This is a genomic window from Pedobacter terrae (genome assembly GCF_036946585.1).
Classification (GTDB): Bacteria; Bacteroidota; Bacteroidia; order Sphingobacteriales; family Sphingobacteriaceae; genus Pedobacter; species Pedobacter terrae_C.
Genome location: NZ_JAQIIV010000002.1, coordinates 1 through 57,671, shown reverse-complemented (window position 1 = coordinate 57,671; position 57,671 = coordinate 1). Strand labels below are relative to the sequence as shown.

Genomic DNA, 57,671 nt, shown 5'->3' with positions numbered 1-57,671 from the left:
AAAGATCGGAAAGCGCAACAATATCAAAGTTCAGTTCTTTATGGTGGTTTAAAAAGCAGGGAAAGAGTGTATCCTTGAAACGGTCAGAAAACCCCACTACGCCAACCCTAACCCGATCGTTGGCACCGATAATATTCGCATAACTCTTTGCAGACATTCCGATGGTACCTACATAGGTACCGGCCGCAGCAATTGTGGCCTTTTTTATAAAGTCTCTTCTCGACTCTTCCATCATTTCTGGTCGTTAAAGTGTTTTAATTTTGATGTTCCGGTAAGAAACCGTGTTGCCATGATCCTGTATCAGGATATGGCCTTTTTTTGCCTCACCAAAGTTTTTCCATGTTTTGTATTTACTTCCGGCTACCAGTTTTTTAAAATCTTCTGAACCACGCTCATACTCCACCACTTTTAAGCCGTTTAACCAATGCTCTACATGGTTGTTCGGATAAACCCGCACTTCGCCACTGTTCCACTCGCCAATTGGTTTAATTACCGAAGCAGCTTTGTTTGACGGGATCAGATCGTACAGAGAAGCAAGTTTACGGTTACCGTTTTTGCCGAGTTTTGCATCCGGATGTTTTTCATCATCCAATACCTGAAATTCGAGGCCAATACCTGATAGATTGGTTTTTTCCTCTTCGGTTACAAAATATTTAATTCCACTATTTGCACCTGGGCTAAGTTTGAAATCGAACTTTAAGATAAAGGCTGAAAATTCATCACGGCTAACAATATCGCCTCCCGAACCCTGCTCTTGTCCGTTTGATGCCAGTACGGTTAAAATCCCGTTTTTCATCTCCCAGCCTTTGGCTGGAAATTGCGCTTTGAATATGGCACGCCATCCTGTTGCATCCTTACCATTCCACAACAGTTTAAAGCCTTCTTTTTTTTCGCTTTTGCTCAATGTATTTTGAGCATACGTTACGTTTAAGGTAAAAATGCCTAGCAACAGCTTGTAAATTGGCCTGTAGTTTTTCATTGAATTTTATTATTATAAATTATTGAGGTGTTTTAAGTTTTGGTCTTGATGGCGGATCAGATGCCTCTCCTGAATAAAACCAGACAGACCAGTGCGTTCTATAACTATTAAGATAATGGCCATCATATTTGCATGAATATGCTTAACGGATTTATAATTGGTTCTTCTGCCAAAGTAAGCCAATGGGCTTCGCAAAATATGTTCAATTTATTGTTGATTTGTCTCATTTTACCTGATTAAAAAACAAAGACGTACAAAAATATCCAGTTTAAAAACGGTTTGCTCTAAGTAAATCCAACATGCAGAAAAATAAAATCAATAACCTAAAAATCAATAATTTAAGGCAATAAAAAGACAGCAAAAAAGATACTAAAAAAGAACAAATGATGTGGCTTTTACTAGTGATAAATGATGCATTTAAGCATACTCGCTCCATTAAAGCTGCCTTTCTCCCTCCATATAATTGTTTATTTTCGGACCAATAAGCAATAACAAAAAGACAATTTATCCCCTTATATACATGCTCAATTTTCGGTTATCTACATTCTTTAACCCATCTTTAAATGGTATTAAAAGCATATCAAATCAAGAAAATTCGGTCTCAAAAGAGCCTTATAATTTTAGGGTTCGACCTTTTGTCACTTGTTTGATTGTTTTGCTGATCAGCTTTTGCCTCTTTTCCTGCGGATTAAAAAAAACGCAATCTGGTCACTTCAATACGGAGCATACCGCCTCTTTATTGTTAAATCCTGCTTTACCTGGCGATAATCCGGACCCTTCTATCATCAGGGTCGGAAAAGTATATTATGCCACTTCAACCACCAATGAATGGGCGCCTTATTTTACCATTTATAAATCAACCGATCTTAAAAACTGGAAACTGATCAATCACGTTTTCCCCGATGGATTTAAGGATATGAAAAACCAGTGGGGCGAAAATAATTTTTGGGCTTCAGAGTTAGTGTATGATCAAAAACAGAACCGGATTTATGCCTATTACACGGCACATAACCGCGAAACAAAAGGCAACCCGGGTTTACAATGTGGAACGGCATGGATAGATGCAGAAAAAATTGAAACGGGTAAATTTACTGACAACGGTCCTGTGATTATTGAAGATGAATGTGGTGCGATAGATGCCTTTGAATTACAGCAAAACGGCAAAATTTATGCTTTCTGGAAAAATGATGGCAATGGTTGTGGAAAGGAAAGCTGGATCTGGAAACAGGAAATTAATGATAGCCGCACCAAACTGCTAGGGCAGAAAAGTAAGGTATTTACCAATAGCCAGCCATGGGAAACGGGATTGGTGGAAGGGGCCTGTTTTTTTACTTTGGGGGAATATGTGTACAGCCTGTATTCGGTTGGTGGCTGCTGCGATGCAAAATGCAATTACAAAACGGGAATTGCCAGGACAAAAGACCTGAACAGTGGCATATGGGAGAAATATAGCAATAACCCGATTATGATGAGCAATGATAAGTGGAATTGCCCTGGTCATGGTACAGTGGTAAAAACTGCAGATAACAGGCTATTTATGCTTTACCATGCTTTTAATAAAAATTATGATGTTTTTGTAGGTCGCGAAGGTATTATAGAAGAGCTGATAGTTGGGGCAGATGGCTGGCCTGTACTGCACAATGCTACCCTACCTAACCGTCCAAAAGCTGATCTTGATTTTATTGACAATTTTGAAAAGGATCAAAAACTCGATCTCGCCTGGCAATGGCCTTCCAAATCGCAAAGGCCCTTAATGCATTTTAACAATGGTTTAAAATTAGCTGCATCTGATGAAAATCATTCGCTTGGCACTTTTTTAGGCCAGTACATTAAAACCATCCATTTTAACATCACCGCAGAAATACAGCCGGGGGATGCAAAAACCGGCATTTGCCTTGGAGGAGCCATATTTAAAAGCAAGTGGCCTGGTGAGCTTGGCGGCATAGGCATTACGGCTTCAAAAGATGGATTTGTTGTTTTTGATAATTTTGAAGGCAATTACACCATTCTTAAATCATCGTCTGAAAATTTAAATAAACCTGTGCAGTTAAAAATGCAAATCAGTAATAATGGCAAACAGATCGAGTTTTTCTATAAAAAACAAGGAGCAGAATGGCTTAGCTTTTATCGTACGGATTTTTTAGCCGACAAATATGTACCCTGGGGAATGGGCTATCGGGCAGGCATTGTGGTAAAGGGAGCGTCTTCTCAAACAGGGGCTTTTAGCAGTTTCAAGCTGATCAATAATTAAGCCTATCATCCTATGATGGCCATCATCATTTCTATTGCTCTATTGGTCGGTGTCTCACCGACCAATTAACTATAATTCCATGGCTATCCTATCATTCTAAGATGGTCGGTGATACACCGACCAATAATGTACCTGATTAAACTGTTACCACTGAATTTGCTGATCTTCATCCGGTATCAGCGTATTCAGGTCGCGCTGCATCGATAAAGTTCCCTCTACTTTATATTTCAGCCTTTGACCGGGTACAGTGGTATAATCTTCAAACTCGTAAGACAGGTAAAGGGTGGTGTAAATATGTTTTAAGTAAGGAAGTTTCGGATCCATTGCCTCATCCCTGGTATAGTAAGATGGTGTTGTACCTATCTTAAATTTGTTATTACTCGTATTGTCGCTCCAGATTTCCAGCTTTTTCTTCTGCACATCTATTTTCTCATCGGTAAATTTGATAAACACCTTATAATTCTTGCGGTCGAGGTAATCAATATCCCTGATCCCTGCATATAGAAAAATGGTCTTATCATCTACCACAAAAGTTCTATGGGTGTTTAAGGTTAGCGGTTCTGTATCCCCTTCCAGGAATATTTTATATAAGGTTCCGCCGTATTCGCCGGAGTAATCGTTAAAAGGCGTAATGCGAAGCATGGTTCTGCGGTAATATTTGTTTGGATTTGCCTGGTAATCATATGAAGGATCGCTTAAAATCTGTAGGGGCAACACCCATTTATCGGCCTGATCAAGGTTGCCCAGGGTAAAATCAACCGGTATGGTTACCGTACTTGCACCTGCAGGTACCGCTATACTTGTTGGCATGCTATAATAATTTTTATCCAGTTGCCTGAAATACAGTTCCTGCCGGTGGCCATATTGTTCCTGGTTCAGTTTTACCAGGGTATCAGGATCTAAACCGATATGGATTGTACGGTCTTTAACATTTGGGGTAGAACCGCTGATAATAACCGGTAAATTAAACCTTAATTTCCCCTGGGCATTATAACGGATGTAACACCAGGTTACACCCTGGGCAGTTGGATTGGATTTAAATGATGCCATCTGGACGAATTGCTCTTCTTTCCACTCATCACGGCATGATGCGCAGCATATCACTGTTGCTACCATGAAAATTAATTGATATATATGTTTCATTATTGTAAATGCTAATCGTTTATTCAGGATTTGTCCAGCCCGGGTTTTGGGTCAGGTATTTATTACGTTTTAATTCATCATAGTGAATTGGCCAGAACCACATTTTCAGGGTAAAGATGGAAGGTAATGAAGGTGTTTCTACCACCGTATGAAAAAGGTCTGCCTGTGCTTTGGTGGCGTAGGCATTGTATCCATAAACCGGCGCAGATTCTTCTGAGGGGGCGTCCGTCCAACGGCGGAGATCAAAATAACGTTGCCCTTCTGCAAAAAATTCGATCTGCCGTTCTCTTTTTAACTTCATACGGAACTGGTTCGGATCAGTATATACCTGGTTCGTATAATCCGACAATCCTGCACGGATACGGATAGGCTGGATTCCTCTTTTCATTTCTGAAACATTCCGTGATAATACATGTGTATGGCTACCATCCCACGAAGCGATATTATAAGAACCATTTAGCTCATTTAAGGCTTCTGCATAGATTAGCAATACTTCTGCATAACGAATGGCAGGGTCAACTTTTTGCTTCATCCTGCTTTGATCGTAAGCTGTTACTGCTACATTACTAATATCGTCGGGATGGATGTATTTTTTAATTCCTACGCCTGTACGGGGCCAGTAAGAAGTATTTTTGTAGCCATTAGGATCACCCCTGTAATAAAATATCTGCATGTTATTCTTTTCATCTTTTACGGTTTCGGCATTCAATAAATTCCAGGTTGAGCCGTTATACGAAACCGACGCATAAAACCGGGGCTCGCGCTTGGCGAACTGTTTGTTTACACCTACACCCAGCGGGCCCAATTCGGGATAACTGGCCAACTCTTCTTGTTTAACATAACCTGTTGCACGAGGTGCCGAATTGTAACGCCCTTCGTAACCTGGCCTACCGGCATACATGCTGTTCATACCGGGTATATCGCTACCATTGTTCATGTAATACGCATCCACTTGCTTCTGCGTCATGCCATGCGAGTTGTAGCCTTTTCCTTCCAGGCGCGGCAGCTGGTGCAATACCAATACATTAATGCCTTCACCACCCTGATTTTGACCATGGGTAAAAATTAGTTCGGGATTTTGGTAAGCTGGAACCGTTCCATTAAACAAAGAGCGATAAGATTCGAAAGGGTCGATATCGCTCCAGCCAGATGGCCAGGCACTGTTAGAAAAATTACTATCAAAAGGAGGTGTTACCGTTGCCGGGTAGGCAGCATCGCCTGTTGCCCTTTTATAGGCCACATACAGGCGGTACTGCCCTAAATCCATTACATCCTTTGCAGCAGCGGCGGCTCTCGCCCATTTCGATTCATCGTAAGTGCGGGAAAGTAAAGGCTTGCCATCTTTGGTTACCATGGCCGCCGCTACTTCTGCAGGTGCTTTTCCATTCGCCAGCGGACTTGCAGCATATAACAATATCCTGGCCCGGAGTGCCAGCGCCGCCCCCCGCGTTGGCCTGGCCACCTGTTGTATACCTTGCTGGGTTGATAGCCCTTTGGCAGCTTCTGCCAGCTCGTTAGCGAGGTAAACCGCACATTCTTCGTAAGAATTTCGCGGTTGGGCAATATCATCATATTCTTTAGTGTAGTCGATACCTTCGCTGGCTATAATGGGTACAGGACCATAGGTACGCAGCAATACCCAATAAAAGTAAGCCCTTAAAAAGCGGGCCTGCCCTTTTAAATCAGCAATTTCTTTTGCTGAAAATTTGGTATTGATATCAATGTTATTAATGAAAATAGAAGCTTGCCTAATTCCTTTATACGCTGTATTCCATATTTCTTTACTTTCACCGTTCAGCCCGTTCTCAGTATACTGCCCGTTTTTCCATCTTTTATAGCCATCATTTTCGTCGCCATAATACATGTCATCAGCAAAATTAAAGGGTACGGTTTTCTTGCTGCTCACATCCTGCATGTAATTACTGCCTAAAAAAGAGTATGCCTGTGCAAGCCATCTGTTTGCATAGTCGGGGTTGGTAAAAACCTCTTCCGTGGTTAACCTTTCATCAAAAAGATAATCGGAGTCGAGAAATTTCTTACAACCGTTCATAGTGACAACAGCGATCAACAGGCTCGATAACACGATTGTTTTTTTCAAATTCTTCATTGCTTATAAATTAACTGATACGCCTAATGATAATGTTTTGCTCAAGGGATAAACTTTTCCGGTTGAGCTCCCTAACTCCGGATCCCAAAGTTTAAACTTGCTGAAAGTAAGCAGGTTGGTACCGATCAAAAAGAAACGGACATTGTTTAAATGCGCCCTGTTAACCAGGGTTTTGGGCAATGAATAACCGATATCTAATGTTTTTAAACGCAGGTAGGAACCATCTCTGAGCCAGAATGTTGATGCCCTGTAATTATTGGCATTTGGGCCATACGTTAAACGCGGATAATCAGCATTGGGATCTTCATTATCGCCTAAGGTCCAACGGTTACTATCGGCAATATCGCTCAATATATTTCCCCAGTTCTGGCCTAAGCTGAACATATAAACTGAGGAGCCATTGATAAAATAGGTCGACTTGCCTACGCCCTGAAAATGCACATTGATATCCAAGCCTTTCCAGCTGGCAGACATCCCGAAGCCATAAGTAAAATTAGGACGGGTTGTTGCACCAATGGCCACAATATCATTATCGTCAATCATACCATCCCCGTTAATATCCTTATATTTGATATCGCCTGGCATTACTTCGCCAAAGCTTTGCCGCGGACTATTGCGGATATCATTATAATCGGTGAACAGGCCTAAATCGATCAGTCCCCTTGCCTGGTCTACCCGGTGCCCTTCCTGAAGTTTGTAACTGTAAATGGTGTTTTCTTCATCCCTTTCAATGATTTCGTTTTTACTATAAGTGGCGTTGCCGCGAAGCGTAAAATCAACGTTATTGAGCTTTTGTTTAAAGGTAAAACTCCCGTCAAATCCATGGGCTTTTACCTTACCTACATTGGCTGATGGATTATTTTCCAGACCGACAAATCCCGGCAGAAAATTCCTGCTCATGTAAATACCGTCGCGCCTTTCCCTGAAATAATCTACCGTTCCGCTAACTTTATCGTGAAATAAAGCATAATCAATTCCGAGATCCTGTTTTGTTGCCACTTCCCAGGTCACATTTGGGGAGGCAACTGATGAGTAACGGATGCCTGTCCAGGGATTTGAAGAATCGAAATCTCCAAAATTATAACCACCTGCCGCCATCTGTTCCAGGCTATAGAGATAAGGAAAGCGGATATTACCTAAATTATCATTCCCTGTTTTTCCGTATGAATAGCGGATTTTAAACATATCTACCCAGCCCATTTTTTTTACCAGTGGCTCCTCGCCCACATTCCATGCACCGGAAATTGCCGGAAAAAATCCGAACCGGTAATCTTTATGAAAATTTTCGGAACCGGTGTAGCCGAAATTGAAGTCTACATAGTAGCGTGAATTCCAGTTATAGTTCACCCGCCCTGCAAGGCCCTGGTTGCGTCGGGCAATTCCATTTTTGAGATCGGTACCAATATTTTGGGTAAATACCCTGGAGGCCTGGCTATATTTGATTACAGCGCCAAAATTATGGGAGGCAATGCTCCGGTTATAATGGGTTTCCCATTCAAAAAATTCATTTTTGTTACCGTCTGAACCAGCCGTTTGTGTCATTTTCTGTTCTTCTTTAATGCGCTTGAATACCAGTTCGCCAGCAGTATTGCGGTAACGGTTAGCGCTCCATAACTCAGGAAATTTATAACGTTTGATGTAATTGTTGTTGTAGGTATCATAGCCGAAACGGCCTACAAAACGAAGTCCCCTGGTAATAAAATCGAGGCCCTGATTGAGGTTTAGCGTGGTTTGAATGTTATTGCTCCAGCTTTCGTTATAACCGGTCATGGTACCCTGCACCCAGGGATTAAAACGATCCATATCGTTATCCGGATTGGTGTCGCCATCATCACTGGCGGGGATTTTCCCATCCGAGTACCTGAGTGGTGAGGTGATGGCATTATAGCCCATAAGCGCTGTCCAGATGGCATCACTGCCCACACCAGGATCATTTTGTTTACGTAACGAGCCCGATACGCCTACAGTTAGCAGGGTAGATTTGGTAATGTCCATATCTACGCTTAAACGGTAAGTATATTTATTGAAACTGGCATTGGTATTGTAATCTTTCAGGGCATCATCAACCTTATACATCCCTTGTTGGTTTTGATAACTTCCCGACAAGTAATAGCGGGCCGTTTTTCCGCCTCCGCTCAGGTTAAGCATACTGCGTTGGCTTTTGGCTGCGTCCCGGAGCACCACATCCATCCAGTTTACATTAGGAAAGAGGTCCGGATCGAGCCCCAGGCGCAGGATTTCAAGCTCCGAACGCGAGAAAAGTGGTTCCTGATTACGTACAATTTTGGCTTCATTGGCCATTGAGGCGTATGTATAACCATCAACAAACTGCGGAAGTTTAGTAAGTGTGTTATAAAAGCCTTCTACTTTTGCATTGATATTCACCTTACCCTCTTTTCCCCTTTTGGTTTTAATCAATATTACTCCATTTGCTCCTCTGCTACCATACATCGCAGTTGCTGAAGCATCTTTTAATACCGAAAAAGATTCTACATCTTCGACATTGATTTCGTTCATATCACGTTCAAAACCATCAATCAATACCAAAGCCGCATTACTGGCACCAAAGGTAGATATGCTCCGTACCCAAAATTCGGAAATGCTGCCCGGCCGCCCTGAAGTTTGCATGGCCTGTATACCTGGTACCACGCCGGCAAGCGCATCGGCCATTGATGTGGAAGGATTGGATTTTAACTGATCTACATTTACCGTGGTAATGGCGCCGGTAATGGCAATCTTTTTTTCGGCACCGGTAGCCGTTACCACCACTTCGTTGAGTACACTCGCATCCGATTCCTTCAAGGTAACGTTTACCACACGTTGCTCTTTTACCAGTACTTCTTTCTTTTCGTATCCCACGTAAGAAAATACAAGGGTTTGATAGGCGGGCATTTTGATACTGAATCTACCCTCACTATCGGTAATGGCACCCAGTCCGGGCAAGTTGCTTACCGAGATACTTACTCCCGGAATGGGCAGTTTTTTCTCGTCGGTTACCGTACCCTTTACAATTACCTCCTGCGCCAGTATGTTTAGGGAAATCCCAAGCGACAGAAGGCAGGTTAATAAAATAAATCTCATCATTATAGGTGGTGTGTTTTAAAATTATTCTTCTTTAGCTATTTTGCGGATCAGCCAGTTCCCGGTATCGCCGATATAAAAGCATTTCCTGGTTTCATCATAGGTAATGGCCTGGGGATTATTGAAACGGGCCTCCGTGCGTAAATCGCCGTCGGCGTAACCACTTGTTCCGTTATTGCCACGCCCGGCAAAGGTGCTTACCCTTCCCTGTGGAGTTAAGGTGCGGATGGCGTGGTTGGCTTTGTCGCAAAAATAGAAATCGTATTGATCCCCTCCGGCAGCTTCATAATCAGGGTTTTTCACAAATACGCCTTGCACCGGGTTATTTAACCGGGCATTTGTGCCTATTCCATCGGTATAACCGGCGGTACCTGCAGCTCCACAAATGGTATAAGGGGTTTTAAAAGTCTTGGTAACCCGATCATAGTCGGTACGCATGATGAAATGTTTATCGTATTCAACCAGATAGGCGTAATCTCCAGATGGGTGCATCACCATGTACACGGCTACGGCGCTGTAAGGATTGGAGAATACCAGTTTATCCTCTTTAGTATTAAAATCATACCTGCGGATATCGCCAGCCCTAAACCTTGAATAGTAAAGTTCACCATTCTGAGGGTGTACCATCGTTCCGTTTACCCCGCGTGCATAAACTTCGATTGCTTTCTTTTGCAGAAAATTAGATTCGCGGCTAAAGATATAATTGCCATTTTTCGTGTCGCTGGAGTGATTATGAGAAACAATCATGTCCTGGTTCCCATCAATTCGCCAATTGATAATGGATACCCTGTCGAGATCTGTCCTGAAGTAACTTACATATCTCTTCTCAAAATCGATGAGGCGGCAACTGTTCACATCTGCTGAAAAGTATAAGCGGTTTGGATTTTTAGGATCAAGTGTGAGCCAGGTGATTCCTTTAAATGCACCGCAATCATTAAATGGTCCCTCTTTTTCTTCAAAATTAGAAGCCACCTGGTAGTATTTACCTAAAAAGGTAGAGACCAGCAATTTTCGGGCATAAGCAAACACCTCTTTAGATATTGCCTGGGCAAGTGCCTGGTTATTGCCATCAAGTATGGTTATTTTGATATCGCCATCATAGGCCTCTTCGGGGATGACACAATAAATACTATTGTTTTTTACCCCAATCACTTTAGCCACTTTTCCACCAATGGTCACTTTTATTTTCGAAATGTCATTACCGAAATTATTGCCATAAATAACCAGGTTATTCCCCACTCCTCCTTGTTTCGGATAAAAATCAGTAATCAGTACTTCTTTAGATGGATCATAAGCATCCTCCTGCTGCAATTTTTCTTGTTTACACTGCGTTAAAGAAAGTACAATCAGCCCGAGCAACATCCATTGGATCTGCCAGCGCATAGTTTTAACATTTTTTTTTGTTTTCATATACACCTATCGCTTTTCCGGCTCAAACCGGCTTGCATAAATTTAGATCGTTAACCACTTGTGGTTAGGTTGATTACCTACATCGAGGTATGCTAATGATATATTCTTTACCAGGGAATTTCAAGAAAATGTTGTTTGATATTAATGGAGTCGTTTACGAAGCAGTTAAACATATGTGCCTAAAATTGCAGGCATAGAAATCCCTTTCGACTTTAAATACAGTGTCGATATTAAGTTTAAAAGCCCCAACAGATCTGGCCTAAATATGATTGCTGCATGCCATAATACAATTGCGTTGCTGCAGCCGCAAACATCAAAAAAGCACTAAAACGTTTTTACAAAAACAGGCGCTTTGCGTTTACCAACCACGAATTGCCGTTTGATAATGATTAAACGTTAATTTGCGCCAGGCAGTAATTTTTAGCATGATTCGTTTAGTGCGTAAACCAGCATCGTTGATGGTTAGCCCCTGCAATATCGTAAAAGGCCAGTTGACTGCATTTTACTAGACAATAAATGTGTTTAGAATAGATAGGTAGTTGTTGAGCATCATATCAATTTAGTTTTCGTTTCCCTGGTTATCAATATATTAAGTTAAGGCGTTGATGATCAGCCATCTGAAATGAATATTTGTTTTCTCATAATACATGTTGAAACTGCAAAAAGCATCGTGTTGCTTATTGAAAACTTGCAGTAAGGTTTGTTATTTGGTTAATTGAAATCAAAGTAAAGGAATACTGATTTTATTATCTGTTCAATATTTTGTCGATTTGTCTCAACTTAGCAAAGTAGCCTCATTCAATTATCATTATCTGTCAATTTCGCTGCAAATTCAATTGGTGTGCAAAAATTTGAAAGCAGATTATTTAAAGCAAACAGCTATTTTCAAAGAAATTATTTAACATTCAGCCGAATATCGTTCAGGTAAAATCAAATATGATATCTGGAGTAACAAGTGAAACAGATGAAGCAAATAAATTGGATGTTAAACAACCATTAATCAAAGAGGCTTAGCATTTAAGCGTATGAAATTAAAAAAAACATGAAATAATCGTAGTGGTTCATTTTTCATCTTTTGGAGACGGATCATCGTGTCACGTTAACAGCTGATTAAAATCAACAGGCTTTTTAGCCTTAGTACTAAAGGGATTTACACTGATCTCGATCATTAAATTTTCATAATAAAAATAAAAACCAAAGGTGTTCCGGATCTTTCTGGGTTCACCATCCATCATAACATAAGATTCATTTTTAATGTTGTTAAATACCTGGTGCACCGCGGCCTCATCTTCCTTATAAAATCCGATATGAAAGTTAGCGGGATAATCTGGTAGTTTATCCTCGTTGTTCAACACCTGCCCCCAGATAACCAGCGCAAAATTTCCGTTGTTCTGCATCACGGCCATTTTACTGTTGCGGTTGGTGACCAATTCAAAGTCTAAATATTTTTGAAAAAGTTCAATAGCATGATTTACATTTTTTACAACCAGGTTAATGTGATTTAATTCCATATTGTTTTGCGTTTTAACTGACAAAACAAAATTAACAACAGTCCATAACGGTCAATTGTATAAATCGGTCATTTTTATTCCAGGCCAATACAGTTGGTTTTGATCCTGAAAATTTCTTTACTGCTTTGATAAAATGAGATTGGTCTGCATAGTCTAATTCTGGGTATAAACTGCCTAATTTTAATTGTTTGAGAGCATTTGAAAATTTTATAATATCAATATAGTTTTTTAGCGTTATCCCAAGCCATTTTCTAAAATACCGATTAATTGATCTGGCCGTCCATCCGATAGCCTTTGCCAGGGCCTCTACCTTAATCTCGCCATTATATTGGTTTATCAGTTCAAATAGGCGTAACCGGCGTTGGTCGATGTTTCTGTTCATCAGGTGAGTAACAGTTGTACAGGTTTTATCATAGAAAGCTGAAAAGTCATCCATATCCGCTTTGCAAAAGCCTATAAAATGGTCTTCAAATACATGTCTTTTATTATGGAGGTCAGCGAAAGACTCTTTAAACAGGTATTCTGCAGCTGTAGGGTAAAAACTGACAGCAAACATCCGTGATTTGGGAAAGGCAGGTTTTCGGATTGGCTCATCACAAATACCACTAATAAAAATTTCAAAATGATCTTGCTGATTTAAAAAAAGGAACAGATCTATTTTCCCATCTGGAAGAATAATCCCCTCTATACTTTCCTCCGCAGCATTTGTCAGCATCCATATGCTTTCAATAAGATGGTTTAAACTTGCAGGAGGCCGCTTTGAAAGGTATGAAATTTGATGTTTCGACATACAAACTTAAACTGGAACAGGCATATATTGCAAAACTATGATTTTTTATTTTCCTATTGTTACGCATCATATGCCAATCATCGCTAATAGCGATTAGCGCTTTACTAAACCAATAGCAAAAAAGAGTGTTGTTTAAGGATGGAAATACATGAAAAGTTTATGGCAAAAGCCATTGCATTATCCGAACAAAATCTTCGGTCGTTAAAAGGAGGGCCGTTTGGGGCTTTAATTGTACGTGATGGTAAAATCCTGAGTGCTGAAGCCAATTCAGTGACGCAGGACTGCGATCCAACTGCCCATGCAGAAATAAATGCAATCAGGCAAGCAGCAAAAAAAATCGGAAAAGCCGACCTGTCTGGTTGCACAATCTACACCAGCGCCGAGCCTTGTCCGATGTGCTTAAGTGCCATATACTGGTCAAATATCAAACAGGTATACTATGGAAATACCAGAACTGATGCCGAATGGGCAGGCTTTGGTGATCAATTTATTTTGGATGCCTTACAGGAACCGATAGATAAACAACCAATAGCCTTTGAAAGGATTATGCCCGGAGAAGCCATAAGAGCATTTGAACAATGGCGCGCGGGAGGAAAAATGATGGAAGATAAAGTTAAAGATGGATCATTATAATTACTTCGCAATTTGCAAATTAAGATGGCAAAGATTATACCTCTGAAGATGATCAGTTATTATAAAAACAGAATATAACATTAATTAACAACCCGCCCTATGGGCACCCCTCCTTAATAAGGAGGGGAGTAAACCACTGCATGCTGTAACCTATTTACATCTTAAATCAATAAGAGATTTCAGATCTGAACATTTATTAATCTGCTTTCAGGGTATAAACTGACACCGAGCCTGCTTCACAATAAAATTCTGCCCATCCATCCTGGTCTATGGTGATTTCTTTGTCGCAATGTCCCAGATAATCAATGAAAATCCTGCCTGCAAACCCGGCGCCCATTTCCATACGTTTATTCCCAGCTTCACCGTTTGATAGAACCACCGCATGGCCCGAACCCTGGTGGTCCTCATCTCCCGAGCGTGTCCAGCCAATACAACTTGGATGATCAAAATAATCGCGTTGAAAACCATAGGCGAATGTTTTCCTTAACTGTAGCAATGCCTCCAGCTGAGGAAGTGCCGCCATGGTTACCTCATGGTCTTTTCCATCATCTCCTTTGTCGCTATAGGCCGATCCGTATACATCTGCATAAAAAATGCAAGGATATCCTGCTTCACGAAGTAAAATGATTGCATAAGCATGCGCCCTGAACCATGGCTCTACTGTCTGTTCCAGGGATTGGAGTGGTTGGGTATCGTGGTTTTCAACCAACGTTACGGCAAGCTCTGGTCTCATTGAAACAAGTGATCCATTCAATATGGTGCTTAGGTCGTATTGTTCGCCTTCCTTACTGGCACGAGAGAAATTTGCCTGAAGACTCGCATCAAATAACGACATACGGCCCTGGGTAGCATCGATATAATCAAGCATGGCCTGCGGATCGTATGGTGACCAATATTCGCCCACCGTAAACAGTTCTTTTCCTGTTTCAGCCCGAAGATAGTCCAGCCATTCATTGTAAAAATCAGCAGGCATGTGTTTAATCGCATCCAAACGCAGCCCATCAAAACCTGTGGTTTGATAAAACCACAGCCCCCAGCGTTTAAGTTCTTCTCTTACGGCAGGATTCCGAAAATCGATATCCGTAAGCATCAGGTAATCATAATTTCCATTTTCTGTATCGAGCACATCTTCCCATCCCGATCCATATTGATTTTGAATACTGTATACCGCCGATTCCTGGGTACGGGCATCGTAATCTACACCGGTAAAACATTGAAAATCCCATTGAAATTCAGAATATTTCCCTCCACGCCCTGGATAGGTAAATTTGGTATAGGCATCAATCTCAAAAGGTTCGGATATGAATTCATTTCTGTTTTCGGGATTTACCTTGCGTACCATCACCGGCTCATGGTCATCTGCCCCACCAATATGGTTCAGCACAATGTCTACATAAACATTTATACCGGCCTGCTGCGCTGATTTAATCGCCTCCAGATATTCCGCTTTTGTGCCATATTTAGTGGCAATGCTTCCTTTTTGGTCAAACTCGCCAAGATCATATAAGTCATAAGAATCATAACCAGTTGAATCTTTGCCATCCATGCCTTTATGCGCTGGAGGTAGCCAAATGGAGTCTATCCCCATTTCTTTTAATTTAGCAGCATCTTGTTGTACCTTTTTCCAAAGGCTGCCGTCGTTGGGATAGTACCATTCAAAGTACTGCAACATCGTATGATTTTCCATCTTTAAATAAATTTAGTAGAGCATATACCTTGCAAATGGTGTTATTGTTTTGAAATTCACCAATACTTGATTAATTTGTTTAGTAATAGGCAGTTTTGAGATACAGATGACTAACAGCCATGCCGTTCCAGCGTGGAAATAGAATAGTGGAATACCAAAATGGCCACAACGTTTGTTTAGTGTTTTGTATAATCCTAAACAGATCGCCCAGGCTGAAATAAAAGTACAATGAGCTACTTAACTAGTGACACTAAATTAAACAAAGTTGATTATTTATATAGGCTGCTAGGTAATTATTGCTCGTTTCATAAAGTTTTTCGATTTTTTGGATAACTTAGCATCAAGTTACTAGTTGATTTTGGGAAATGGCCAATAATGGGTAAAATAATTCAGAAATTACATAACGAGACCGAGCTTTTTGCAAAACTTGCTATTGGCGATGAGCAATCTTTCGACATTATTTATCGCCATTATGTAAAACGGTTATTTCCATATGTTGAAAAACTGGTAAAAGTTCCGGAACTGGCCGAAGAATTGGTTCAAGAGATTTTTGTTCAGATATGGATCAACAGACTTGCATTTTCAAACGTACAGCACCCCACAGCCTATCTTTTTAGCATTGCGAACAGACAGGCACTGAAATACCTAAAAAAGATTGCAAATGATGAGCGGATTTTACGGCGCATTACGAGCCATATTGAGCCATCCAGAAACGAAACCGAAGAACAAATAGTATTACGCGAAAGCATTGAAGTGATTAAAGAAGCCGTTGCACAACTTCCTGATCAACGCCGTTTGATATGGGAGCTGAGCAGAAATGAGGGGCTTAGTCATGACCAGATTGCAGCAAAACTTAATATCTCTAAAAATACGGTCAAAAATCAAATGGTCCATTCCCTTAGGTATGTACGTGAATTTCTCAGCAAACGGGACATCTCTCTACCCATGTTAATAATTATTTCACTGATTAACAGGAAAATATAAATCTTTTCTATTTTAGAATAGTCCCTTATAAGCAATTATCGTACTTATCAATTGAACAGCGAAAAATAAATCACTGGCTATATTGATATCAAATGCAAAAAGAATCCTCTGCTATTGAATTACTCTTTAAAAAATACACCCGGGGCGAGGCTACAACCGAAGAAACCCATCGGCTTTTTAAACTCATTGGTTCAGACAGGCATGATCTTGAAATTAGTGAGCTTTTAGCCTCCGAGTTAGACCATACCGCTCCTGCCGGTAAATACGAAACTAACTGGGAAAAATCGTTAATTCGTATTAAAGAGCAAGCTTTCCAGCCCAAGCGAGGTGTGTTCAAAAGAAAGTACATCAGGCTGTGGCCCCGGATTTTAACGGCTGGTGCAGCAATCTTAATCCTTAACCTTGGAATCAATCATTTCATGTCAAGGCAAACCGTCCATAGTTACGAACATTTAACGCAAAATGATATCGCGCCAGGCAGAATTGGTGCAACCTTAACACTGGCCAATGGCAAAACCATAAATTTAGGAGATATAGGCGATGGAGAATCGATCGAGGAAAATGGCATCATGATTTCTAAAACTGCGGATGGACAATTGCTATATCAAAGCCGTCCAAACAAAAATGATGCACAAGATCTGCACACCTTATCTACTGCCCTGGGCCAAACCTTTACCCTTACTCTTCCGGATCAAACAAAAGTGTGGTTAAATGCCGCCTCGAGTTTAACCTACCATAGCACGCTCAAAGGTAAGGGCGCACGGCGGGTTCAACTTAAAGGGGAGGCCTATTTTGAGGTAGCCAAAGATAAAACCCGCCCTTTTTTAGTGGAAAGTGGAACGCAGACGGTTGAAGTATTAGGTACGCATTTTAACGTTAATGCCTATGCTGATGAAAGAACGTATCGAACAACTTTGCTGGAAGGTCGCGTCAAAATTACAGATCATGCTCAAAGCAGAATATTGCTTCCCGGATACCAGGCTGCTACTTTAAACGGGGAGATCAGATTAAGCCAGGTGGATACGGACTTTGCCGTAGCCTGGAAAAGCAACAATTTTACATTCGATCGCCTCGACATTAAGGAAATTATGCGAATGATAGCCCGGTGGTACGATGTGGAGGTCATCTACAAAGAAGAGATTCCTTCTGGCAAGTTTTGGGGATCCGTATCACGGTTCGACCATATCTCTCAAGTATTGATTCCGCTCGAAGCCACAGGAAATGTGCATTTTAAAATCGAAGGAAGAAAGGTGTATGTCTATCGATAATCGCAATTGGGTAAATCAGCCGCTGCATATCACGGAAAATTAATTACTAATAATCAATTAACCACCAAACAAACTTAAACTAATGAAAGGAATGATACGAAAGCTATACTAAACAACATTTAACTGGAGGTAACCATACCCTGATTGCAGTCAGGATATGGTAAATACTGGCCTCGAAAAAATTATCCACGATTTGCAGATGCTAAAGTTAAACTGACAATTGCATCATGCATTAACCAGACAATCAAACTTAGACAATAATGCGCACTAAAGCAATATTGATGGTATTTCATTGTACCGTTAAGTCCCTGTCGCAACCTAAATAATGTGTTAAAAAAACTAAAAATTAAACCGGATATGCCCAGGTATATCCATAAAATTTGGCTGATGATGCGATTAACCACCGTAATTTTAATAGCCGTGCTGGTGCAGGTAAGTGCCGCCGGCTTTGCCCAGAAAATCAGCTTAGACAAGTCAAAGGCCTCGCTGGAAGAGGTAATTAAAAGCCTTCGTATACAGAGCGGGTACAATTTTGTAGTGCCTGGCGATTTACTGGACGATGCAAAAGCGGTTACCATCAAGGTGCAAAATGCAGACTTCAAAAAGGTATTGGAACAGATTTTCGAGAGCCAACCCATTGCATACGAAATCAACAACAACACGGTAACATTGAAGTCCAAGCCGAAAACTATTTTTGAAAATATCTTTGAGCGATTACTGTCCATCACCGTAACCGGAAAAGTAGTGGACGAACTTACAGGAAGTCCGCTGGCTGGTGCCAACATCATAGTGAAGGGTCAAAAGCAATTTACGCGTACTGGAGCTGATGGTACTTTTTTGCTTCAAAATGTTAATGAAGATGCCATTCTGCTTATCAGTTATATTGGGTACACAACCAAAGATGTTAAAGCTGTAAAAGATCTTGGTGTGATCAGACTGGGCGTTGATGTTGGCAAATTAGAAGATGTAGCGGTTACCGTGAACACTGGTTACCAGCGGATAAAACCAGAACAGAGTACCGGTTCGGTTGCTCAACTCGGCACAAAAGAATATGAATCGAGGGTAAGTTCCAATTTCCTGGACGGATTGGTAAACAGATTGCCTGGATTACTCGTTAATAATGACGTTCAGTTTACGAGCACGGTACCAGGCAGCGGACAATCAACACGGCCGCTGTTTAATATCCGTGGTATTTCCACCATGTCGGCCAACCAAAGTCCTTTAATTGTTGTAGACGGCTATCCAACGGAACTGACACTGGAAATGATCGACCCCAATGAGATCAAATCTGTTACCATCCTTAAAGATGCGGCTTCAGCAACCATATACGGTGTAAGGGCATCCAATGGTGTAATCATTATCGAAAGAAAACAGGCCAATCCCGGAGCAGCACAGTTCAATTTCAGAACGACACTAGGTTTAAGACCCAAGGAAAATTATGGCCGTTACCGATGGGATCCCCAGGCATCAGCTATTAATGCCAGCTACCTACGGGAAAGACAAGCACTGATTATCACACCAACCAGCTGGCCTTCCTTATATGGAACAGCATCGGGTGTAGGTGGAAATGTTAGGCGCTCTACTCCTTACTACATCCAGGCACAGCTTGCTGCTGGTATTATTACCTCTGAACAGGCCGAAAGCTCATTTGCCGAACTGGCAAATTATGACAACCTGGATGATTATAGCCGATTATTCCTAAGAACTGCAGCAACGCAAACCAATACGTTAAATGTTTCTGGTGGTACGCCTAATGCACTGTATTATATTACGGCCAATTACACCAATAATCGGGACAATAGAATTTTAAACGACAATAACCGATTTTTATTAACCGGCCGTACCACACTAAAGTTAAGTAGAAAATTGAGCCTGGAACTCACCACCGAATACCAGGAACAACGCACGAATGGCGCACCAGTGCCTGGTCCGGCCGATTTTGCAGGTTACGAACGTTATGAAGATGTGAACGGTAACCCTGCTCCCATCATTTCCAGAAGTTATGCGCCTGTATTCAATACCGTACTTTTATCCCAGGGTTTGTTAGACCAGAACTATTATCCGCTGATTGATGCGCAGTTAGTGAATGATAAAACGCAAACATTGAACAGTAAAACCATTGCTAACTTTAACTACAACCTTGGAAAGGGCTTTAATTTTCTGTTTGGAGGAGTATATGAAACCTCCAGGTCAGAAATCAGGCATTTAGCCGGGCGTGGTTCTTCAGAAGTGAATGCCTGGGTGAATAACTATACGGTTACGCCTACAACCGCCAATCCCTCGCTGGCTTTCAAAAGAAACCTGCCTGATGGAGATTTCCTTCGGCAGCAAAACGCCAGCAATACCGGATATACTGCCCGTACCCAATTGAACTTCAATAAAATAATCGGGAATCATTCATTAAATGCCATAGCAGGGGGCGAATTGCGAAATATCATCAGCAAAGGTAATTTGGCTTCTTACTTTGGTTACAACGACCAAAGCTTGTTGCAACAACCTGTAGATTATGCTTCCATTTTTGGCGGCCTGGCTGCCGTACGCGGCACACTGGTTACGAGCAATATGCTTGGACAGCTGACTGACTTCTTTAATCAATCCTATAACGAGGATCGGTTTTTATCTGCTTTCTCAAATGTGGTTTATTCCTTTAAAAATAAATATTCATTATCGGGAAGTATTCGTATCGATCAATCCAACCTGTTTGGTAGCGACCCTAAATATAAATACAAGCCATTATGGTCGGTCGGTGCAGCCTGGAACATCCACCAGGAGAGCCTCTTGAGCAGGCTGAACTGGCTTCACCAATTGAAGTTGCGGAGTGCTTTTGGCTTTAATGGAAATGTGGCGAAGCTTTCGCTTCCACAGGTTATTGCGCAGGCTCAAAATAATACACAAAATACCCCAACACTAAGCTCCCTGATATTGGTATCGAACGCCAACACCGGGCTACGTTGGGAACAAACTGCAAACTTTAACCTCGGTCTTGATTTCAGTATTTTTAAAAATATTAGCGGCAACATAGATTATTATACCAAGAAAACAACTGATGTGATGGGCAACTCGTCCATTGATCCAACTTTGGGTGCTCCATCAGCTTTGGTCAATTATGCCAGCATCAGAAATAATGGATTGGAATTCAGTTTAAAAGCAGACTGGATAGCCAATAAAAACTTTAACTGGAATACGGGTGTGGTGATTGCCAAAAACAGCAGCAAAGTACTTGATGTTTATCGAACCGGACGCTACGATCCACAAATAATAGATGTGTTGGGTTTTGTAAGTGGTTATCCTGTAGGTGCAATGTTCTCCTATAACACCAAAGGCCTAAATAACGAAGGACATCCGATTATTTTAGATCCAAATGGCACTGAATACGTGGTAAATACCAGTAGCTCAACCAGCGCGCTGGCGATCGCCATGTCAAATAAAGATTCCGGACTGGTACAATATTCTGGCACTACGGTTCCTAGCATTAATGCCGGATTGAGTAACCGTATAGATGTAGGTAATTTCTATTTCTTCGCCATGATAAATTACTATGGAGGATTTAAAGTACGGGTACCCAGACCTACTCCGGCAGACATACGGCCTTTAGAAGGTTCCAACAACTTTTGGCGGGTTGCGGGCGACGAGTTGAAAACAGACATTCCCAATCTGGTTGACTTAAACAGTGCAAACCCTTCATGGGCTTACCGGTACAATAGTAATTACGTGGTACATGGCGATTATCTGACCATCGGAGATATTACAGCTTCCTATCGGCTAAATGACCTCAATTTTATTAAAAAGGCTGGCTTCAAGAATTTCGAAATCAAGGCGCAGGTCTCGAATCTCTACACGGTTGGATTTAACCGTTACAATTATAGTCCGGGTACCGGAAGTTACGCTAAATCATACGTAACCCCTACCTATACACTGGGCTTATTCACTAATTTCTAAAATTATACGGATGAATATCATTAAATATATGGGCGTGTTATCGCTCATTTCAGGACTGCTTCTAAGCGGTTGCGATAAATACCTGGATGTTGAGCCGAAAGGAAAGCAATTACTGAAAACGACAAACGACTATGACCTTTGGTTAAATAGTTTGGTTTTCACCACTGAAACTGAAACCAATATTCTGAATTACATGACAGATAACATCGATTTGCCAAATGTAGGTAATCCACCTACTTCTCTGGGAGATTTGATTTATACCTGGGCACCACAGTTTACCACAGATATCACAGCAGTCACCTATCTTTGGGGCGACCACTACCGTAGAATTAGCCTATACAATACGGTACTGATAGGTATAGATGCTGCCCAGGGCGGTACCGAATCACAAAAGAATAGCCTGAAAGCGGAAGCTTTATTAGGCCGCGCACATTCTTACTTTTACCTCGTAAACGAATATGCCAAACCTTACAATGCTGAAACTGCGGCCACCGATTTGGCTGTACCTTATGTAATCTCTGATAATGTTAGCCAAAAGGCACCGCCAAGAAGTACCTCTGCTGAAATTTATCAACATATCATCAACGACATCAATGAGGCAATTCCCAATCTGCCGGCTGATAACAGCAACGCCAGGTTTAGAGGTTCAAAGGCCGCGGCATACAGTGTGCTGGCCAGGGTTTACCTTTATAGGAGAGAATATGCTGAAGCGCTACGTTATGCAGAGCTGGCTTTGGCAAACACCCGCGCAACCATGATTGATTTAACGACCCCATCAGGTTTTCCAACTACCGTAAATGTGGTATCACATCCTGATGTGATCTACGGTAAGGGCACAAATGCCGCTGGATTGCCCCTGGCTCAGGAATTAAAGAGTACGTTCGCAGCGAACGATGCGAGAAAGACTGTGCTATACTTGAATTGGGCAAGTAATGTAAGAGGATCAACTCAGTTTTACGCTGCCGCAGTTACCCCGGCTTTTCAACTCACCAATACCGGTACTACCGTACAGGAAATGCATTTGATTGCTGCCGAATGTGCAGCAAGAGCCAACAATTTGACGGTTGCGCTTGGCCACCTGAATGAAGTTCGTAGAAATCGACTTACTGGTACACCGGTCTCAAGCAGAGATTTCAACTCAGAAAGCCAAACGGCAATATTGGATGAGGTACTGGCAGAACGCAGAAGGGAATTACCTTTTCACGGCCTCCGCTGGTTCGATATGCGCAGATTAGACATGGAAAACAGAATGCCTTCCATAACCAGAATTAATGCGCAAAACGTTGCCATTGCCACGCTTGAACCACACAGCAGTAAATATACACTTCAAATACCGGTGCAAGTATTGGCCTATAACCCAGATATGGTACAAAATCCATAACCACTAAAACTCAGAAAATGAAGATATCTAAATTTAATATACTGGCAATCTGCACAATTTTAATGCTTTACCTATCATGTAAAAAAGAGAAAGTGACAAGAGAACTCCTCCCAGATGGAAGTATTGCCTTTGATTTACCAGCAGCGTCAGACGTTGTGACGAGACCGCTGGACATCAAAAATACAGCTGTAGTTAGCGTAGAGATAAAAGCCATTTTACAAGGCAGCAGCTCTGCTGATGTACACTATGTTACCTTTGCACCTGATACGAGTAAAATCAACGACTATAGAGCAAAGTATGGAAGTAATGCACTATTGCTCCCTACAACAAGTTATCTTTTTTACAAACCAACTGTGGCTATCCCAGCTGGAACAAATGTCTCAGAGGCTGCAGTATTAAATCTTGGTTTCCAAACTACCCTCAAAAAGTTTAGTACCTATGTGTTACCGCTTACCATTGCATCAATAGATGGACAAAATCAGGATCCAAAGACACGCAAAGTCATTTATTATATATTTAACACCGGCGATGCACTTTACGTAGACCATACCGGTTTTACGCTTACCGCAACAGCTTCCTCAACGGGGGGCGTAAATGTTGCAGGGAGAGCCATCGATGCCAATACCACCGGAACTTATTGGTTAAGTGCTACTACAGCGTCGCTGCCGCAATTTGTAACCGCAGACTTTGCCAGGGAAGTTACTTTCTCGGGATTAGATTACTTTATCCCAACCGTTGTAACACCAACAACCGGAGGCTATACTACCTCTGCCAAGATAGAAACGAGCAGCAATGGCACTACCTGGATTGATAAAGGCACCTATGAGGTTAATGTAACCAACGCGGCCAGAAAACAGACCATTAATTTACCCTCGTCAACCACCGCAAGATATTTGCGTTTTACGATTTTAACTGCAACTCCATTTATTCAATCAGGCACCAGCTATAGCGTAGGTTTTGTGGGTGGAATTGTTTTGAGGAACTAACCGAAAATCTTATTTAAAATAATTAACATGAAAAAATTACTGATTCCAATCTTGATGCTGTTACCTTTCGTGGTAACCGCCCAAAAAAATTATACCATTAAGGGAAATATGCCCGCACTAAAAGAACCGGCAAAGGCTTACTTGGTAACACTCCAGGCAGATAAATGGAAAGAAACCGATTCTGTTGAAATTAAAAACGGGAAATTTGAGTTTACCGGGCGTGTTAATGAACCGCAAGAGGCGCTGATCGCCATTAAGCCGCTCCGCTTGCAACAAGGCGCAACACCCGGCGACACTAAACGTTTTTTCCTGGAAAATGCTGCGATTACTTTTGATGGGACAGACTCCGTTAAAAATGCAAAAGTGAGCGGTTCGGTAGCTGACCGCGAAAATAGCGAGCGGGAGGCGATGGTCAGTAAGGTAACAGCAAAAATAATGATGTTGCAAAAGGAATATGGCAAAAAAGCTACTGATGGAACATACCTGAAACCTGTTGCAGAGCGCAAAATGGCAGCTGATAGCATACAAAAACTGGTTGCTCAAAACAGGGCAATAAATATGAAGTTTGCCGAAGACCATCTGAATTCATTTGCAGGCTTATATGCGTACAATATGTATGTGCTTGACAGTAAATTCGAAGCAGCACAAGTAGAACCTTTGTTTCATAAATTCTCTCCCGAACTAAAATCATCACCATTAGGAAAAAAAACGGCAGAAAAAATTGAAGTTGGGAAAAGACGTCAAACGGGGTCCAAGGTAACCGATTTTACCCAAACTGACATTAATGGAAAACCATTCAAACTTTCTTCGTTAAAAGGAAAATATGTATTGGTAGATTTTTGGGCAAGCTGGTGCCTTCCCTGCCGTGCAGAAAATCCCAATGTGGTAAAAGCCTATAACGCCCTCAAAGATAAAAACTTCGAGATCGTTAGCGTATCACTAGACTATCCCGGAGGACAAAAAGTATGGGAAGAGGCGGTAAAAAACGATGGCATGCCATGGATCCATGTCAGCGATTTAAAAGGCTGGAAAAACGAAGTTGCCCTGATGTATGGAATCAATGCTGTACCACAAAATGTTTTGGTTGATCCTCAAGGGGTGATTGTGGCAAAAAATCTTCGTGGCGAAAACCTGTTGGATCAGCTTAAGAAATTCATCAATTAATAAAAAAACAGATTTCAAAAAACGATGAAAACCAATCTAATAAACATTCTTGTGCTATTTACCTGTCTGATTACCGGCAAAACGATGGCACAAGATAAATTTACCATTAATGGTACATTGCCTAAAGCAGGAACTGAGAAAATGGTACTGTTGACCTTTATTAACGCTAATGGAAAAAGCATTATAGACAGTACCATTTTAACCAACGGAAAATTTGTATTTAAGGGGAATACCGCTTTCGGGAATAAAGCTTATCTGGAATTAAAAGCGATTAAAAAAGATGCTTCAAAAAGAACGAATCCTGATTTTATAGATTTCTATCTGGAAAAGGGAACAACAACATTAAAGGGTGTTGACAGCATGGCCAAGGCTAGCATTACAGGCACAAAAGTACAAAACGAATACAATCAGTACAATGCACAAACAGCCAGGTTAATTGCTCAATTTAAAGAAATCAGTGCCCGATTTGCAAAGGTTTATTACGCAAAAGTTAAAGATTCAGTAGAAATAAAAAGGATACAGGCAGAAGCAAAGCCTATACATGCCAAAATTGAAGCTGCGCTGGATTCATTTATTTTTAATCATCCGGATTCTTACGTGACTGCAGATCTGATTCATCAAAATAAAATGGCGGTCATTGATGTGGTTAAATTTGATCCTTATTATCAAATCTTAACGCCCCGGGTACGTGCCAGCTTTACCGGGAAAAAAATTACCGACAAGTATGACAAAGCAAAGCAATTTGCAGTAGGCAAATCGATTGATTTTACGTTGCCAGATAAAGATGGAAAAGAATTCAAATTATCATCACTCAAAGGAAAGTATGTACTTGTTGACTTTTGGGCCAGCTGGTGTGTGCCCTGCCGTGCGGAAAATCCATTTTTACTGAAAGCATACCATGAACTGAAAGATAAAAATTTTGAAATTGTGGGCGTTTCACTTGATGACACAAAGGCGGCCTGGATGAGAGCCGTTGAGCAGGACAAATTACCATGGACTCAAGTGAGCGATGTGAAGGGTTTCAAAACAGAGGTAGCGGTGCGCTTCGGTATTACTGCTATCCCCCAAAACGTACTGATTGATCCGGCCGGAAAAGTAATTGCAAAAGATTTAAGGGGTGAAGATGTAAATAAAAAGATAGCGAGCTTTATCAAATAGCGATAAAACACCTGCTCATAGGACTGTAAACCAGGTCAGAGTCCAATACCTGTTCTCAACCCGATTAAGTGCGCAGACCTGGTCAAACTGGATTATTTAATAAGCAGAGATGACCAGGTCTACACCAATCAGATCATATGGTACCCAAAGCTGTGAATGCCTTATGTGAAAAAATTCACTGAAGCATTTGCTACAGCAGACCACAGTACATGGAAAGCGACAGAGAACTTACCCTCATACTAACCATTACCTGCTAACCTAGTATTTGTTGACCCAAAGAGGATAATAACCAAAAACTTCGAACCAAAAATGAGGTTTCCGCAAACATTCACCTTTTAAAGGCGGTTTTGGTAGATATGAAACAGGATCAAAACATAGAAATAACCGCTAGAACCATCGTTATCACCGGTGCATCAAGTGGTGCCGGCCGGGCTATTGCCCTGGCCTTTGCGGCAAACGGAGACAGCGTAGTGATTTCTGCGAGAAATATTGATGCGTTGAAAGACCTCGCCGCCGAATGCGAAAGTCTTGGCGGAACGGCAGAATGCGTTGCTTGCGATACTTCCGATTATCATCAGGTGCTCAACCTGGCGGCAACAGCTGCAAGTATCGGTACTAGTATTGATGTATGGGTCAATAATGCAGGTGTACTTGCTATTGGCGGTTTCGACCAGACACCCATGGAGGTCAGTGAGCAGGTGATCAAAACCAACCTTTTGGGTTATATGTATGGAACCCACGCGGTTATGCCCTATTTTAAACAACAGGGCTTCGGAATCCTGATCAACAATATCTCCATTGGCGGGTTTCTGCCTGTACCCTTTGGTGCGGGTTACTCTGCTGCTAAGTTTGGACTCCGCGGCTTTTCTGCCTCATTGAAATCTGAGCTTCAGCAATACCCAAATATTCATGTATGCGATGCCTTTCCAGGCTTTCTTGATACACCAGGCATGCAACATGCGGCCAATTATACGGGCAAAATGCTCAAACCGGGACCTGTAGTTTACGACCCTAACCGCCTGGCTCATGAAATCGTCAAACTCTCGCGCAACCCGAAACCAGAAAAAATGGTGGGTAGTTTTTCGGTATTGATGCGTTTATCCCGAGCCTTGTTCCCAAGCCTGACCACTGCAATCGCAGGAAGCGTGATCCGTACCTACTTGAAACATGCCAAAGCGATATCGCCTACAAATGGCAATATTTTTAGTCCGGTAGCCTATGGCAATTCCGTACATGGTGGATGGGGTATTCCCGGAAGGCCAAAAGCGCACCGTAAATATGTGGCACTGGGTGCAGGGCTACTGCTCAGTGCATTACTCATTAAAAGGAAATGGTAAATGGAGAACAAAATTATCTTTTTTGGCGATAGCCTGGTTGCGGGATACGGACTCAAAGACCCTTCGTCAGAATCCATCCCGGCCCTCATCAATGAAAAATTAAAAAAGCTCGGACTAAAATACAACGTAATTAATGCAGGCGTAAGTGGCGATACCACCGCTTCTGCCCTATCGAGGCTTGACCATGCCCTAAATGAAAAACCCGCAATTTTCGTCCTTGAACTTGGCGGCAACGACTTTCTGCGTGGTATTAGTCCGGTGCTGATCCTATCCAACTTACAGCTCATCATCAACAAAGTTAAATCTACCTGTCCATTAGCATCCATACTGCTATTGGGTATTGAACTACCAGACTGGGCTACGGGCTGGCACCATGGTAATTATTCGGATATATTTTTGGCATTGGCTGAAAAAAACAGCATTTCATTGGTACCATCATTCTTAAAAAATGTGGCAGGCATACGCGCACTTAATATGTATGATGGTGTCCATCCGCTTAAAGAAGGATACGAGATCGCAGCGAAAAACATCTGGCCGGAATTGTATAGGATTATACTGGATCGTAAAGGTCTTTAAAAAGATTTCACAGCGCATGTCTGCCATAAAAGCAAGGATCGGAAATCCGACCTGTTTTGCTTTTTATGTTATCTTAATTTAAATCACTTTGACTTTTCTAAAACGCTTTTTAAATTAGCCATAAATTTCTTACCGTCTTCTTCTGTGCGAATAGCTTTTGAAAGACTATCTTCATTAAAATTATTGCTTGTACGTCTTTCTTCTCCAGACGCCTTTTTATAGCTAATCACTTTCTTAAAATGCTCAAGCTGTTGTTGCATGCGTGGATTCATATTACAAATATAATAATAAAATTTTACAACAATTAAAATTTACTTTAATGAAAACATATAATATCCATATAACTGTTTTCTATTCCTCGAGTAGTCAAATGGCTCAATAATAGGTTTAAACAGCGGATTTCCTTGATTATCTCTTTCTACATCTATTTTGTTTCTTAATAGTTTTACATACCAATCTACCCCGACACAAACAAAAAAATCAGACATTAGTTCCCTATTTAGTATAAACATGCTATGATATAGATTTGAACGGATATCATCCGAACCATCTAAACCAATAACGCTATCTTTTCTATCGTTCAAGAAATAATACGCAACGAAAATAACGGTAGATAAAACTTTACCAACATCTTGATGCTTGAGCCTTATCTCATCATCTATAGATCCATTTTCATCGACCGGACCTAAACAGAGATTATAAACATTTGATAAGAAAGGATCAGGATGCAAAGAAAGTTTAACGTGTATATGAATAAGGCCTCCATTTGTTTGCGGCGCATCGAACTCTGCAATTAATTCATTACCGCTATCATTCACAGCAGTTATAATATAAATATTTTGCAGATCCAATCTTACCATTTTCGAATATACAAATTCTGAAAAAATTTATATATTCTACCTGACTAAAAAGGCTCAGTTAATGAATTTTTGTTTAATTGTGATAAAAAATATCGAAAAAACCAAGCTTCAGTTGTTCAAGTCGAAGATTTACACATTGAAACGCCCAATTTTCAAACTCCCAACAAAATCTGATAAGGGTTGCCCCTGCAAGGGCAACCCTTATCTTCAAACTTTCATCTGCCTAAGAGCATTACCTCAGTAACTATTCCAGTGAAAAAGTTTCCCAGCCAGAAATAGTCGCCCTATTGCATTTCATGGCCGATTGCCCATTTTCCGAAGAAATGTATTTACCATTATTTCCTTTAAGAGAAATTTTACCGCTAGCGTTTACCACCCAATCAAACTTCTCCCAATCGCTGATGCTTGTGCGGTTACAGGTGATCCCGGTTGCAGCGCCATTTTCTGAAGATACATATTTGTTCATGCTTTTCAGCGCGATTTTCCCTCCACCAGCATCAACAATGGTAAAGCTTTCCCAGTCAGAGGCACTCGTACGGTTACATCTCATGGTTACTTCACCGTTTTCGCCAGAAACAAACAAGTTATTAGAACCTTTAAGTTTAATCGTCTGGCCAATTGGTGGCTCAGCCTGTATTTGTAGATCACCCAATTCCAGCCAGCCGTTTTTAAAGGTTCCAGTTACGGAAAGTGCAATACCAGGTTTGTTGGCATTTGTTTTATCGATGATGGCCACGCCCCATTTATAATTCCCAACCGGCAGGTTAATTGCCGTTGTGGTAAAATTGTAACTCATAGGGTTATCCTTTATCCACTTAGAGGGTTCACCATTTTCATCAATAAAAAGTTTTTTAACCACACCGGCTGTATCCAGAATGGCAAAGGCTACTTTATACTTATAGTTCCATTGCGGAATGTTATTAGGGCAGTAACCCCAGCCCATATTCCTCCAGCGATGGCTGAGTGTAGCGGTAGCCCCATTGGCAATCTCATTTGGTAATGATACCTGATCCGGGTAAAGTCGGTAACCTCCTTCTGCATTGAAGCGCTGTACCAAAGGAAAACTGGTTTGAAACCAGGAAGCCACTTCGCCAACCCTAAAATCCATCATATTTACAGCCGCTTCTGCTGATCTTTCGAATTCAGCTTTTCTTACATCTTCAGGATGTCCTTCCCGATATTGGCCGCTTGAATCAATCCAATAACGGTGTGTACCCGTTACAATCCATCCCCCCTCCATAATAATCGGGCGTTTATGTTTCCAGGTTGCCGCAAAGTTTTTCTCCCAGCTTTGGTAATAATCGGTCATTGCAAAAGCATCATGCCTCAGGCTATACCCTTGGTTTATCGCTTTCACCAACAACTGATTGCTGTTTGGGTTTGCAGCGCCCCAACTCGTCGGATGTCCGATTAACCGGTGGTAATTGATCACCAACGGTACTTTAGTGAAAGTCCTGTTGTAGAGCGCCATGATCCAGTCCAATACCTCTTCCTTAACAGTTTCTGTTTGTGCAGCCGTTAATACACCTGGCGCAGCATACACGGTATTATGGGCTTCACCCCATTTGCCTAAACCATAGGCATCAATAAAAGAGGTGCGGACCGGATCATTGAAGTCTTTGGCAAGTTCTTCAATGAAGGTGGTATAATATTGCCTAAAGATTGGGTCTTGAGGAAAAGGAGTTTTCTGTGCTGGCACTGCAGGGTTTGATAACCAATATTGAGCACCTGCCGTGAATACAAAAGAAGGGGTATTCTCACCCTGGTCGCGCCCATCTACCACAATCCGGAATGCAATAGGCAAGCCCCTGGTTTTAACCCCATTGATGAGTTTACCGATCTGGGAATTAGGGTCTCTCCAGGCATAAACGCCAGGGCTTGGATTAAGCGATCTCCAGCTGGTTCGGATGTAACAGGCCGAGGCATAATCTATCGCCTTTACATTAGCACCCAGTTCGGGTACAAAAAACTGTGTGTCCCAATAAGTTTCAGTAGCATCACGTTTGCCATACATTACCCAACCGTTGAGCGGATTGCGTAACAACGCCGTACTGTTATACACCGGGTTGATAATCACATTACTGGCAATAACAGCCATTTTTTGGGGTCCCTTGTTAAAGGTTTCTGAAAGATCTTCTTCCACCACTTTGGAGCAGGATAGCGAATGCAGACCGAGGAGAGCAAGCAGCGTAACCTTTCCGGTCCAACCGAAAATGAGTTTTTTCATAGTAATAAATATTAAATTTGAGATTAGAGGTTTTACTATTAATTCGTTACCTATTTTGAGCCTGAGACTAAATTTTCTCTACACTAAAGCTTTCTTTACCTAATAGGAATTGGAGAAAAATGCCTATCAGTATTAAAAGAACATAAGTGCAAATCTTAAAGATTAAAATGGTGATTGGCAAAGCGGATAAAATTTGTCCAGTCATAAACATTGAGGTCATGTTTTCCTTCCCGGAAATGATAACCTATAGCCGAATGAATGATCGGCATGTTTACACCAGGCATATTTTTAGGAAGCGCAACTTTCTCACCATAAAGATCATAAACCGCTTTGGCGTTTCGCAATGACAAAAAAGAACCATAGGGATCTGCCCATCGATCTTCAGTAGCGTTGGTGGTATAAACCGGCCTCGGCGCAATCAAGCCGATAAGCATATGCTGATCAACAGGCAAGCTGTTTACATCATTGCTATACTTCTTGTAATTATTGTTAAACCAATAACCAAATTGTTTATTAATCAGGCTTATGGTTTCCCCGTATTTACGCCTGGCCAGCGATGCACCTGTACTGCCTGAGCAACTGCTGAACACCATTGCAAAACGTTGGTCCTGGGCTGCCGACCATAAGGATGTTTTACCACCCCTTGAATGGCCTACCAGCGCAACCTTGTTAAAATCGATATCTTTATCCGTTTTGAAGTAATCCATTACCCTGCTTGCCGCCCAGGCCCACACGCCAATGGCTTTCATGCCATTGTCTTTTTCCAACACCTCGGGAAACAACTGTTTTAATACTCCGTTCTGGTAGCTATCCTTACGATCAGGTGCTACATCCGAGTGGTGAAAGGCAGCAATGGCATAGCCGTTGTCGATTACCATTTCGGCCGGCCAGAAAGTACTTTTTTCCACTCTCGCCGGATCTGTATTTCTGCTATTGCGGTTATTAATCAGTAAAAATGCCGGAGCAGGTTTTGTTCGCTTGTTGGGAATAAAGAGCACTACTGGAAAAGATACTGAATGACCATGGTTCCACGCTGTAATTGTTACTTCTTTCAAATGCGCTTTTCCAGCCATGGCCACCGCATTTTCATTGGTCACCATAAACTTTACACTATCAAAACTGTCTGGTGTTTTTCCGTAAACGTGTTCTTCAAACAGGGCTAAAAGCTCCGGTCTGCGCTGCTTTTTCCAGGCGGAAACAGTTTTAATCTTTTTGCCCTTTGTTGTTAACAGTATATCGGGTAAAGTATAAGCTGGTACAGCACCTTCATCGTAATTAACGATTTCGCCCATAAACCGATCTGTTTTCTGCGCGCATACTCCCGCCGATAAAGAAACCAGACCAATTAAGCAGACCAATGCTTTTTTCATCTGATTGTTGAAGCGTAAAGTGCCTTGATGAGCGAAGGATTTTAGTCTGTTTATCATACTCAATACCCTGGGTTTTGAATGAGTTTACTGGCCTTATTGATTTCTGATTGCTGAAAAGGATACCAATAGTTTTTACTGGTAAAGGTTCTGTTTTCAACTACAAAAGGGCTATAGGTTAATGCAGTACCCACTTTGGTAATCTTCATTCCCCTAATCGCTCCGTTAAAATTACTTTCGCCATCCCTCCAGCGGCGGACGTCAAAAAACCGTTGTTCTTCAAAACACAATTCCACCCTCCGTTCATTTTTAATCCTGTCGCGCATCTGCAATTGTGTTAACCCGGCCAGTGCAGGCATTCCGGCGCGGTTGCGTACCGCATTTATTGCGTTGTAAACTTCTGCATTCGGACCTCCAGATTCATTCAGGGCTTCTGCATAGATCAATAAAATTTCTGCATAACGAAACAATACCCAGGGCCTTCTTACGCTCGTAGTACCCGTAATGTTGTAAGTAGCATTACCACTTAAAAACTTCCGCAGGTAATAACCTGATTTGGTACTGTTTACATTGGATGGAACATTATCACGTCCACCTTCATAAGTCTCTACAGCCCTGCTGAGGCTTCCTGTTTTAAAATTTGCGCCGTTAACTACAATAAACTGGTTTAAACGTGGGTCTCTGTTTGCATACGGATTTTGTGGATCGTAGCCTGATGTAGGATCCGTTATGGGCCTGCCGTTGTTCATTTCAAAAGCATCTACCAGATTCTGTGTCGGGTTTGTTCTGCCCAATCCCCCGGTGAAGCTAATGGGCGCATTATTGGCTTCTATAGCATTGGTATTGCTTGCCGGCGTAGCAAAGATCACCTCATTATTATAAGAGGTTGCGGCGTTGGTATAATCCCACAAGCTCGGAAATAAAGCCGTACTCAACAAGCTGTGTTTATTTAAGTCGATTAAATCCTTTGCTGCATTAGCGGCATTTTGCCAGCGTTGCAGATCGTTGCCCGTGTTGTATAAAGGACTTGCGTAAACCAGTAGGGTTTTTGCTTTTAGTGCCATTCCCGCGGCTTTTGTGGCGCGTCCGTAGTTTGCAGCATCCCAATCTTTGGTGGAGGCTGCAGGAATCTGACTGATCGCCGAGTCGCAATCCTTAACAATTTGTTTTACTACCTCATCAACAGAATTGCGGGGAATGTTCAGGTCTTCTACCGGCGAAAAGGAGCGTGTGGCAAGAACAATGCCTCCGTATCTTTTGAACAACTCATAATGTAATAAACCTCTTAGGAAAAACGCCTCTCCCCTTAGTCCGCGAAGATCGCTTGCCGGAAAAATCACCGCTGTTGGCGATCGTTCCAGAAATGTGTTGACTACCCACAAACCAGTATAGAGATTGGTATACTGCTCATCAAAAGTCCTTAAACTGCTCCAGTTGCCATTATTAAAAATGTTCACATTGCTGTTTAGGTTTGAATTTACGGCTTCATCACTTCCACTGGCCATTAATGCACCCGAGCCATCAACATTATACCTGGCCAGCATATAATTATAACCGTTGTTTAAATATTCGCGCACGCGCCTGTCGGTATTCCAGATTGCTTCTTCATTAACCGGGCCTTCACTGTACGAAGGTTCAAAAAATTCATCCTTACAAGCGCTAATGCTTATGAGCAAAACTGCCAGAACGATATATATACCATATAAATTCTTTTTCATCTTCATTTTGAATTAAAATTTAACATTTAAGCCTATTGCAAAGGTTTTTACGTAAGGGTAAGACGAAAAACGACCTGCATTGGGGGTTTCGGGATCAATGCCCAGCTCATTGAGTTTGGAAATTGCGAAGATATTATTTCCACTTACAAAAATTCGTGCACCTTTAAAACGTAAGCGTTGGTTAAAGCTTTGTGGCGTACTATAGCCGATCTCAGCAGATCTAAGTTTTAAAAAATCTCCTGAATACAACCAGAAAGTGGAGTTGGCCGTATTGTTCCCATTGTCTGATATTCCGATGCGGGGATACTTTGCGGTAGCCGCCGTGGCGGGCGTCCAGGTAGCTAAACTGAGCTGGTTTAACCCGTTCGGACCTGCGTAAAAAATATCAGAAATATCTACAGTTCTACCAGCAAGGCCCTGGAATTGTGCGCCTAAATCAAACTGTTTATACCGGATATTAAAACCGAAACCATAATATATTTTTGGGATATCGGTATAGTCGCTGGAAATGGCGTCGTTTGCATCGATGATGTTATCATTGTTAACATCCCTGTATTTAAGATCGCCGGGTACCACAAGGCTCGAAAGGGTTTGTTTCGGGCTGGCATTAATCTCTGCCTGGCTCTGAAAAATACCTTCTGCCAGGTAGTAATTTCCGCCATTCACGTACCGGCCTATGGTAGACTGATTGGGCAATACATTTTCCGTTCTTTCCAAAATGATATTTTTAGCATAGGTAAAATTGGCGTTGGTGCTGATCAGCACTTCGCCAATTTTCTTATTGAAAGTTCCGCTGGCATCAAATCCTTTACTGCTTACCTTGCCTGAATTTACCTGCGCAATCGCTATCCCGACGATACCGGGTAAGTTTGCAGGTCCTAGGATATCCGTTCGTTTTTCATCAAAATAATCAACAGAGAAAGAAAGTGCATTCTTAAAAAAGTCTACATCTGTACCTATGTTCAGGCGGTCAATTTTTTCCCAGGTGGTTAATGGATTACCTGCGGGACTCACCAGCCTCGCTGTGGTCGACGTAGAAAAAGTAGACCCTAAAAATGGTCCGGCATCTCTGGTAAACAGCGTACGGTATGGCAGCCTGACCACGTTACCATTGGCATCATAAGTTGGACCAATATTACCTGATCGACCATAAGATCCGCGCAGTTTCAGATAACTGATCACTGAAGCATCTTTCAAAAAATCTTCTTTGGATATTAACCAACCTGCGGATACTGCCGGAAAAAAACCAAAACGTCGTCCAGGCGCATAGTTCTCAGATCCGGAGTAACTCCCCGTAAAGCCCAACTGGTAACGTTGCTTAAAACTGTAATCTGCCCGCCCTACAATCATCCGGGAACGATAATCCAGACGATCTACCGCAGCACTTACATATTGCTGCGCACGTACGTTTGCCTTTACTTGGTGATCTGTGGCAAAAATTCTGTTGTAGTCCAAACCAAACCAGAGTTCATTGTTTTTGGTATTGGTTTGGAAAGCTGCAGTGCGGTAAGCAATAACTGCCGGCGTGCGATAAGTTTGAACGGGCGTTACGGTTTGATTGAAAACAGCATAATTTTGCGATAATCCGTCGCCATAATTACCATAACCATCATAAGAGAAAAATAGGTTAGCCGAAAGGCCTTTGGTGATAAAATCCATTTTCTGATCGGCCATGATACTGGCAAGTAAAATATTGGTAGTGGTCCGGGAAAACCCTGTAGCCTGTAACTGACCGAGGGGATTACTTTGAAAGAGTGAGGTTCCGCCGTAAGATCCATCTGCATTTAAAATCGGAAAGGCATTTGGCGGTAAGTTATAGAGGTTACTCAAAACCGTGCTGGTTCCATCACCAACATCATTACGCACTTCACTCCTCACTCCTGCCAACAGCGTCAGCGTAAGTGTTTTAGTCACATCATAATCCAAATTGATGCGGAAATTATAACGTTTATAACCATAATTGGAATCGTAATTTGGGGTTTCTGTTTCCTTAAGAAGCCCTTGCTGATTAAAATAACTCACGGAGCTGAAATAACGAACACGGTTACTCCCACCACTAAAGGTAAGCGCATATCTTTGCGTAGCTGCCCTTTTGCTTAAAAAGCGGTCTAGGTAGTTATTGTCTGGATAGAGATAGGGATTAGTATGGTTTTTATAACCTTCCAGCGCTACATCATTATAAGCTGGTGCCTGGCCCACATTGGTTAAGCCCTGATTATATAAAGTAGCAAAATCAAATGAATTTAAGGGCTTAATCAGGTTGCTGGCAGATTGGAAACCGCCCTGTGCATCAAAAGAAATTAGGTTCTGTCCTATCTTACCCCTTTTTGTGGTGACCAGAATTGCGCCATTACCGCCATTTAGACCATACCAGTTTAATGCAGCAGCATCTTTTAATACCGTTACACTTTCAATTTCACTGATATCCATATCTTCGAAATCACGTTCAATTCCATCTACCAGAAAAGCCGGCGTAGCGCCTTGTGCATAAGATGATTTTCCTCTGATTTGATAGGATACGTTTCCACCGCCTGGCTGATTTCCTGTCCACCTGAATAAAAAGCCGCTTAATCTTCCGGCCAATAAACCTGAAAGGTTACTGATCGGTACTTGTGTAAGCTGATGGTAACGAAGCGAGCTCTGGGCATAATTTAGTTCTTCTCTGCTGCGTGTCGCAAAAGGAATTTCTATTAATTTATCCGTCGAGTCTGTGTGGTTAGCTTTCACAATCCTAACGGTATCCTGCTTACCACTAGTTTGTGCGAAAGCCGTGCAGGTTAACAGATAGCTGATGATGCACGCCATAACGCCCGAACATTTAATATATCTTGTCATTTCTTATCTTTTAAATTGATGTATAACCCAAAAACTACCAACCCGGATTCTGTTTCAATGCTCCACTGGTCTTGTTCATTTCTGCCCGGGGAATAGGGTACAAATACATGTTGTTATTGAATACTTTTTTAAATGCGGGCAATTCGACTACATTATAACTGAAAGAGCCGTTGGCATTTTTAATCACTTTCATACCCCTCATTGGCTGGGCCACAATTTCAGGCCCTTTTTTCCAGCGAAGGATATCCCACCAGCGCATGTCTTCGAAAGCGAACTCGACGGCCCTTTCATTTCTGATACGCTCGCGCATTTCAGCTTGACTAAAACCAGCTGGTAAAACCGGCATTTTAGCCCGCAGGCGAATGGCATTTACCGCATTATATACTTCAGCAGTTGGCCCTGTTTCTTCATTTAAAGCTTCGGCATAATTGATCAGTACTTCTGCATATCTGTAAAAAACGTAATTCAGCAGGGCTGATGCGGTTGATCCCGAACGCGAAGCCTCTGGCCAGAGCCTTTTCAGGTAATAGCTGGTTTTGGTTATTGAAGTAGCTGTACTGATATCGGTTCCATAAGTGATAATACCCTGGGCATTAGGTTCAGATTGCCAGGTTTGCACCGCCCGCCCCTGCCAGGTGGCATTGTTATAAAGGATGTTCACATAAAACCGCGGATCTCTGTTGAGATAAGGATTTTGCGGATTGTACCCTGATGTGGCATCGGTGATGGCTTTACCATTGGCCATTTCATATAGATCGACATGATTCTGAACAGGTGAAAGATTAGATTGTGCCCCTCCATAGCTGGTAGGAATCAAAAAATCGCTTAGGTAAGTACCAATAAATCCACGGCCGCCACGTGGCCAGATCCTGATGTATTCATTGGAGTTTGCTACAGTAAGTACGTTGGCATAGTTGGGCTCCAGTGAAAATTTATTCAGATCAATAATTGCCTTTGATGCATCTGCTGCCTTTTTCCATTTTGCCAGATCATTGCCTGGATTATTTAACGGGCTTGCATCGAAGAGTAAGGCTCTGGCTTTAAGCGCCATCACTGCAGCCCCGGTAGCCCGGTTAGATTGCGCTGCCGGGTTAGGCCAATCGGCATTGGTTAGTGGCAACAGTGTGAGGGCCTGTTCGAGATCGCTTAAAATCAAAGTAAATGTTTCTGAGTAACTGCTGCGTGGAAGATCTGTTGAAGCTTCCGTAAAGTCTTGCGGCTGGGTTAATATTACAACCCCTCCAAAGCGCCTCAACAATTCGAAATAGAAATAAGCACGAAGATAAAGTTGCTCACCTTTAATATAACTAGGATTGTAAAGATCGGTCCAGGGCACCTTATCCATATTGGCCAGCATCAGATTTGCATTTCTGATGCCTCTGTACATTTGGCTGTAAATGCCCGCTACGTCAGCAGCCCCCGGATCTAAAAACTGGCCGCTGTTCATGGACGCCACCTCGATTTGACCATTGTTGGCAATAGACTCATCAGTAAATTGCGAGGTCATGCCCTTGTATCCGCTCAGGCGGCCGTAATCGGAGATGGAAAAAGTATAGGTAAAGTCGCCAAAACGGGAAGCCGTTAATGGGTCTTTAAAAACTTCTTCAAGGTCGCTCTGGATGCCCACATCACGCTGTAAAAAATCCTTTTTGCAGGAATAGCCAACACTGAGAACAAATAAAAATAGGATGTATATGAATTTTTTCATAATAGTAACCTGATTAGAGTGATAAATTGAGGCCAAAATTGAAAACTTTAGTAGTAGGAATAGTAGCGATTGAAGATGCATAAGCGTTCCCCGACAAGCTGTTTTCAGGATCAATGCCGTAAAAATTTGTCCAGGTGATTAAGTTTTGGCCGCTAACAAATACAGTAAGGCCATTTAACCGAAGCCTGTTTACCCATTTTTTAGGCAAACTGTAACTAAATTGCACGTTCCTTAATTTGATATAAGAAGCATCTTGCAATGTGAAGTCGTTGAGGCTTTCGTTAGGATTGGCATTCAGGCCCGGATGAATTACCGGCCAGCTTGCATCGGTATTGCCTGGTGTCCATCTATTTAACATGGGCGCATAATACTGGTTGAGGCCACCGCTTTGAAACACCACGTTTGAACTCACATTCGTTACCCCATTAAAAAGTGCCGATAATTGAAATCCCTTATATCCGAATTGCATGTTAAGGCTTGCATTGTATTCGGGAATATTAGGATGCCCAATGGCGATTACATCCTGGTTATTGATGATTCCATCGCCGTTAACATCCTGATATTTAAAATCGCCCGGTATAGAAGGATAAGCCGTAATTTTATTCAGCGGACTGCTATCGATATCTTTTTGATCAGCATAAAAGCCGAGCACATGATATCCGAAATAGGTACCGATTGGTTTACCGGTTACCCGCAGATTTTCAGCAAGGCCAGGCGCTTCGTCCAGTACCCTGCGCTCATTTCTGGCATAACTCAGGTTGCCCGTAAAGGAATAGCTAAAATCTTTGATCTTATCGCGGTAAGTTACTGAAAGCTCATATCCGTGATTATAATTAACACCATAATTGGTACTGGGCACCGTGGCACCGTAAGTGGCAAAACTGGTTGCCGAACGGGTTGTTAAAATATCCGAGCGCTCGTCATCAAAAAGGTCAGCAGTGATATTCAACTTATCTTTGAATAAAGAAAGATCAAGCCCGATATTCCGTTTTAAAGATACCTCAAAAGTGATAAATGGATTGCCATATTGTAACTGGGTATAAGTTGGCGCACTAAAGTTGCTGTTCGGGTTTCCAAACACTACGTTTGATCCGGCGCCGAACCTGTTCTGGTAATAGAAACGGCTAGTACCAGGACTGGGAATCCCTACCCTTCCAATGGAACCACGGATTTTTAACATGTTGATCCAGGTAAATTTTTTCATCCATTCCTCGTTCGCCAGATTGTAACCCAACGTTGCTGCCGGAAAAAAACCATAACGATAACCTTTGGCATAATTTTCTGAACCATTGTAGGTTGCGCTGGCTGTTAAAAAGTATTTATTTCCGTAGTTATAGGTAGCTTCCGAAATGATGCCCTGGTTGGCATAAGGAGCGGCAGCCGCAGCTGAACCCTGAAGTTCGCGCTGACCGATTAGATTGGCACTGATGTTATGCTTGCCAAATGACCTGCCATAAGTTAAAAACAACTGCAGATTTGTTTTGGTAAAACCACTTCTGGAATAGGCAGGTGCCCCAAAAAAATCGTTGTAGGTTCCTCCAACAGGCGTTAGTGCAAGACTGGCCCTATCTAGTTCAAGATAGCCGATACTTCCACGCTGCAACTTTCCGGATAGTTGCGTGGCATCGTAACCAAACTGCGCCTTGAAGCTTAACCCCTGAGTTACGAAATCAAGTTTTTGCTTTACGGTAAATATCGATTCCGCAATATTGTTATCAGTAAAGGCATATCCACCATATGTAAGCAAGGCGTAAGGATTGAAGGCATTTACTCCGCCCAACCCATAATTTACGATATGGTTATAGTTTCCATCCAGAGCAATAATCCTGGGATCATCTGAATTGATGTATTCTTTAAAAAACGGCGCTGCCCATGAAGGCATTTTCAACGCCCGGCCCACAAGCCCCTCGATACCATTACTGACCACCCCCGCAGGATCATTATATTCGCTCATACCTGCCGGACTGTAACGGTGTTCGTTTCTGCCTGCCAGGTTAACCTCAAAGTTGGTGGTTTTGGTCAGGTCAATGCCTACCCTGGCCCTGAAATTGTAACGACTGTAGCTTGGAGAAGTAGAATAATCCAATGGTGTTTTAAACTCCTTGAAATTTCCCTCCTCGCGCATATGGCTGAATGACGTAAAGTATTTAACTTTTTCATTACCGCCCGATATGGTTAGGTTTTGCTGGTTCTGCATCCAATGATCTTTAACCAGTTCATCGTACCACATCACATCCGGATAAAGTAATGGATTGCCGTTTCCGGCCTTAAAAATCGCCAGATCCTCATCGGTAAAGGTTCGGGGTTCACCTACGTTTCGCTGCCCTTCGCTTAAGAGCATAGCACTTTCGTAAGCGCCCAGAATTTCCGGTCGGGAGGTGGCACTGATGATGCCCAAATTACCAGAAAATGTTACTCTTGCCGGCCCCTCCACTCCTTTTTTGGTCGTAATTACAAATACGCCGTTTGCACCTTTCAAACCATATAGCGCGGTAGATGAGGCGTCTTTCAGTATGTTTATACTTTCAATTTCATTAGGATCAATATCACCGAAAGAGGTCCGTTCCACACCATCCACAATAATAAGCGCTGTAGCCGAGGGCGAAACCTGTCCGCGGATATACAACGCAGCACCATTAATCCCCGGGCGTCCGGAAGTTTGCTGAACCACCAGACCAGGCACGCGACCAGCCAATGCATTGTTTACATTGGTTACGGGTGCTTTTAATAAATCCTGACCAGAAACGGTACTGATGGCAGCAGTAACAGCTGATCTTCTTTGTGTAGAATAACCATTTACCACGACTTCACTTAAGGAGCTACTTGCGGAGACCAGCGTGATGTTAATTACGCCTGCAGACCCGATCGTTACCTCTTTGGTTTCAAAACCAATGGTCGAAAAAACAAGCACCTGACCGGGGTTGACATTGATTTTATATTTTCCATCCAGATCGGTCTGGACGCCGGTAGTGGTCCCTTTTATTCTGATGGTTGCCCCGGGAATGGGTTGATTTTTTTCGTCTTTAACGGTTCCGGTTATTTCCTGAAACCGCAATGTGGGGCGTTTGGCCACGAAGCTGTTGGCCATTTTTATGGGACTGGCTGGTAATGCCTGTGCCTTAAACCAAAATGCAGCAACCACAAGAAGCCAGCCTTTGGACCTTAGGTTTATATTTTTTATCATCTATCTGTGATATGGTTAGAATTATATATTTTTTTTTAGAAATTTCCGCTTTTTGTGCGTAACAGATCTCAGGGCACCGCGCAGGCGTCCTTATCAATTCCACAAAAGGGTGAAGGTTTTTATATGTTAAATTAATAACAGAGATTAGAAAGCATTAAAAAAAGCCTCTGGATTCAGGCTTTAAACTTGATGCCGGGAAATGCCAATTAAATGGAAAGGCATTCCCGATGTTATCGCTCGTAATCCAGTTTTCGTGTTTCCCTCACTTGCAATAAGGGGAATGGTTAAGAAATAGGTTGTCATCATATTTTGGTTTATTATTTGGTTAACACAAATCTATATGCTTATCTATTTCAGAGGGTTCACTTTTGTACGGAAATGGTTTGTTTTTGTACGAATGGATAATATTTGCGGTTTATTTTAAGAAAGTTTGTGTTTACAAATCAAAATAGCCCCAATGGACTAAAGTTTAGCATCTGCAATTATTTTATCAATTCGTTTTTGATATGGTTTTAGCCGCCACTTTACGAAGGTATTGAGCAAACGCTTCAGAGACATTGTCAGGCTTGAACCTAATATTCTTGACTGAATCATTAAACAGCATACCATACCAGATGAGCCCGCCCAGGTATTTACCCGCATCATTAGCATGGTTTGGATCGAATACAAGTTCTTTTTTATTCCAGTAGTAACCGATATTGATGGAGTGGGTCTGATCAGGCAGATTTGGGGCTGTGGGATGTTCGTAATTAAACGAAAGGTCAGGCTTAAAACCATATTTCCTATCGTTGGTTACAACCTGGAAAGCATCGCCTACAGGTAAAATCCGGACATCGATCCGCTTAGCGAGGAGATGATATGCCGCACGTGATTTCTGCCACATTTCTTTCTGGCTTTTTGCCATTTTACCTTCAGCTATGCGTCCAAACTTTTTTGCATCGGTACGGTAAGCCCAGGTTTGATGAACCACCAAGCGTGCCTGGGGTTGCAACGCTTTAACATAGGCAACTAGTTTGTTGGCATAGGGATAGTAGCTGGAGGAATCTGCTGAAAGGTAAGAATACTGTTGAATGGTAATAATATCCCATTTTTCCTGCCCTAATAACATTTTTAATGATTTACCTTGGTAAGGCTTCCCGCCCGGATCATCAGCATTTGCTTCTGCTTTTTCGACATAGTTCCAATGTTGCTCGAGAGAATGCCCGCCGAGTTCAGCACGCCCGATAATGAGTGTTTTCCCTCTTTCTTTTGCCAGCTGTGGCAAAAAGGCTGACGCATTTTGCGAAAAACTGTTCCCTATAATAAATAAACGTAAGGTATCCTGCCCTGTTTGAGCAAAAACATTTGCAGTGAGGCAAACCAGCAGAAAAAAATAAATGCTCAATTTCATTAAAGCTTTGAGCTCTAGTTTTATATTAATCTTCATGTTTATTAATTCGTCTATTTTAGCTTCTTAAGGTATTCATACAATTGTGTTCCTGCCAGCAGAAATGCACCCACGCCATATACCTCGGTACTGCTGGCATTTACAGCATCCGGACTTGCGCCAATGGGCTGCACATAACCCAGCATACCATCTTCATGGACTGCAGAAACCATGGCTTTCCACGATTTTTCTACTACTGGAAGGTATTGCTGTTTATCCAAAACACCATGATTTAGGCCCCAGGCCATCGCGTAGCAAAAAAAAGCCGGTTCCGCTCATTTCCTTAACCGGAAAACTTGCAGGATCCAATAATGACGCATGCCAGCTGCCATCTGGCTGCTGTAATCCGGCAACCCTGGCTACCATATCCTGATAAAGCGCAATCAGTTTCTTTCTGTCGGGATGCTTTTTAGGCATATTTTCCAATACCCTTACCAGACCCGCCAATACCCATCCATTACCTCTTGACCAGAATATTTTTTGCCCGTTTTTCTCCCGCTTGGCAAAGAAACTCTCATCTCTGAAAAATAATTTTTCCTGGGGATCATACAGAAATCCGGTTGTTTTCCACCACAATTTAATAGCCGTATTCAGGTACCTTTCATCTTTAGTAGCCGTGCTCAGATAAGCCAAAGACGGCGGTCCCATAAAAAGGGCATCGCACCAGGCCCACTCTCTTTTCTGAATATTATTTTTCCAGTTTAGGGGTTCGTCATGCGGCTGACTGATGATACTATCAGCCTGCAGGATAAAAGGCATTATCATCTTTTTCTGCTTAAATTTGCTGTAAAGCTGTGCATAAGTCTGTCCTACACAATAGTCATCTGCATAAAAGCGCAAATGTCCGGTATTCCAGTCCAACTCATCTCCGATATCTACCAGTGTTTTCAGGTAGCGTTCGTTGCCCCGCAGGTTACCAAAAGCAAAAATACCGGTGTAACAGGCACCATTGGTCCAATCCGCTTTCCGATGATTAAAGCCTTTGTTCTTCCAGGTATTTAATTGCCAGTCTGCAACCCGCTGCATCGTTCTAAAAATATTTGCGGTTGCCAAAGCAGAATCTCTTTTCACAGGTGTTTGAGCTGAAACGGCACTTAATTGACCAAAGCAACTCAATAGTAAAACCAAAAGCAGTTGTTTTAAATTCATATCTTTCATTTCTTAATTGATTATTTTTGATAAACCCTTACGTAATCTACTTCGAACCTGGACGGGAAGGTAGTTTTGGAGGGATCTCCACCCTGTTTACCTCCAATCGCCAGGTTGAGCAACATATAATGTGGTTGTTTAAAAGGATTAATATTGGTCCCGTTCTGGTTGACCAGCTGGTTTAATGGCACCTGATTTAAAAGTTTGTCGTCTACGTAAAGCGCAATGCTGTTTTCGTCCCAATCCATTCGCCAGATATGAAACTGCGCTGCCCAGTCTTCACCGCCCAAAGAATCGATATTTTTCTCCGTACTAAACCAGGCGTCTTTTCGATCTGCCCCCATAAAAGCGATATTGGCAAGCAGTTTCTTCCGGTAGTATTCCATGATATCGATTTCGCCTGTTGCCGGCCAGGAGCCTTTGGTTCCCAATGTCCACCAGGCAGGCCAAATGCCATCTCGGATATCAATTTTACCTCGCATCACAAACCTGCCATACATCCAGCTATGCAATCCTTGTGTTTTAATGCTTGCAGAAGTATAAGCTGCTTCCCGCCTATTCTTTTTCCAGTCGTGGCTTCCTTCCTTAAAATTCGGATTTGATTTTTTCTCTTTTTTGGCTTCAAGAATCAGCTTTCCGTTTTCGCATCTTGCATTTTCCGGCTGGTACCATTGATGTTCTTCATTGCGCTCAAATCCAAGTTCATAATTCCAGTTAGCTGGATCAGGTGCACCGTTTTTATTAAATTCTTCTGCCCATACCAGTTTGTAACCATCTGATTTAAGCGCTGGTGGCTTAGCATATTTTGTTTGTTGAGCTGATCCGGATAAGCTGATGCAGAAAGCACAGGCAGGCAATAATAATTTGACTATATAATTTTTCATGGTTAATAATTTATTGATATTCATTTAATCGTAAGGGCATCAGGGTTGGAAATGTCCAGGCATAATCATGTGTGGGATACATAATGGGGCGATATGGCGCAAGATACTCATCAAATTGCAGCGAAGGATAAATGCCATTCATTGCCTCCAATAAATTCGCCGGCCAGAAACCTGTTGCGGTATGTACATTGCCCGTATCCGGATTTTTGAAAAATTTCCACTCTTCGGGATGTTGATTGTAGTAAAATAAATAATCGAGCGCCTTTTTGAATGATGCCCCATCCCGCGATGCTTGAAAAAGATTCTCACCTGTCTGATTGTAAATGATCCAGCTGGACGCGGTAAGTGGTGCCAAAGAAAAATAGGTATACCAAATGCCTTTACCCTGCCGCTTTACTTCTTCAACCAGGTGGCCATCTGTTGCAATTTTATCAAAAAGATCTTTTTTGATCAGGCTAATGTTTTCCTGCATATCTTCTTTGTCTTCCAGGTAGACATCGGCCAAGATAGAGGCCAAACGTGACCAATCGCCAGAATTATTGTTCCGGTACCTGATGCTGTTCGCTGCCGCACGAAATACATTTTTAGTCCACCATTTGAACTGCGTTACTTCTTCGGGCTGCCACCTTTTATAACCTTTGAGCAAATCTGCGCTGATCATTAAGGCGGTACCAGAATACGACATCACCAGTGAGCCATCCAGTTGTGAATATTTTTTATTAACCGATGCCCAGGCATTCAGAAAATAAATGGCTTTGTCTGCGTATTTTGTTTTACCACTCAACTGATAAGCCAGGGCACAACTGTAAGCCGAAAAACCATCAACCTGGAGCGCCCGCGAAGTGCGGCGATGGGTTTCTTTGTCAACGTAAAACCCCGGAATACTAAAATCTTCTACCGCATGCTGCGAGATCAACAATGCCGAATCTGCTTTAAACAGCAAGGCTTTATAGGCTGAAACATAAGGCTCTTTTCTGGCTTTGAGCTGTTTTTTAACAAAATCAATCTGCTGTTGCGGATGCATTCCCTTCAGCTGATGCTGTGCAAAAATTTGCTGCCCCGGCAGCATGTACAAAAGGGTGCTTGTGAAAATGACGAGAAAAAACTTAAAGTGGTTCATAGGTTTTATTTGGTTAACGGTGAATGCTTAATGTTGCAACAGGTTTCTTACAGCTCAATCATGTGCCGAACTGTAACGCTTTTTATATTCAGACGGACTGGTTTCAAATTGTTTCTTAAAGCAGACGCTAAAATACTTGGCATTGTTAAATCCGGTTTGATAAGCCACCTCTGCCACTGTTAAATCTGCATGTTCCAATAAATAAGCACTTCTTTTTAGCCGGATGTTTAAAATAAATTCCTTGATAGACATGCCCACAATATCATTGATCTTTTGATAAAGAATGGTTCTTCCGGTATTCATATCAGATACAAAATCGTCTACCGAATAATTCGGGTTTGCCATATGTTGTTCAATAAATTTCATGGCCCTGATCAGCAATTCCTCATCCATCGATGTAATGGTAACCTTAGCGGGATCTACTACCAACCGTTTGCTGTACATTTCCCTCATTTCCTGCTGGTTTTTCAAAATGGTATCCATCTGCTGAATCAGGTATTCCACTTCAAAAGGTTTATCAATAAAAACTGTTGCGCCATGCTCAAGCGCCTTGGTTTTATTCTGGTTTACATCGCCCATACCCGAAATCATGATGATGGGAATGTGGCTGGTTTTAAAGTTCTGCCGCAAGTGGTTGCATAGCTCAAACCCATTGGTATTGGGCATCATCAGGTCGGTAATAATGAGTTGAGGGTATATTTTTTCAGCTTTGAGGATGCCCTCCTGACCATCGCTGGCCAAATAAACATTGTACTTTTCAGATAAGCGACGCTCCAGATAGTTCCGCAGGTTTGGATCATCATCAATTAATAAAATGCTGGTCGATTTCCGTGCATTCTTTGGCAAAAGACCGGGTTCTTCGGCTTCTAGGAGGATTTCATCAATTTCTGAAATGGTGTAATCGTACATGTTAGATTGCATATCGCCCGATCCTGCTTCCTTTTTAAGCGGCAGCATCACCGTAAAAGAAACCTTATTGGTTTTATTGACCATCCAGATTTTTCCTTCGATGGCTTCTACCAATTCCTTTACAATGGCGAGGCCAAGACCTGAACTTTCTTCAAAAGTAGGCCGATAAGACGATAAGCGGTTAAAGGAGGTAAATAATGTGGCAATCTGCTCTTCCGAAAAGCCTGTACTGGTATTTAACACCTCTATAGAAATGTATTCCCTTTCCAGGTGATCCGGCTCAACAGCTAACCTCGATTGTTCCTCGCCCGTAGACTCGTAAATCCTTACCCCTACATAACCTTTGTTAGAGGTATACTTTAAGGCATTGGAGAAAAGATTAGTCAGGATTTTCTCAATAATATCATAATCGAAGGCCACAAACAAATGGTCCGCATGCGCATTAAAATTGGTCTCTATTTCTTTTTTGTTCGCATACAGTTCAAAAAGTCCAAAAACATCATGCACAAAACTGATAAAATCGCCTACCTGTGGATTGAGGGTTACCTTCTGGCTTTCAATCTCCCTAAAACGGAGTAATTGACTAATTGAACGCTGAATGCGGGCAACATTTTTTTCAATTAACTGCATATAGCCCGCTGCATGGTCATTTTTCTGAACGGTTTCTTTTAACTGCTTCAGTGGCTCAAGTACGAGGGTAAGCGGAGTTTTAAGGTCGTGTGAAATATTGGTAAAAAAATCAGTTCTCGCCTGGTTCAAATCCCTCATGTTCTGTTCCTTTAGGGCTTCTAAGGCCAATCGTTCTTTAAATACCTTTTTATTGGTATAATACCGCATGATGAAAAACAAAAGTCCCAGTACAATCAAAGTATAAATGGAATAGGCCCACCAGGAAAGGAAAAATGGGGGATTAACATGAAAATAAAGCCTTGAAATTTCGTCGCCCCAAAGCCCGTCATTGTTGGAGGCCTTGATTTCAAAAACATAATCGCCACCTGGTAAATTAAAAAACTGAACAGCGCGTTGATTAGGATTCAACCTCATCCATTTATCATTTAAGCCAAGCATGCGATAAGAAAACTGATTCTTATCTGCCGACAAATAGCTGTTTGACGAAAAACGGATTTCTATATTCGACTGGTTACTGGAAAGTTTGATCTTTTCCTCATCATGATTGCTTAAGGTAGAAATATCTTTGGTTAAAGGTGAATCCTCAGTTGTATTGCTTACCGGTTGGTTGTTAATTAACAAGCTGGTAAAAAACACCTTAGGTTTCTGAATGTTTTTATTGAGGTATTGCGGATCAAAAAGTACAAATCCGTTTGTACCTCCAAATAATAGCTCTCCTTTTTTAGTTTTATAGGCCGACCTTAAATAAAATGAACCGCAACTATTTGCTTTATAAAACCTGGCTTTTTCAAACTTTTGCGCTTTCCGATCGAAAAAGTATAGACCGTCGTTTGTACTAAACCAAATATTTCCTGAAACATCATCTTCAAGAATACCGAAAACAATTTTAGGCGCGAAACCATTGGTGCTATTGAAATTAAGGTAACGCCCATCTTTCTTTAAAAGATTAACACCTCTTCCGGAAGTACCCAGCCAGAGGTCTCCATTTGATGCTTCATAATAACAGCCCAGGTGGTTTACTGCATAAGGACCATCTTTGATGACATAGTGATGCAGCACTTTAAGCGTTTGGGGATCTGCGATATACAGCCCCTGATGAGTAACCAGACGAAGGTGCTGCTGTTGATCGAGCGAAATCGCCTCAATCTCTACATCCAGCGCCTGTCCGTTTGCAGCGATCAGTTTAACCATTTCCATTGCTGCTGCCTGGTTTTTCTTGCGGTGAAAAAAGTTTTTATCAGGATCGGTCATCCACCAGGTCCCCCCGGCATCGCGTACAAAATCATACACGGTTAAAGGTTGTTTGCTTCCGGGTAAAAGCATGTTAAGGTTACTGAAACGCTTTGTAGCCATTTCGTAAGCAGAAATGCCTCCGTTGAAAGAAGAAATAAAGAGGTTTTTTCGATCTGAATCGAATTTTAGGCGCTTAACCATATTAGAATTGATGGAATTGGCCTCGGCCTTGGTAAAATGACGAAAGCTGTCATCTTTCCGATTCCAATAGTTGAGCCCGCCGCCCTCTGTAGCAATCCAAACATTGCCCATATCATCTTCCTGGAAGCCACTTACTATCGGGTGGTTCAGTCCGCCGGGACTGGTTGTAAAATAGCGGACATATGCATCATCAAGTGAACAATAAGCGATTTTTCCACCATAAGTACCAATCCAGGCACCTTGGTCAGGGTCGCCGTAAATGGTCCATATGGAGTTGTTGGGCAATGAGAACGCATCGTTAGGATTCATTTTGAGCAGCTTGCTCACCTGGGTTTTAGGATCGTAAAGCAAAAGTCCGGCTTGTGTGGCTACCCACATGATGCCTACCTGATCAATAAAGATTTTTTTGGCTAACGTAGTCTGGAAACCCTGGCCAGTGATTGGGATATTTTTTTTTATTACACCTTTGGCATCGGTCACAAAAATACCACCCCCGCTGGGTAAGGAAATAATAATCACCCTGATAAGCCACAGCATCATTCACCACAAAAGAGGTTTGCCCCATATTGGCAAAAACTACGAAGCGCGCGGCTCTAGCATCGAACTTATAAAGTAAATTCTCCTGCGACAGATAGATATTTCCCTTCAGGCTGATCACACTATCAAAATACCTGTTGCCAGGGAGCTTGATTTTCTTAAAAACCTTTTTCTCCCGACCAGATATATACAGGCTGTCGCCAGAGAGCATGTATAGATAACCGTCGTTATGGAGACAGATGGAACGGATTTTTCCAGGGAGAATCAATTCAAAATTAAATTGCCCATAGTTAAACTTCAGTAAACCATGATTAGTGCCCAGAAATAATCCACCTTTTTTATCGGTCACCAAAGAACCATAACCCCATTTTACCTTGGGGTTGCTCTTTGAGGCCAATTCATTTAACTGGTAAAAACCATTCCCATCATACATAAAAACAGCATCCGGACCAGTATACCACATCCGTCCCAAACTGTCTTTGGTGATACTCTGAATACCACTGTAATACGATGTTTCGGGCATAACATGGAACCGATACCTGGAAATATCAATTGCAGCGGCACTTTTCAGCAAAAATGCACAACAAAATAACAGCAAATACGCGGTTTTCCGGATATCCATAAGGTTAAAATGCATAAGCAGGTTTTCTAAACATCATTTAAATTTTCCATCTATCAATTTATTTTCATTTTGAATGATATCAATAGCTGGAAGACAGCTAAAATAAGTGTTATGATCGCCACGGTTAAGCGCATGTATCATAAATTGTAATTCATTTCGGATTTGTTACGTTGAGTTTAATTTGTAAATACCATTGACGTTATTTTATAATTAATTATTTGATTGGGTTGTAGGTCATGCTAATCCACCTAGCGGGGCCATGGCACAGTATCTCCGTTCCGCTTAAGTCCGGCCTAACAAATTTTTCGGACTCCACTGACCAAGCCAGACCACGGGCTTTGAAAGAAAAATTTTCAGCCGGCATTTTTTGCTTCTTTTTGATGCCAAAAAGAAGGAGCCCTTCGGCGGCGGCGAGCCGAGGAGAGACTTTTGCCAAGGCAAAAAACGTCATTCATATTGATTTTTATAAAATAATCACCTCTCAGGACGCCCATTCAATAATTTATAATATCCTTACAATCTTTTCTTCAAACGACTCAGCGCCTCCAGATAATAATAATCTGCATAGGTTAATGGCACATCTACCTCTGATTTAAAGGGAAATGCTCCGGTGCTGTGCATCAGGATAAAATTTCCGTTCTCGCCCAACTTTGCGGTGTATTCGTCAGAAGCGAGCGTCCGGATTTGCTCTTCTACAACCTCCATATATTTCTTTTTAATGTTGGCATTTACGAAATCACTTAATTCAGTCAGTGCAGAAGCCATAATGCAGGCAGCTGAAGCATCTCTTGGGGTATCAGCCTGTACTGGCGCATCGTAGTCCCAATAAGGAATATAATTTTTTGGCATTTTAGGATGATTGATCAGAAAGTTGGCGATATGCATAGCCTGCTCCAGGTAACGTTTCTCCCTGGTTTCACGATAGAGATAAGTGTAACCATAAAGTCCCCATGCTTGTCCCCGGCTCCATGCAGAACCATCAGCATAACCCTGATGGGTTTGTTTTTTATGTGGAAGGCCAGTTTGTCGGTGATATGAAACCACGTGATAAGAGCTGAAATCAGGTCTGAAATGATGTTCCATGGTTTTATCGGCGTGCGAAAGTGCCATTTTTTTTAGCTGCTCATTTGCTGATTGCTCGCTGGCCCATAATAATAATTCGAGATTCATGATATTATCGATAATGACCGGATACTGCCAAATGGCTTTGTTATGGTCCCATGACCTGATCAAACCCACTTTAGGATCAAATCGGGTAGCCAGCGATTGCGCGCCCTTGAGCAAAACAGCCTTATAAGCGGTATCACCGGTTAAACGCAAGCCATTGCCAAAACTGCAATAGAGCATAAAACCGACGTCGTGGTTATCCGTGGTAAATTTTTCGCGTTCTACCCTTGCCGTGTATAATTTGGCGAAGGCTAACAGTTCTGAATTTTTGCTATGCTCATAAACATACCAAAGCGAACCCGGAAAAAATCCGCTACACCACCAACGTGAATCAGATATGGTGTTTTTTCCCGCTTCGAATGACCTTGGTAATACACCAGCCTGATGCTCATATTTCCGGGCCATCAACAAACTTTGCTGTTCGGCAAAAGCCAGGGCTTGATCAACAACGGTTTTCAGGTGCTGCGCATTTGCAAGGCTGCTCCATAATACCACTGTTAACAACAGCGCTAAAAAATATCTCCTCATAAATTTTATTTGATGTTTTTATAATAATCGGCAATCACATACCAGGCTTTTTTACGAAATCCCTGATCGGAAACCAGCCCCTTTCTGTTCCAGCCATCCTGATAGGTGGGATGGAAGCGAAATGGCGACCGAAAATCAAACAATACCCAGGGCGAAATGCCAATAAGATTGGGAATATTTTTAAACATTTCCAGGTTATCCCTATAGAGCTGGGCCTGGTAGTCTTCGCTCCATGAACTTGCTACATCCGCTTCACCGGTTTTACCGTACAAAGCTTCAGCACCGAATTCTGAAATAATTAAAGGTTTATTGATGGCTACATCCCAGATAGCGTTCTTTGGTGCAACCGGCCAGGGATGGTACCAACCCATATATTTATTAATGGCTACTACATCTATTTCATTTACAAAAGGTTCGTCCATCACAAAACGTTGTTTATCTGCGTTAAAACGAACCAGATCAAATGCAGCGGTGATTAACCTAGTGCTATCAATATCTTTCGTGCATTTGATCAGGTATCTGAGAAATTCGTTACGGGCCGCAGATGGTTGCGTTTCATTGGCCATGCCCCAAAAAGAAATGGCGCATCGGTTTTTATCCCGCATTACCATCTCCCTGATCATATTGCCGGCCTTCTTTTTAGTTTCCTGGTTTTCAAAATCGATGCCCTGCCATATTGGTGTTTCCTCCCACAACAAAAAGCCCATTTTTTCGGCTGCACGCACGGTATATTCATTTTGCGGATAATGTGCCAAACGGATCATATTGCAGCCCAATGCTTTGGCTTCAGATAAAAGCATCATGGCATCTGCCAATGAAAAAGCCCTACCCTTGCGCTGTGGAATCTCCTCGTGAAAACTAATTGATTTTAAAAAAATCGGCTTCTCATTCAGGTAAATCTGTGTTCCTTTTACCGCAAGGTTTCTAAAGCCAATTAATTCTTCTACCCGATCATCTTGCGTAGAAACCACCACCTGATAAAGCTTTGGAGAAACCGGCGACCAGCGCTGTAACTTTTTTACGTTCGTGATTGACATGACCGCAATCCCCTGCTGATTGGTAACCACCTTCTGCTTAATATTCAATTCCGGAATTTCAAGGGTTACCGGGACATTATACTGATGATCAACAAGTTTAACCCGAACATTAATTTGATCAGGGTGATGTTTATCCAGCTGAACGAAATAATCCTGGATAAATATTTTCGGCGTTGATACCAGCATCACATCACGTGTAATGCCGCCATAATTCCACCAATCAAATGATTTTGCCGGAATGGCATCAGCAGTCCGGGTATTGTTTACCTCCAGAACTAAAAAATTGTCTGTTTGCTGTACCAGATCGGTTACTTCAACCTGAAAAGGTGTAAATCCACCTTCATGCTCGGCAATTTCTTTTCCATTAAGGTAAACCTTACAGCGATAACTTACCGCGGCAAAGTAAATAAACAAACGTCCACGATTTGCTTTCGACACATCAAAACGTCTGGCATACCAAACCGTACCTTCATAATATTTGAGTTCGGGTAATTGACTGTTCCAGTCTGAAGGTACATTCAGTTTTAAGCCACCATCAAAGGCATATTCATAAAAATCTGTCTTTCCGCTTGGTTTTTTGTTGAGGTAAATTTTGTTTTTCCGTCCCTGATCGTACTGGTCTACAATCGCTTCCCATTTCCCGTTAAGCGATTGTGTTTCCCTTCCGTATACATTAATCAAGGTCTCCTGTGCTGAAAGCTTAGACAGGAAGCAACAAAACAGTAAAAGCAAATTAAAAATGGTTCTGGTTGGTCTCATAAAATGACGGCATTTATTTTTTAAAAATCTTCATCGCGAAACCACCGCCCTGAGCCATTTGAATGGATAATTTGCGGTCTGCTGGAATTTCAATCCGCAGCTTTTTATAGTCGGTAGCGATTTTATTGGCGTTAACTCCATCCTGATAAATTTCTGCGGCGTAATCTCCGCTGCCAAGAAAGCTGAGGTCGAGATCAAGTTTGCGCGCTTCCCAATTGGTTAAAGCACCCAAATACCAGGTATTATCCTTTTGGCGGGCAGTGGTAATGTATTGCCCAACTTCACCATTAAGTACAAGGGTACGGTCCCAAACCGTGGGGATCGCGCTGATGAAATCGGTACATTCCTGCTCCTTCGCATAATTGTCGGGGCTATCGCAAAGCATATTTAAAGGCGATTCAAAAACCACATATTCAGCCAGTTGTCTGCAGCGCGTTCCCTGACTCATGGGCTCATCATTTATTCCCCTGTGACTGCTCCTGGTGGCATTACGCATGGCGCCCTGGGTATAATCTACCGGCCCGGCAATCATCCTGATAAACGGCATGGTCACATCATAAGTAACCATATCCATCTCCGGCCCGGTCCATTTCATCTGCTCCAGACCATTTACCGCTTCATAATTAATTACGTTTGGAAATGTCCGGTTTAAACCTGTTGGTTTATAAGTTCCATGAAAATCAACCATCAATTTATATTTAGCTGCTATTTCTGCCGCCCGGTAATGAAATTCAACCATTTCCTGGTCATCGCGGTCCATAAAATCGATTTTAAAGCCTTTTATCCCCAACTGTGAATAATGCCTGCACACCTTTTCCAGATCGCGCGCAAAGGCATAATAGCCCGCCCATAAAATAAGGTCTACATTTTTGGATTTGCCATAAGCAACGAGTTCTTTCAGATTAATTTCTGGTACAACCTCAAACAAACTTGCCTTAAGGTTTACCCGCCCAGCCTTCGTCCAGGATCACATATTCAATTTTATTTTTGGCGGCAAAGTCTATGTAAGCTTTATAGGTTTCCGTATTAACGCCTGAAACAAAATCTACCTTGCTCAATCCCCAATTATTCCACCATTCCCAGGCCACTTTTCCTGGTTTTATCCACGAAATATCTTGTAACCGGTTGGGTTCGGCCAATTTGTAAACCATATCATTATCCGCCAGGGCTTTATCACTTGTAGTGACGATGGCTATACGACATGGAAATTTAGTTTTTGCACTGCTTTTAGCCAGGTAAGGCTGACGCGAGGTTACAATTTGTTGCAGTTGGTTATGGCCGCCTTGCAAGGTAGCTTTTGGATAGGTAGCAAAGTTGGCTTCCAAACTAGTTCCGCCAGCAGGATTATAAAGAAACATACCGGGATAGCCTTGCAGATCAGCTTCGGCCAAACACACTTTTTTACCTTGATCCAACTCAACCACCAAAGGAGAAAAAGCAAGCTTCTGCTGATCCATTTTAGTTAAAGGCCCGTAGGTATAGGTATTTTCAAACGAATTGAAATATTGGCCCTCAATTGTTTTCTCTTTGGTTTTTACATAGGGAATGTAGGCTTTGTAATCTTTTTGGAAATGGAAAGCAGCCAGCTCTTCATTCACGGTAAAATCCTGCTTGGCCACAGATACAAAACGGTAAGCCATGCCTTCATTATACATTCGAAAAATGAGCTTAAAATCTTCCCTGAATTCCAATGTCAGTTCTGTATACTCATCATTTATAAGGTTTCTTTTATAAAAATGAGCGGGAATTTCACGTTTAACGCTAAGGGTTTTGCTTTGCTTTAAATGTGAGTGAATCCCAAAGGTTTTTCCATTAGCTAGTTTCATCGCTATGGCGCCAGAATTCAGTATGCTTTCTCCATCGTGTGCCAGCTGAAAATGGATACTATCGCCAATGTTTACATCCACCTGCAACCTCCCGTTGGGAGACTTAACAATAGGCCTCTTTTGGGCGGTTGCGGCGATGCTGAAGATCGCTAATAGAGATAGGGTTAATATATGTTGTTTCATAGGTTCATTTTAAAATGGTATAGCTGTACATCACAAAATCATTTATAGCAGGCAAAGCTACTTTCAAGGCGCCTTTTCTACCTGTTGTCTGAATCATCGGCTTCCCCTTGCCCAGCAATGGCTTTAGTTTTATTTTGACTTTTTCAGGTAACCAGGTTTCCAGTGTAGCCGTTCCGTCAGGCCTATTTTCCCGGAATATGATAAAATAGCCGCTATCTTGTTGAACCGATTGAAAACCTGTCCATGATTTGCCCGACGGTTCCTCACCAATCGGTAAAATGGTTCCCTGATGAAAATCATGCTGCACCTTTTTATACTTCGTAATCAATGCGCCCAGCTGCAAGGCTTCTTTAGGCAAGCCAGTGCCTTCAAACCAGGCCAGTGGCTGGGCCGCCATGGTAATGGCAAACAAATATTCAAAAGTATACCTTGAAGGAGCGAAAGGATCGCTGCCATACTTTTCGGTATTCCTCCACTTGTTTAAAAATTCGACCTGCAATTTCTCCGGTGGTACATATTTAGCAAGTTGCCATAAGTTGCGGAGTGTCCAGTAAGGATAATAGTTTTGCCAGTCGGTATAACGGTTCTCCAAAAAGATATTGCCGTATTCGGTAAATAGGTGGTACCCACCCCTGCGGCCCGCGGTGGCATCGAGATTAAAAACAGCCTGGTTTCCTGTTTCGCTCAATACCTTATTAAACATTTTGGTTAGGTTAATTTCTGATTGTTTGTTGGGAATAGAAAGCCCATCAATTTTAAATGTCCTGATCCCGTGCATCCGGTATAGTTTGGCCATTGCTGAAGCATCTTTCTCCCAGTCTGCATAGTCATGCTGAATACTGGGATTAAACCACAAGCAAATTTCAATGCCCAGCGCTTTGCCTCTTTTTACGATTGGGTCGAGCCCGTTCGGATATTTTACGGTGTCGGGTTTCCAATAATTGGGATTATTCCAAATGTCTGTAAACGATCCTTTGGCCAGGGCTGAATTTGGACTTTTTCCCTGTTGCCATCCGTCATCGATCTGAAAATGGGTGATGCCCAGTTTGGCTGCAGCTTCCAATTCCAACAGGCTAAACTTTTCGTTAACTTTAGCATCCTGGCTCCTATCGCCCCAGGTATTCATCATCACCATTTCGTCTCGCCCAGGCTCATTTTTACGGATGGTTTTCTGGT

At 42.0% G+C, this 57,671-nt stretch carries 40 protein-coding genes and 1 pseudogene (1 of these 41 running past the window's edge); 11 read left to right on the top strand and 30 right to left on the bottom strand.

Features of this window, described 5'->3' with window-relative positions; genetic code table 11:
* On the bottom strand, positions 1 to 232 hold the beginning of the coding sequence (locus tag PGN18_RS02785) for a Gfo/Idh/MocA family protein (protein ID WP_335318277.1). It extends 1,124 nt beyond the left edge of the window; only the first 232 of its 1,356 coding nucleotides appear in the window; it begins with the start codon at positions 230 to 232; its stop codon lies beyond the left edge, outside the window.
* 12 nt (positions 233 to 244) lie between these two features.
* Positions 245 to 979 carry a 3-keto-disaccharide hydrolase gene (locus PGN18_RS02780; protein WP_335317837.1) on the bottom strand — a complete coding sequence of 245 codons (735 nt, stop codon included), beginning with the start codon at positions 977 to 979 and terminating at the stop codon, positions 245 to 247.
* A gap of 655 nt (positions 980 to 1,634) precedes the next feature.
* On the opposite strand from PGN18_RS02780, the gene PGN18_RS02775 reads away from it, so the two are divergent.
* Complete coding sequence (locus PGN18_RS02775) at positions 1,635 to 3,230, top strand: family 43 glycosylhydrolase (protein ID WP_335317836.1); 1,596 nt, start codon at positions 1,635 to 1,637, stop codon at positions 3,228 to 3,230.
* A gap of 144 nt (positions 3,231 to 3,374) precedes the next feature.
* On the opposite strand, the gene PGN18_RS02770 is transcribed toward PGN18_RS02775, so the two are convergent.
* The 6 genes from PGN18_RS02770 to PGN18_RS02745 form a co-directional block, all read right to left on the bottom strand.
* Positions 3,375 to 4,373 carry a DUF4973 domain-containing protein gene (locus PGN18_RS02770; RefSeq protein ID WP_335317835.1) on the bottom strand — a complete coding sequence of 333 codons (999 nt, stop codon included), beginning with the start codon at positions 4,371 to 4,373 and terminating at the stop codon, positions 3,375 to 3,377.
* A gap of 19 nt (positions 4,374 to 4,392) precedes the next feature.
* The gene (locus PGN18_RS02765; RefSeq protein ID WP_335317834.1) at positions 4,393 to 6,480 is read right to left on the bottom strand and encodes a RagB/SusD family nutrient uptake outer membrane protein; all 2,088 of its coding nucleotides are present in this window, start codon (positions 6,478 to 6,480) and stop codon (positions 4,393 to 4,395) included.
* A gap of 3 nt (positions 6,481 to 6,483) precedes the next feature.
* The gene (locus PGN18_RS02760; RefSeq protein ID WP_335317833.1) at positions 6,484 to 9,564 is read right to left on the bottom strand and encodes a SusC/RagA family TonB-linked outer membrane protein; all 3,081 of its coding nucleotides are present in this window, start codon (positions 9,562 to 9,564) and stop codon (positions 6,484 to 6,486) included.
* Positions 9,565 to 9,585: 21 nt separating this feature from the next.
* The gene (locus tag PGN18_RS02755) at positions 9,586 to 10,971 is read right to left on the bottom strand and encodes an IPT/TIG domain-containing protein (RefSeq protein ID WP_335317832.1); all 1,386 of its coding nucleotides are present in this window, start codon (positions 10,969 to 10,971) and stop codon (positions 9,586 to 9,588) included.
* A 1,094-nt stretch (positions 10,972 to 12,065) separates the two neighbouring features.
* Positions 12,066 to 12,482: a VOC family protein gene (locus tag PGN18_RS02750; protein WP_335317831.1), complete on the bottom strand. Its 417-nt coding sequence runs from the start codon at positions 12,480 to 12,482 to the stop codon at positions 12,066 to 12,068.
* Between the two features lie 31 nt (positions 12,483 to 12,513).
* Positions 12,514 to 13,272: a DUF6597 domain-containing transcriptional factor gene (locus tag PGN18_RS02745; protein WP_335317830.1), complete on the bottom strand. Its 759-nt coding sequence runs from the start codon at positions 13,270 to 13,272 to the stop codon at positions 12,514 to 12,516.
* Between the two features lie 138 nt (positions 13,273 to 13,410).
* On the opposite strand from PGN18_RS02745, the gene PGN18_RS02740 reads away from it, so the two are divergent.
* Complete coding sequence (locus PGN18_RS02740; RefSeq protein WP_335317829.1) at positions 13,411 to 13,905, top strand: nucleoside deaminase; 495 nt, start codon at positions 13,411 to 13,413, stop codon at positions 13,903 to 13,905.
* A 196-nt stretch (positions 13,906 to 14,101) separates the two neighbouring features.
* On the opposite strand, the gene PGN18_RS02735 is transcribed toward PGN18_RS02740, so the two are convergent.
* Positions 14,102 to 15,592 (bottom strand): alpha-amylase, encoded by a 1,491-nt coding sequence (locus PGN18_RS02735; protein ID WP_335317828.1) that lies wholly within the window; start codon positions 15,590 to 15,592, stop codon positions 14,102 to 14,104.
* 375 nt (positions 15,593 to 15,967) lie between these two features.
* Here PGN18_RS02735 and PGN18_RS02730 point away from each other — a divergent pair, with 375 nt between their 5' ends.
* From PGN18_RS02730 to PGN18_RS02690, 9 genes are all read left to right on the top strand, one after another.
* Positions 15,968 to 16,576, top strand: a complete 609-nt coding sequence (locus tag PGN18_RS02730; protein ID WP_335317827.1) for an RNA polymerase sigma factor — start codon at positions 15,968 to 15,970, stop codon at positions 16,574 to 16,576.
* Positions 16,577 to 16,668: 92 nt separating this feature from the next.
* The gene (locus PGN18_RS02725) at positions 16,669 to 17,844 is read left to right on the top strand and encodes a FecR family protein (protein WP_335317826.1); all 1,176 of its coding nucleotides are present in this window, start codon (positions 16,669 to 16,671) and stop codon (positions 17,842 to 17,844) included.
* A gap of 387 nt (positions 17,845 to 18,231) precedes the next feature.
* Complete coding sequence (locus tag PGN18_RS02720) at positions 18,232 to 21,783, top strand: SusC/RagA family TonB-linked outer membrane protein (protein WP_335317825.1); 3,552 nt, start codon at positions 18,232 to 18,234, stop codon at positions 21,781 to 21,783.
* 10 nt (positions 21,784 to 21,793) lie between these two features.
* Complete coding sequence (locus PGN18_RS02715; protein ID WP_335317824.1) at positions 21,794 to 23,164, top strand: RagB/SusD family nutrient uptake outer membrane protein; 1,371 nt, start codon at positions 21,794 to 21,796, stop codon at positions 23,162 to 23,164.
* Positions 23,165 to 23,181: 17 nt separating this feature from the next.
* Complete coding sequence (locus tag PGN18_RS02710) at positions 23,182 to 24,150, top strand: discoidin domain-containing protein (protein WP_335317823.1); 969 nt, start codon at positions 23,182 to 23,184, stop codon at positions 24,148 to 24,150.
* 27 nt (positions 24,151 to 24,177) lie between these two features.
* A complete protein-coding gene (locus PGN18_RS02705) occupies positions 24,178 to 25,314 on the top strand; it encodes a TlpA disulfide reductase family protein (RefSeq protein ID WP_335317822.1) in 1,137 nt (378 codons plus the stop codon).
* Between the two features lie 24 nt (positions 25,315 to 25,338).
* Positions 25,339 to 26,472, top strand: coding sequence for a TlpA disulfide reductase family protein (locus tag PGN18_RS02700; RefSeq protein ID WP_335317821.1), 1,134 nt, complete (start codon positions 25,339 to 25,341; stop codon positions 26,470 to 26,472).
* 356 nt (positions 26,473 to 26,828) lie between these two features.
* The gene (locus PGN18_RS02695; protein ID WP_335317820.1) at positions 26,829 to 27,809 is read left to right on the top strand and encodes an SDR family oxidoreductase; all 981 of its coding nucleotides are present in this window, start codon (positions 26,829 to 26,831) and stop codon (positions 27,807 to 27,809) included.
* Complete coding sequence (locus PGN18_RS02690; RefSeq protein ID WP_335317819.1) at positions 27,810 to 28,385, top strand: arylesterase; 576 nt, start codon at positions 27,810 to 27,812, stop codon at positions 28,383 to 28,385.
* 83 nt (positions 28,386 to 28,468) lie between these two features.
* Here the strand turns inward: PGN18_RS02690 and PGN18_RS02685 are convergent, their stop codons facing one another.
* The 21 genes and pseudogenes from PGN18_RS02685 to PGN18_RS02585 form a co-directional block, all read right to left on the bottom strand.
* Complete coding sequence (locus PGN18_RS02685) at positions 28,469 to 28,657, bottom strand: hypothetical protein (RefSeq protein WP_335317818.1); 189 nt, start codon at positions 28,655 to 28,657, stop codon at positions 28,469 to 28,471.
* 39 nt (positions 28,658 to 28,696) lie between these two features.
* Positions 28,697 to 29,245: a DUF6934 family protein gene (locus PGN18_RS02680; RefSeq protein WP_335317817.1), complete on the bottom strand. Its 549-nt coding sequence runs from the start codon at positions 29,243 to 29,245 to the stop codon at positions 28,697 to 28,699.
* 244 nt (positions 29,246 to 29,489) lie between these two features.
* The gene (locus PGN18_RS02675; RefSeq protein WP_335317816.1) at positions 29,490 to 31,472 is read right to left on the bottom strand and encodes a DUF4832 domain-containing protein; all 1,983 of its coding nucleotides are present in this window, start codon (positions 31,470 to 31,472) and stop codon (positions 29,490 to 29,492) included.
* Positions 31,473 to 31,627: 155 nt separating this feature from the next.
* Positions 31,628 to 32,899: a glucuronyl esterase domain-containing protein gene (locus tag PGN18_RS02670; protein ID WP_335317815.1), complete on the bottom strand. Its 1,272-nt coding sequence runs from the start codon at positions 32,897 to 32,899 to the stop codon at positions 31,628 to 31,630.
* 2 nt (positions 32,900 to 32,901) lie between these two features.
* The gene (locus PGN18_RS02665; protein WP_335317814.1) at positions 32,902 to 34,557 is read right to left on the bottom strand and encodes a RagB/SusD family nutrient uptake outer membrane protein; all 1,656 of its coding nucleotides are present in this window, start codon (positions 34,555 to 34,557) and stop codon (positions 32,902 to 32,904) included.
* 12 nt (positions 34,558 to 34,569) lie between these two features.
* Positions 34,570 to 37,392, bottom strand: a complete 2,823-nt coding sequence (locus PGN18_RS02660) for a SusC/RagA family TonB-linked outer membrane protein (protein ID WP_335317813.1) — start codon at positions 37,390 to 37,392, stop codon at positions 34,570 to 34,572.
* Positions 37,393 to 37,426: 34 nt separating this feature from the next.
* Positions 37,427 to 39,100, bottom strand: a complete 1,674-nt coding sequence (locus tag PGN18_RS02655) for a RagB/SusD family nutrient uptake outer membrane protein (RefSeq protein WP_335317812.1) — start codon at positions 39,098 to 39,100, stop codon at positions 37,427 to 37,429.
* A gap of 13 nt (positions 39,101 to 39,113) precedes the next feature.
* Complete coding sequence (locus tag PGN18_RS02650) at positions 39,114 to 42,284, bottom strand: SusC/RagA family TonB-linked outer membrane protein (protein WP_335317811.1); 3,171 nt, start codon at positions 42,282 to 42,284, stop codon at positions 39,114 to 39,116.
* A 490-nt stretch (positions 42,285 to 42,774) separates the two neighbouring features.
* Complete coding sequence (locus PGN18_RS02645) at positions 42,775 to 43,710, bottom strand: DUF4886 domain-containing protein (protein WP_335317810.1); 936 nt, start codon at positions 43,708 to 43,710, stop codon at positions 42,775 to 42,777.
* 14 nt (positions 43,711 to 43,724) lie between these two features.
* Positions 43,725 to 43,931, bottom strand: a complete 207-nt coding sequence (locus PGN18_RS02640; RefSeq protein ID WP_335317809.1) for a glycoside hydrolase family 88 protein — start codon at positions 43,929 to 43,931, stop codon at positions 43,725 to 43,727.
* Positions 43,924 to 44,868, bottom strand: coding sequence for a glycoside hydrolase family 88/105 protein (locus PGN18_RS02635; protein ID WP_335317808.1), 945 nt, complete (start codon positions 44,866 to 44,868; stop codon positions 43,924 to 43,926). Before PGN18_RS02635 ends, PGN18_RS02640 begins: the two co-directional genes overlap by 8 nt.
* A gap of 11 nt (positions 44,869 to 44,879) precedes the next feature.
* Positions 44,880 to 45,743: a glycoside hydrolase family 16 protein gene (locus tag PGN18_RS02630; RefSeq protein ID WP_335317807.1), complete on the bottom strand. Its 864-nt coding sequence runs from the start codon at positions 45,741 to 45,743 to the stop codon at positions 44,880 to 44,882.
* Positions 45,744 to 45,753: 10 nt separating this feature from the next.
* On the bottom strand, positions 45,754 to 46,863 hold the full coding sequence (locus PGN18_RS02625) for an alginate lyase family protein (RefSeq protein WP_335317806.1): 1,110 nt from the start codon (positions 46,861 to 46,863) through the stop codon (positions 45,754 to 45,756).
* A 54-nt stretch (positions 46,864 to 46,917) separates the two neighbouring features.
* Positions 46,918 to 50,145: a hybrid sensor histidine kinase/response regulator transcription factor gene (locus PGN18_RS02620; protein ID WP_335318276.1), complete on the bottom strand. Its 3,228-nt coding sequence runs from the start codon at positions 50,143 to 50,145 to the stop codon at positions 46,918 to 46,920.
* A gap of 82 nt (positions 50,146 to 50,227) precedes the next feature.
* A complete protein-coding gene (locus PGN18_RS02615; RefSeq protein WP_335317805.1) occupies positions 50,228 to 50,995 on the bottom strand; it encodes a hypothetical protein in 768 nt (255 codons plus the stop codon).
* Between the two features lie 214 nt (positions 50,996 to 51,209).
* Positions 51,210 to 51,446: a hypothetical protein gene (locus PGN18_RS02610; protein WP_335317804.1), complete on the bottom strand. Its 237-nt coding sequence runs from the start codon at positions 51,444 to 51,446 to the stop codon at positions 51,210 to 51,212.
* Between the two features lie 62 nt (positions 51,447 to 51,508).
* The gene (locus PGN18_RS02605; protein ID WP_335317803.1) at positions 51,509 to 52,690 is read right to left on the bottom strand and encodes a glycoside hydrolase family 88 protein; all 1,182 of its coding nucleotides are present in this window, start codon (positions 52,688 to 52,690) and stop codon (positions 51,509 to 51,511) included.
* 5 nt (positions 52,691 to 52,695) lie between these two features.
* On the bottom strand, positions 52,696 to 54,486 hold the full coding sequence (locus PGN18_RS02600; protein WP_335317802.1) for a glycoside hydrolase family 2 protein: 1,791 nt from the start codon (positions 54,484 to 54,486) through the stop codon (positions 52,696 to 52,698).
* Between the two features lie 13 nt (positions 54,487 to 54,499).
* On the bottom strand, positions 54,500 to 54,871 hold the full coding sequence (locus tag PGN18_RS02595; protein ID WP_335318275.1) for a glycoside hydrolase family 97 C-terminal domain-containing protein: 372 nt from the start codon (positions 54,869 to 54,871) through the stop codon (positions 54,500 to 54,502).
* A pseudogene (locus PGN18_RS02590) lies at positions 54,863 to 56,495 on the bottom strand (glycoside hydrolase family 97 catalytic domain-containing protein); the annotation flags it as partial. The gene PGN18_RS02595 and the pseudogene PGN18_RS02590, both read right to left, overlap by 9 nt.
* Positions 56,496 to 56,499: 4 nt before the next feature.
* On the bottom strand, positions 56,500 to 57,671 hold a 1,172-nt coding region (locus PGN18_RS02585; RefSeq protein ID WP_335317801.1), incomplete at its 5' end, for an alpha-galactosidase.

Coding starts and splice junctions, on each gene's coding strand:
- PGN18_RS02780 (WP_335317837.1), bottom strand. CDS start 979: ATGAAAAACTACAGGCCAATTTACAAGCTGTTGCTAGGCATTTTTACC.
- PGN18_RS02770 (WP_335317835.1), bottom strand. CDS start 4,373: ATGAAACATATATATCAATTAATTTTCATGGTAGCAACAGTGATATGC.
- PGN18_RS02765 (WP_335317834.1), bottom strand. CDS start 6,480: ATGAAGAATTTGAAAAAAACAATCGTGTTATCGAGCCTGTTGATCGCT.
- PGN18_RS02760 (WP_335317833.1), bottom strand. CDS start 9,564: ATGATGAGATTTATTTTATTAACCTGCCTTCTGTCGCTTGGGATTTCC.
- PGN18_RS02755 (WP_335317832.1), bottom strand. CDS start 10,971: ATGAAAACAAAAAAAAATGTTAAAACTATGCGCTGGCAGATCCAATGG.
- PGN18_RS02750 (WP_335317831.1), bottom strand. CDS start 12,482: ATGGAATTAAATCACATTAACCTGGTTGTAAAAAATGTAAATCATGCT.
- PGN18_RS02745 (WP_335317830.1), bottom strand. CDS start 13,272: ATGTCGAAACATCAAATTTCATACCTTTCAAAGCGGCCTCCTGCAAGT.
- PGN18_RS02740 (WP_335317829.1), top strand. CDS start 13,411: ATGGAAATACATGAAAAGTTTATGGCAAAAGCCATTGCATTATCCGAA.
- PGN18_RS02735 (WP_335317828.1), bottom strand. CDS start 15,592: ATGGAAAATCATACGATGTTGCAGTACTTTGAATGGTACTATCCCAAC.
- PGN18_RS02730 (WP_335317827.1), top strand. CDS start 15,968: ATGGGTAAAATAATTCAGAAATTACATAACGAGACCGAGCTTTTTGCA.
- PGN18_RS02725 (WP_335317826.1), top strand. CDS start 16,669: ATGCAAAAAGAATCCTCTGCTATTGAATTACTCTTTAAAAAATACACC.
- PGN18_RS02720 (WP_335317825.1), top strand. CDS start 18,232: ATGATGCGATTAACCACCGTAATTTTAATAGCCGTGCTGGTGCAGGTA.
- PGN18_RS02715 (WP_335317824.1), top strand. CDS start 21,794: ATGAATATCATTAAATATATGGGCGTGTTATCGCTCATTTCAGGACTG.
- PGN18_RS02710 (WP_335317823.1), top strand. CDS start 23,182: ATGAAGATATCTAAATTTAATATACTGGCAATCTGCACAATTTTAATG.
- PGN18_RS02705 (WP_335317822.1), top strand. CDS start 24,178: ATGAAAAAATTACTGATTCCAATCTTGATGCTGTTACCTTTCGTGGTA.
- PGN18_RS02700 (WP_335317821.1), top strand. CDS start 25,339: ATGAAAACCAATCTAATAAACATTCTTGTGCTATTTACCTGTCTGATT.
- PGN18_RS02695 (WP_335317820.1), top strand. CDS start 26,829: ATGAAACAGGATCAAAACATAGAAATAACCGCTAGAACCATCGTTATC.
- PGN18_RS02690 (WP_335317819.1), top strand. CDS start 27,810: ATGGAGAACAAAATTATCTTTTTTGGCGATAGCCTGGTTGCGGGATAC.
- PGN18_RS02685 (WP_335317818.1), bottom strand. CDS start 28,657: ATGAATCCACGCATGCAACAACAGCTTGAGCATTTTAAGAAAGTGATT.
- PGN18_RS02680 (WP_335317817.1), bottom strand. CDS start 29,245: ATGGTAAGATTGGATCTGCAAAATATTTATATTATAACTGCTGTGAAT.
- PGN18_RS02675 (WP_335317816.1), bottom strand. CDS start 31,472: ATGAAAAAACTCATTTTCGGTTGGACCGGAAAGGTTACGCTGCTTGCT.
- PGN18_RS02670 (WP_335317815.1), bottom strand. CDS start 32,899: ATGATAAACAGACTAAAATCCTTCGCTCATCAAGGCACTTTACGCTTC.
- PGN18_RS02665 (WP_335317814.1), bottom strand. CDS start 34,557: ATGAAAAAGAATTTATATGGTATATATATCGTTCTGGCAGTTTTGCTC.
- PGN18_RS02660 (WP_335317813.1), bottom strand. CDS start 37,392: ATGACAAGATATATTAAATGTTCGGGCGTTATGGCGTGCATCATCAGC.
- PGN18_RS02655 (WP_335317812.1), bottom strand. CDS start 39,100: ATGAAAAAATTCATATACATCCTATTTTTATTTGTTCTCAGTGTTGGC.
- PGN18_RS02650 (WP_335317811.1), bottom strand. CDS start 42,284: ATGATAAAAAATATAAACCTAAGGTCCAAAGGCTGGCTTCTTGTGGTT.
- PGN18_RS02645 (WP_335317810.1), bottom strand. CDS start 43,710: ATGAAGATTAATATAAAACTAGAGCTCAAAGCTTTAATGAAATTGAGC.
- PGN18_RS02635 (WP_335317808.1), bottom strand. CDS start 44,868: ATGAAAGATATGAATTTAAAACAACTGCTTTTGGTTTTACTATTGAGT.
- PGN18_RS02630 (WP_335317807.1), bottom strand. CDS start 45,743: ATGAAAAATTATATAGTCAAATTATTATTGCCTGCCTGTGCTTTCTGC.
- PGN18_RS02625 (WP_335317806.1), bottom strand. CDS start 46,863: ATGAACCACTTTAAGTTTTTTCTCGTCATTTTCACAAGCACCCTTTTG.
- PGN18_RS02620 (WP_335318276.1), bottom strand. CDS start 50,145: ATGAATCCTAACGATGCGTTCTCATTGCCCAACAACTCCATATGGACC.
- PGN18_RS02615 (WP_335317805.1), bottom strand. CDS start 50,995: ATGGATATCCGGAAAACCGCGTATTTGCTGTTATTTTGTTGTGCATTT.
- PGN18_RS02610 (WP_335317804.1), bottom strand. CDS start 51,446: ATGACGTTTTTTGCCTTGGCAAAAGTCTCTCCTCGGCTCGCCGCCGCC.
- PGN18_RS02605 (WP_335317803.1), bottom strand. CDS start 52,690: ATGAGGAGATATTTTTTAGCGCTGTTGTTAACAGTGGTATTATGGAGC.
- PGN18_RS02600 (WP_335317802.1), bottom strand. CDS start 54,486: ATGAGACCAACCAGAACCATTTTTAATTTGCTTTTACTGTTTTGTTGC.
- PGN18_RS02595 (WP_335318275.1), bottom strand. CDS start 54,871: ATGCTTTGCGATAGCCCCGACAATTATGCGAAGGAGCAGGAATGTACC.